Origin of the sequence: Gorillibacterium massiliense, assembly GCF_000455485.1 — a bacterium.
GTDB classification, from domain to species: domain Bacteria; phylum Bacillota; class Bacilli; order Paenibacillales; family NBRC-103111; genus Gorillibacterium; species Gorillibacterium massiliense.
Genome location: NZ_CBQR020000102.1, coordinates 1 through 57,671 on the forward strand (window position 1 = coordinate 1; position 57,671 = coordinate 57,671).

Annotated in this window: 52 protein-coding genes and 4 riboswitches (1 of these 56 running past the window's edge); of the genes, 11 read left to right on the plus strand and 41 right to left on the minus strand. The window is 53.9% G+C overall.

Annotated features, from left to right (window positions below; all coding sequences use genetic code 11):
* The 13 genes from TJ79_RS13140 to TJ79_RS13200 form a co-directional block, all read right to left on the minus strand.
* Window positions 1-1,275: glycoside hydrolase family 5 protein (locus TJ79_RS13140; RefSeq protein WP_040950784.1), on the minus strand; the 1,275-nt coding region annotated here is incomplete at its 3' end.
* Between the two features lie 36 nt (window positions 1,276-1,311).
* Window positions 1,312-2,262, minus strand: coding sequence for a phosphotransferase family protein (locus TJ79_RS13145; protein WP_052339571.1), 951 nt, complete (start codon window positions 2,260-2,262; stop codon window positions 1,312-1,314).
* A gap of 22 nt (window positions 2,263-2,284) precedes the next feature.
* Complete coding sequence (locus TJ79_RS13150) at window positions 2,285-3,064, minus strand: class I SAM-dependent methyltransferase (RefSeq protein WP_040950785.1); 780 nt, start codon at window positions 3,062-3,064, stop codon at window positions 2,285-2,287.
* Window positions 3,065-3,191: 127 nt separating this feature from the next.
* A complete protein-coding gene (locus TJ79_RS13155) occupies window positions 3,192-4,928 on the minus strand; it encodes a proline--tRNA ligase (protein ID WP_040951036.1) in 1,737 nt (578 codons plus the stop codon).
* Between the two features lie 411 nt (window positions 4,929-5,339).
* Window positions 5,340-6,230 carry a transglutaminase family protein gene (locus TJ79_RS13160; RefSeq protein WP_052339572.1) on the minus strand — a complete coding sequence of 297 codons (891 nt, stop codon included), beginning with the start codon at window positions 6,228-6,230 and terminating at the stop codon, window positions 5,340-5,342.
* A 19-nt stretch (window positions 6,231-6,249) separates the two neighbouring features.
* Complete coding sequence (locus TJ79_RS13165) at window positions 6,250-7,257, minus strand: alpha-E domain-containing protein (protein WP_052339573.1); 1,008 nt, start codon at window positions 7,255-7,257, stop codon at window positions 6,250-6,252.
* On the minus strand, window positions 7,250-8,713 hold the full coding sequence (locus TJ79_RS13170; protein ID WP_040950786.1) for a circularly permuted type 2 ATP-grasp protein: 1,464 nt from the start codon (window positions 8,711-8,713) through the stop codon (window positions 7,250-7,252). The genes TJ79_RS13165 and TJ79_RS13170 overlap by 8 nt, the downstream gene beginning before the upstream one ends.
* Window positions 8,714-9,061: 348 nt before the next feature.
* A complete protein-coding gene (locus TJ79_RS13175; protein ID WP_040950787.1) occupies window positions 9,062-10,015 on the minus strand; it encodes an ABC transporter permease in 954 nt (317 codons plus the stop codon).
* A 1-nt stretch (window position 10,016) separates the two neighbouring features.
* Window positions 10,017-11,102: an ABC transporter permease gene (locus TJ79_RS13180; RefSeq protein WP_040950788.1), complete on the minus strand. Its 1,086-nt coding sequence runs from the start codon at window positions 11,100-11,102 to the stop codon at window positions 10,017-10,019.
* Window positions 11,099-12,625 (minus strand): ABC transporter ATP-binding protein, encoded by a 1,527-nt coding sequence (locus TJ79_RS13185; RefSeq protein ID WP_040950789.1) that lies wholly within the window; start codon window positions 12,623-12,625, stop codon window positions 11,099-11,101. The genes TJ79_RS13180 and TJ79_RS13185 overlap by 4 nt, the downstream gene beginning before the upstream one ends.
* A 203-nt stretch (window positions 12,626-12,828) precedes the next feature.
* Entirely contained in the window at window positions 12,829-13,917 is a 1,089-nt protein-coding gene (locus tag TJ79_RS13190; RefSeq protein ID WP_040950790.1) for a BMP family lipoprotein, read from the minus strand.
* A 598-nt stretch (window positions 13,918-14,515) separates the two neighbouring features.
* A complete protein-coding gene (locus TJ79_RS13195; protein ID WP_040950791.1) occupies window positions 14,516-15,229 on the minus strand; it encodes an SDR family oxidoreductase in 714 nt (237 codons plus the stop codon).
* Complete coding sequence (locus TJ79_RS13200) at window positions 15,219-15,785, minus strand: NAD(P)H-dependent oxidoreductase (protein ID WP_040950792.1); 567 nt, start codon at window positions 15,783-15,785, stop codon at window positions 15,219-15,221. The genes TJ79_RS13195 and TJ79_RS13200 overlap by 11 nt, the downstream gene beginning before the upstream one ends.
* Window positions 15,786-15,937: 152 nt before the next feature.
* Between TJ79_RS13200 and TJ79_RS13205 the strand changes: the two genes are divergently transcribed.
* The gene (locus TJ79_RS13205; protein WP_040950793.1) at window positions 15,938-16,279 is read left to right on the plus strand and encodes a winged helix-turn-helix transcriptional regulator; all 342 of its coding nucleotides are present in this window, start codon (window positions 15,938-15,940) and stop codon (window positions 16,277-16,279) included.
* 88 nt (window positions 16,280-16,367) lie between these two features.
* Here the strand turns inward: TJ79_RS13205 and gcvPB are convergent, their stop codons facing one another.
* Genes gcvPB through gcvT form a run of 3 tightly spaced genes read right to left on the minus strand, consistent with a single transcriptional unit; the run spans window position 16,368 to window position 20,346 of the window.
* The gene (gcvPB, locus tag TJ79_RS13210; RefSeq protein ID WP_040950794.1) at window positions 16,368-17,840 is read right to left on the minus strand and encodes an aminomethyl-transferring glycine dehydrogenase subunit GcvPB; all 1,473 of its coding nucleotides are present in this window, start codon (window positions 17,838-17,840) and stop codon (window positions 16,368-16,370) included.
* Window positions 17,837-19,192 (minus strand): aminomethyl-transferring glycine dehydrogenase subunit GcvPA, encoded by a 1,356-nt coding sequence (gene gcvPA, locus TJ79_RS13215; RefSeq protein ID WP_040950795.1) that lies wholly within the window; start codon window positions 19,190-19,192, stop codon window positions 17,837-17,839. Before gcvPA ends, gcvPB begins: the two co-directional genes overlap by 4 nt.
* Window positions 19,189-20,346 (minus strand): glycine cleavage system aminomethyltransferase GcvT, encoded by a 1,158-nt coding sequence (gene gcvT / locus TJ79_RS13220; protein WP_040950796.1) that lies wholly within the window; start codon window positions 20,344-20,346, stop codon window positions 19,189-19,191. Before gcvT ends, gcvPA begins: the two co-directional genes overlap by 4 nt.
* A gap of 107 nt (window positions 20,347-20,453) precedes the next feature.
* Window positions 20,454-20,579, minus strand: a riboswitch (glycine riboswitch).
* Window positions 20,580-20,677: riboswitch (glycine riboswitch) on the minus strand.
* A gap of 147 nt (window positions 20,678-20,824) precedes the next feature.
* Window positions 20,825-20,972: riboswitch (glycine riboswitch) on the plus strand.
* A 3-nt stretch (window positions 20,973-20,975) separates the two neighbouring features.
* Window positions 20,976-21,062: riboswitch (glycine riboswitch) on the plus strand.
* Window positions 21,063-21,133: 71 nt separating this feature from the next.
* On the opposite strand from gcvT, the gene gcvH reads away from it, so the two are divergent.
* From gcvH to TJ79_RS13235, 3 genes are all read left to right on the plus strand, one after another.
* Window positions 21,134-21,532: a glycine cleavage system protein GcvH gene (gene gcvH / locus TJ79_RS13225; protein ID WP_040950797.1), complete on the plus strand. Its 399-nt coding sequence runs from the start codon at window positions 21,134-21,136 to the stop codon at window positions 21,530-21,532.
* A gap of 165 nt (window positions 21,533-21,697) precedes the next feature.
* Window positions 21,698-22,567: a VOC family protein gene (locus TJ79_RS13230; protein ID WP_040950798.1), complete on the plus strand. Its 870-nt coding sequence runs from the start codon at window positions 21,698-21,700 to the stop codon at window positions 22,565-22,567.
* A 101-nt stretch (window positions 22,568-22,668) separates the two neighbouring features.
* Window positions 22,669-23,310, plus strand: a complete 642-nt coding sequence (locus TJ79_RS13235) for an NAD(P)-dependent oxidoreductase (protein ID WP_040950799.1) — start codon at window positions 22,669-22,671, stop codon at window positions 23,308-23,310.
* Between the two features lie 182 nt (window positions 23,311-23,492).
* Here the strand turns inward: TJ79_RS13235 and TJ79_RS13240 are convergent, their stop codons facing one another.
* The gene (locus tag TJ79_RS13240) at window positions 23,493-24,374 is read right to left on the minus strand and encodes a hypothetical protein (RefSeq protein ID WP_040950800.1); all 882 of its coding nucleotides are present in this window, start codon (window positions 24,372-24,374) and stop codon (window positions 23,493-23,495) included.
* 319 nt (window positions 24,375-24,693) lie between these two features.
* On the opposite strand from TJ79_RS13240, the gene TJ79_RS13245 reads away from it, so the two are divergent.
* The 3 genes from TJ79_RS13245 (at window position 24,694) to TJ79_RS26710 (ending at window position 28,272) form a co-directional block, all read left to right on the plus strand.
* Complete coding sequence (locus TJ79_RS13245; protein WP_040950801.1) at window positions 24,694-25,755, plus strand: Glu/Leu/Phe/Val dehydrogenase family protein; 1,062 nt, start codon at window positions 24,694-24,696, stop codon at window positions 25,753-25,755.
* Window positions 25,756-25,839: 84 nt separating this feature from the next.
* Window positions 25,840-26,499 carry a polysaccharide deacetylase family protein gene (locus TJ79_RS13250; protein ID WP_202903325.1) on the plus strand — a complete coding sequence of 220 codons (660 nt, stop codon included), beginning with the start codon at window positions 25,840-25,842 and terminating at the stop codon, window positions 26,497-26,499.
* 78 nt (window positions 26,500-26,577) lie between these two features.
* Window positions 26,578-28,272: an alpha/beta fold hydrolase gene (locus TJ79_RS26710; RefSeq protein WP_081756898.1), complete on the plus strand. Its 1,695-nt coding sequence runs from the start codon at window positions 26,578-26,580 to the stop codon at window positions 28,270-28,272.
* Between the two features lie 98 nt (window positions 28,273-28,370).
* On the opposite strand, the gene TJ79_RS28155 is transcribed toward TJ79_RS26710, so the two are convergent.
* The 6 genes from TJ79_RS28155 to TJ79_RS13285 form a co-directional block, all read right to left on the minus strand.
* Window positions 28,371-28,793, minus strand: a complete 423-nt coding sequence (locus tag TJ79_RS28155; protein ID WP_155987875.1) for a hypothetical protein — start codon at window positions 28,791-28,793, stop codon at window positions 28,371-28,373.
* Window positions 28,794-28,891: 98 nt separating this feature from the next.
* The gene (locus TJ79_RS13265; protein ID WP_238322999.1) at window positions 28,892-29,728 is read right to left on the minus strand and encodes a DUF2785 domain-containing protein; all 837 of its coding nucleotides are present in this window, start codon (window positions 29,726-29,728) and stop codon (window positions 28,892-28,894) included.
* Window positions 29,729-30,180: 452 nt separating this feature from the next.
* Window positions 30,181-30,981 carry an ABC transporter permease subunit gene (locus tag TJ79_RS13270; RefSeq protein ID WP_040950803.1) on the minus strand — a complete coding sequence of 267 codons (801 nt, stop codon included), beginning with the start codon at window positions 30,979-30,981 and terminating at the stop codon, window positions 30,181-30,183.
* A gap of 51 nt (window positions 30,982-31,032) precedes the next feature.
* Window positions 31,033-31,830: an ABC transporter permease subunit gene (locus TJ79_RS13275; RefSeq protein ID WP_040950804.1), complete on the minus strand. Its 798-nt coding sequence runs from the start codon at window positions 31,828-31,830 to the stop codon at window positions 31,033-31,035.
* Window positions 31,827-32,735: an ABC transporter ATP-binding protein gene (locus TJ79_RS13280; RefSeq protein WP_040950805.1), complete on the minus strand. Its 909-nt coding sequence runs from the start codon at window positions 32,733-32,735 to the stop codon at window positions 31,827-31,829. The genes TJ79_RS13275 and TJ79_RS13280 overlap by 4 nt, the downstream gene beginning before the upstream one ends.
* A gap of 17 nt (window positions 32,736-32,752) precedes the next feature.
* Window positions 32,753-33,373 carry a TetR/AcrR family transcriptional regulator gene (locus TJ79_RS13285; protein WP_040950806.1) on the minus strand — a complete coding sequence of 207 codons (621 nt, stop codon included), beginning with the start codon at window positions 33,371-33,373 and terminating at the stop codon, window positions 32,753-32,755.
* Window positions 33,374-33,703: 330 nt separating this feature from the next.
* Here TJ79_RS13285 and TJ79_RS13290 point away from each other — a divergent pair, with 330 nt between their 5' ends.
* A complete protein-coding gene (locus TJ79_RS13290; protein ID WP_040950807.1) occupies window positions 33,704-34,954 on the plus strand; it encodes a WD40/YVTN/BNR-like repeat-containing protein in 1,251 nt (416 codons plus the stop codon).
* Window positions 34,955-35,251: 297 nt separating this feature from the next.
* Here the strand turns inward: TJ79_RS13290 and TJ79_RS13295 are convergent, their stop codons facing one another.
* The 6 genes from TJ79_RS13295 to TJ79_RS13320 all read right to left on the minus strand — a co-directional run bounded on the left by TJ79_RS13295 (window position 35,252) and on the right by TJ79_RS13320 (window position 44,095).
* Window positions 35,252-36,850 carry a glycoside hydrolase family 43 protein gene (locus TJ79_RS13295; RefSeq protein WP_238323000.1) on the minus strand — a complete coding sequence of 533 codons (1,599 nt, stop codon included), beginning with the start codon at window positions 36,848-36,850 and terminating at the stop codon, window positions 35,252-35,254.
* Window positions 36,851-36,970: 120 nt separating this feature from the next.
* Complete coding sequence (locus TJ79_RS13300) at window positions 36,971-37,405, minus strand: threonine/serine exporter family protein (RefSeq protein ID WP_040950808.1); 435 nt, start codon at window positions 37,403-37,405, stop codon at window positions 36,971-36,973.
* A 13-nt stretch (window positions 37,406-37,418) separates the two neighbouring features.
* Window positions 37,419-38,174: a threonine/serine exporter family protein gene (locus TJ79_RS13305; protein WP_040950809.1), complete on the minus strand. Its 756-nt coding sequence runs from the start codon at window positions 38,172-38,174 to the stop codon at window positions 37,419-37,421.
* A gap of 136 nt (window positions 38,175-38,310) precedes the next feature.
* Window positions 38,311-39,678 carry an MFS transporter gene (locus tag TJ79_RS13310; RefSeq protein ID WP_162162956.1) on the minus strand — a complete coding sequence of 456 codons (1,368 nt, stop codon included), beginning with the start codon at window positions 39,676-39,678 and terminating at the stop codon, window positions 38,311-38,313.
* Window positions 39,679-39,738: 60 nt separating this feature from the next.
* On the minus strand, window positions 39,739-40,905 hold the full coding sequence (locus TJ79_RS13315; protein WP_040950810.1) for a winged helix-turn-helix domain-containing protein: 1,167 nt from the start codon (window positions 40,903-40,905) through the stop codon (window positions 39,739-39,741).
* Between the two features lie 250 nt (window positions 40,906-41,155).
* Window positions 41,156-44,095 carry an ABC transporter substrate binding protein gene (locus tag TJ79_RS13320; RefSeq protein WP_040950811.1) on the minus strand — a complete coding sequence of 980 codons (2,940 nt, stop codon included), beginning with the start codon at window positions 44,093-44,095 and terminating at the stop codon, window positions 41,156-41,158.
* Window positions 44,096-44,416: 321 nt separating this feature from the next.
* Between TJ79_RS13320 and pepT the strand changes: the two genes are divergently transcribed.
* Entirely contained in the window at window positions 44,417-45,655 is a 1,239-nt protein-coding gene (pepT, locus tag TJ79_RS13325; protein WP_040950812.1) for a peptidase T, read from the plus strand.
* Window positions 45,656-45,746: 91 nt separating this feature from the next.
* Here the strand turns inward: pepT and TJ79_RS13330 are convergent, their stop codons facing one another.
* Both TJ79_RS13330 and TJ79_RS13335 read right to left on the minus strand, forming a co-directional pair.
* On the minus strand, window positions 45,747-46,031 hold the full coding sequence (locus TJ79_RS13330) for a hypothetical protein (RefSeq protein WP_040950813.1): 285 nt from the start codon (window positions 46,029-46,031) through the stop codon (window positions 45,747-45,749).
* Window positions 46,032-46,167: 136 nt separating this feature from the next.
* Window positions 46,168-46,899 carry an S-layer homology domain-containing protein gene (locus TJ79_RS13335; protein WP_052339575.1) on the minus strand — a complete coding sequence of 244 codons (732 nt, stop codon included), beginning with the start codon at window positions 46,897-46,899 and terminating at the stop codon, window positions 46,168-46,170.
* A gap of 212 nt (window positions 46,900-47,111) precedes the next feature.
* On the opposite strand from TJ79_RS13335, the gene TJ79_RS13340 reads away from it, so the two are divergent.
* Window positions 47,112-48,449 (plus strand): 5'-deoxyadenosine deaminase, encoded by a 1,338-nt coding sequence (locus TJ79_RS13340; protein WP_040950814.1) that lies wholly within the window; start codon window positions 47,112-47,114, stop codon window positions 48,447-48,449.
* A gap of 90 nt (window positions 48,450-48,539) precedes the next feature.
* Here TJ79_RS13340 and TJ79_RS13345 read toward each other — a convergent pair whose 3' ends face one another.
* From TJ79_RS13345 to TJ79_RS13360, 4 genes are all read right to left on the minus strand, one after another.
* The gene (locus TJ79_RS13345) at window positions 48,540-48,785 is read right to left on the minus strand and encodes a hypothetical protein (protein WP_155987877.1); all 246 of its coding nucleotides are present in this window, start codon (window positions 48,783-48,785) and stop codon (window positions 48,540-48,542) included.
* Window positions 48,782-49,981: a hypothetical protein gene (locus tag TJ79_RS13350; protein ID WP_040950816.1), complete on the minus strand. Its 1,200-nt coding sequence runs from the start codon at window positions 49,979-49,981 to the stop codon at window positions 48,782-48,784. Before TJ79_RS13350 ends, TJ79_RS13345 begins: the two co-directional genes overlap by 4 nt.
* A 5-nt stretch (window positions 49,982-49,986) precedes the next feature.
* Window positions 49,987-50,472 (minus strand): RNA polymerase sigma factor, encoded by a 486-nt coding sequence (locus TJ79_RS13355; RefSeq protein WP_337588946.1) that lies wholly within the window; start codon window positions 50,470-50,472, stop codon window positions 49,987-49,989.
* A 219-nt stretch (window positions 50,473-50,691) separates the two neighbouring features.
* Window positions 50,692-51,615, minus strand: coding sequence for an MBL fold metallo-hydrolase (locus TJ79_RS13360; protein WP_238323001.1), 924 nt, complete (start codon window positions 51,613-51,615; stop codon window positions 50,692-50,694).
* 158 nt (window positions 51,616-51,773) lie between these two features.
* Between TJ79_RS13360 and TJ79_RS13365 the strand changes: the two genes are divergently transcribed.
* Window positions 51,774-52,406: an acetate uptake transporter gene (locus TJ79_RS13365; protein WP_040950818.1), complete on the plus strand. Its 633-nt coding sequence runs from the start codon at window positions 51,774-51,776 to the stop codon at window positions 52,404-52,406.
* A 326-nt stretch (window positions 52,407-52,732) separates the two neighbouring features.
* On the opposite strand, the gene TJ79_RS13370 is transcribed toward TJ79_RS13365, so the two are convergent.
* The 6 genes from TJ79_RS13370 to TJ79_RS13390 form a co-directional block, all read right to left on the minus strand.
* Complete coding sequence (locus TJ79_RS13370) at window positions 52,733-53,401, minus strand: PDDEXK family nuclease (RefSeq protein ID WP_040950819.1); 669 nt, start codon at window positions 53,399-53,401, stop codon at window positions 52,733-52,735.
* A 123-nt stretch (window positions 53,402-53,524) separates the two neighbouring features.
* Entirely contained in the window at window positions 53,525-54,277 is a 753-nt protein-coding gene (locus TJ79_RS13375) for an ABC transporter permease (protein WP_040950820.1), read from the minus strand.
* Window positions 54,271-55,056, minus strand: a complete 786-nt coding sequence (locus tag TJ79_RS13380; RefSeq protein WP_052339576.1) for an ABC transporter ATP-binding protein — start codon at window positions 55,054-55,056, stop codon at window positions 54,271-54,273. Before TJ79_RS13380 ends, TJ79_RS13375 begins: the two co-directional genes overlap by 7 nt.
* Window positions 55,040-55,981, minus strand: coding sequence for an ABC transporter substrate-binding protein (locus TJ79_RS13385; RefSeq protein ID WP_040950821.1), 942 nt, complete (start codon window positions 55,979-55,981; stop codon window positions 55,040-55,042). The genes TJ79_RS13380 and TJ79_RS13385 overlap by 17 nt, the downstream gene beginning before the upstream one ends.
* A gap of 370 nt (window positions 55,982-56,351) precedes the next feature.
* Entirely contained in the window at window positions 56,352-56,561 is a 210-nt protein-coding gene (locus TJ79_RS27230) for a hypothetical protein (RefSeq protein ID WP_155987878.1), read from the minus strand.
* Between the two features lie 293 nt (window positions 56,562-56,854).
* Window positions 56,855-57,671: the 3' portion of an APC family permease gene (locus TJ79_RS13390; RefSeq protein WP_040951047.1), read on the minus strand. The gene runs 491 nt beyond the window's last position; only the last 817 of its 1,308 coding nucleotides appear in the window; its start codon lies off the right edge, out of view — the gene reads right to left on this strand; the stop codon is at window positions 56,855-56,857.

The following is a 57,671-nucleotide window of genomic DNA, read 5'->3' on the forward strand; positions in this document are numbered from 1 at the left end:
TTGTGCTTGATAGCCGTAAAGATTACCCTCCGTACGGAACCCGCTGAAGGAAGCTCCTTTCCCCGGAAAAGCGTCGAAATCCGTGCCCCGCAATCGGCAGCCGGGCTTGCGGAAAGCAGCATCCGTAGCCAGCGGATTCGGATCGCAATTCGCCACCTTTATATTTTCCAGAAACCCATCCAAGATCTGTTGAACGCGCTTGTATCCCGGATGCGCCCCGCCAGTGGTATAGGCGAGGAACTCATCCCATCCCTCCGGCTTATTGATGGAGTAAGGGGAGTTGTCGCATTGCATCTTTTTCCAAGGCCACAGGTTATAGCCAATATCCAGAGAAACGGCCAGTGGGTACATCGCCGCGAACCATTCCAAAGAATTTTCGCCCGTTTCACCCAACCACAGTGGCTGGTTCAGGCGTTCCGATACTTCCAGATAGGGTTGGTATGCTTCGATCCCCGGCATGCAGGCGTACCGGTGAAAATGAATGACCATGTTCTCGTCGAACCGCTTATAAAAGATTGCCGTATTCGTCGCCCAGTGATGCCCCTCGATGGACAGCAAATGCCGGGAGTCGATGGCACGAATGGCGGAAATCGCCTCTTCGTAAAAATCCACTAAGCGCTGCACAAAGTAATGGGGATGCTTATCCTCCAGCAAGCCGGGGCGCACTGGCTCGTTCAACAGGTCATACCCACCGACGATCCACCGGTCCTTATAGCGGCGGGCCAGTTCCTTCCACAGCTCAATGGCTTTGAGCCAACTGTCCGAGTCCGTATACAGCCTGGGAAAATCATCTACGCAGTCGTCGATATTGGAGCCGGTTTGCCCACCAGGCGCGCCATGCAGGTCGAGGAAGGCATAAACGCCGAACTCCTCGCACCAATCCAGACAGCGGTCGAGAAGAGCGAAGCCGTCCTCCTTCCATACGATGCCCGGCTCCTCCTCCATCAGCACTCGCCAACCGAAGGGGATGCGCACCGAATTGTAGCCCAGCTCTGCCATGAGCCGGATATCCTCCCTAGTGACGTAATGCTCCCGGAACTTCGTCCAAAACTGTTCTGCATACTCGCTGCCGGCAAGTTCCCGAATGACCCGCTCCATTTTGCGAGGACGATCGAATTCGCTGCCCCGTGAGAGCCACATATACCCTTCGGGAAGAAGCCAGTTGCCCAATCCCCACCCGGTTAAAACGATTTCCTCTCCCGCCTCGTTAACCACTTTTCGTCCTTCCGCCCGAAGGAAGCCTTTTACCCGCGAACGGCTCGTCTTTTCAAACATGCTGATGATCTCCCCTCTTGTTGTCGAATCGGTTTGCTATTCTCGCGGCTCATACCATTTGGGAACAAGCCGCCGGAACCCGTCATAATCCTCCAGCGCCAGCCGGCACCGTTCTTGCATCCCTGCGATTTCTTCCGCCCCGAAGGGAATGGCCCACACGATGGAAAAAAGCGAAGCATACGCCACGTAGAGCGCCTGCCGCCGCCAAAACGCTTCCGGTGGAGGACCGCCGAAATACCCGTCCAGCTTTCCTCTTGCGAAAGGCACGCTTACTTCCCGATCGAAGGACTGCACCTTGTAAAACTCTTCGGCATAATCTCCACAGTCCCAACGGTTGAAATCGATTACACCAATATGCCGGTCAGGAGTCCAGATCAGGTTGCCCAAATGGTAGTCGCCATGATGATAAACCAATTCCGCCTCGCCCAGCAAACCGATTTGCTCTTCCACATAAGCAGCGGCGATTTCATCCCCCTCAACCCGATAACTGCACTCTTCATACTGCCGCATTCTTCGCCGCATTTTTTCGCTCATGCGCCGCGTCCATTCCTCCCGGCTTATCTCACCGGGCTCCAGAGGCAGCCGGTGGATCTGCCGCAGGATTCCACCCGCTTCGTATCCGGCGGCATACTGCTCCTTCGACGAAAAAGACGGCAGAACGTCCTCCAGCGGCTCGCCTTCCACCCAGTCCAGCAGCATATACACTGTTCCACTGTCCGGGCTACGCCCGAAATCCACCGCCCGAGACATGGAAAAAGGAAGCCGGTTCGCCCGCCGGATCATCGCAAACTCACCGAGCTTCCCTTCATAATGACTCCCGTCGGACAGCCGCAGCAGCCGTTTTTCTCCGGCGCCATCGACAACTTCAAACTTCCGATCGCTGGACCAGCCTTTCAGCAGCGGCTCGATCCATTGCCAGTCTGCGGAACCCGGAACCTTCCGAATCGCCGCCAAATCCTCTGCTGTGATGATCTCGCTGTTCTTCATAAGCACCTCTAAACCGGACGGTTTACTTTCGACCTATGTACAAATAATGCATGCTCGTTCCGATGACATTCCGATCCCGGCTTAGCTGATATCCGATTTCTAGCCATTTGCGGTACTCCGTTTCGGTGAGTCCGTTAATCTCGGGTTCTCTTAAGCCCAAAACATTTTCCACCCCGGCAAAAGCAAGCTCGGTCAACCCGGAGGCAGCCATTAGCTCCCGCGCTTCATGATAACTCGTAAAATAGGCGGTGGTAAAGCCCTTCTCGGGACGGTTTTCCCCGTCCGCCAAATACACCAGCAGCTCTTCTGGCGACTCGATAGCGGCGGGCTCCATCAGCATGTCCATTAGCGGAGCGTAGGATGAAATAAACGAAGCAACCAGCAGCCCGCCGGGCTTAAGAACCCTTACCGCTTCTGCTGCCGCCTTTCGCCGGTCCTCTTCCTTGGTTAGATGATAGAGCGGCCCCATTAGGAGTACCGCATCATATTGAGCGTCAGTACCGTCAAGCGCAAGCGCATTTCCGTGAATATAGTCCGCCAGTTCAACCCCGGCTTCCTGTGCTTTTTCTTTGGCGAGGTCGAGATGTCCTTTGGCTAGGTCTAACAGAGTAACCTGATGGCCTTTTCCCGCAAGATAGATGGAATACCGCCCCGGCCCGCCGCCGATATCGAAAATATCGAGCCGCTCCCCTTGGATGAACTCATTGAGATAGCGCTTCGTGATGTCGAATTCGATCTTGTGCCGGGCAAGCCGGTTCCATTCGTCATACCTCTCTTCATAATACCGCTCGATGTCGTTCATAGGGGCGCCTCCAATCCAGGATGGGATGTTTTCCGCATTATAGCGCAGCGTTGCATCCGCACCTAGGACATTTTCCACAAGGAGGAAATTTCAAGCCCATTGCTTCCGCTAGAGAGAGTCGCTGAGGTTAATTCCGCATTCCCTCAATCCGTTCAACCGCTTCTTCCGCCGTCAAAAGCTCCTTAACCCCGGTCACCCGTTCCGTATATTCCACCTTGCCTTCTTCCGCATGCTTGCCTACGACGATGCGCACCGAGATGCCGATAAGATCGGCATCATGGAACTTCACGCCGGCGCGTTCGTCCCGGTCATCCAGGAGAACTTCCGCGCCGAGCCTGCTCAAGCGTTGCGCCAGCTCTTCCGCCAACTGCATTTGCGCGGCGTTTTGCCGCTGGACCGGGATGACATGCACCTGATAAGGTGCAATAGCCCGGGGCCAAGCGATGCCATGCTCATCGGCGGTTTGCTCGGCAATGGCTGCAAGGAGCCGGGATATGCCGATCCCGTAGCAACCCATGATGTAGTTCCGCTCACGTCCGCCTTCATCGGCAAAACGCGCTCCCAGCACATCGCTATACCGGGTGCCGAGCTTGAACACATGGCCCACTTCGATGCCTTTGTGGAACTGCAGCTTACCTTCGCCACAGCGCGGACAGGCTTCTCCTTCGCATGCGTTGCGGAAATCACCGCATTCGCTTGCGGCAAAATCCCGCCCCGGTACGACGCCGAGGAGATGATAATCCACCTCGTTCGCTCCGGCAATGCCCGTTTCCATTTGCGCCACAGCGGCATCCGCCAGCACCCGTACGTTTCCGGTAAGCCCCACCGGACCCGCAAAACCCGTCGGCACACCGATTGCGGCGGCGATCGCCTGCGGTTCGGCAAGCGTTAGATCCTCAGAGGCGCCTAAATAATTTTTCACCTTAATTTCGTTGACTTCATGATCCCCGCGCACCAGCACCGCCACTAAACCGCCGTCCGCCTCGTAAATCAGCGTCTTGATGATGGCTGAAGCATCCACGCCTAAAAACGCCGTTAACTGCTCAATTGTACGGACCCCCGGTGTATGGATTTTTTCAAGTTGGCGGGGTTTCTCGCTCATCTGTTCTCCCTGTACGACACGCTGTTCCTCCTGCCGTACCGACCCGGCTTCCGCCCGCTCCAGATTCGCCGCATAGTTGCAGCACGTACAAGCGGCAATAGTATCCTCGCCTATGGCCGAGAGCGCCATGAATTCATGGGTGCCGCCCTCGCCGCCGATGGCTCCCCCATCCGCTTCTACCGCCCGAAAGTTCAGTCCGCAGCGCTCGAAAATCCGAACATAAGCCTCATACATCGCCCGGTACGAGACGTCCAGCCCCTCCCAGGAAGCGTCGAAGGAATAGGCGTCCTTCATCAACAACTCCCGCCCTCGCAGCAGCCCAAACCGAGGACGGCGCTCATCGCGAAACTTAGTCTGGATTTGATAGAGCGTGACCGGCAATCTGCGGTAGGAGCTGATTTCGTTTTTTACGAGGGTTGTGACCACCTCTTCGTGTGTCGGGCCAAGGGCAAACTCCCGGTCATGCCTGTCCTTCAGACGGAACAAATCTGGCCCGTAAATCCGGTAGCGGCCCGATTGCTGCAGCAGTTCAGCAGGTTCCAGTGCCGGCATCAGCGTCTCTTGAGCTCCGGCCCGGTCCATCTCTTCCCGTACGATCTCCTCCAGCTTCCTCAGTACGCGCCGTCCCAAAGGCATATACGTATAAACCCCCGCCGCCAACTGGCGGATAAATCCTCCCCTAAGCAAAAGCTGATGGCTTGCGGCATCGGCTTCCGCCGGAATGTCCCGCAGCGTGCTGGCAAACAGCGTTGATTGTCGCATCAGTCTCGTCATCGGTATCCCTTCTCCCTTTTGGTTGAAAACAAAAAACACACCCGTCCTAAGGGACGAATGTGTCGTGGTACCACCCTAATTTCACCGCCGCGCAGCCGCCAAAAAACAGGCGAACACGAAGCAACGGTTCTCTCAACGGATCTAACGGTCCGGCGCCGGCAGCGGATACTTGCGTTCCCCTCTGCAGCTCGCAAGGCGGGAAGGACGATCGTATGGCATGGGACCTTTCAGCCGGGAGCCCCTCTCTGCAATGCCGCTAACGTTCATCTTATATCCTCGGTCAAAGCTGTTTGTTGAATGATTTACGCATCATCGCGATATTGGAAAATACTATAGCGCAAAGGTTTTTTCGCGTCAACCCCGGAAATCCGGTGCAGGTTCGCCGGGGTCTGCTGACCATTATCCGCCGGAAGCTGCCCTTAAGCCTTGGGGCCGCTCCCGTTGGCTCAAAAGAGTGACTGCTACTTTGACCTCCAAGGACGAACGCCCGCCCCTGTAGATACCCTGCAGCGGACTAACGTCTGCATAGTCGCGGCCGGTGCCGACCCGGATGTGGTTCGCCAGCGCTTCCACATTGTTGGTCGGGTCGAGACCGACCCAGCCGATGCCTGGTACCATCATTTCCACCCACGCATGGGAGGCAGCGTCACCCTTCAAAGCCGAGTCCTCGCCGACGTACAGATACCCACTGACATATCGGGCCGGTATTCCGTTCGCACGAAGGATGCCGATCATCACATGGGCAAGATCCTGACATACGCCTTTTTTCAAGGCAAAAGACTCTTGGGCTTTCGTATCCACATGGGTGCTGGAACCGTCATAGCTGAAGGTTTTGTGCAAATACTCCATCACCTGCCGGGAGAACCGTACCGGATCCTCCATCGGTCCCAATTCGTGCTCTACTTCCCGCAGTTGGTACGGCTGCAAAAACGTATAAGAGGTTTCATTCAAGAAAGACAAATAGTGCTGGTGAAACAAATGAGAATGAAAGATTAGCTTCATCTCTGGGCTGTAATTCACATAGTGCAGGAAGGGACTCCGTTGGACGCTGACGATCGAGGTGGTCTTCACCTCCAAATGGCGATGGGGCTCCGGAATGAAAAAGTCTTCCACACTGTTGCCCCATAAGTCCACATGCTCCTTGGTCAAGGAGGCCGGCGTGATTTCCGTCCGATAGGACAGAAGCCGTTGGCACTCATCGGTCCGCGGCTTGAGCCGGATCGTATTCATGCTTTGATCAACTGCGGATTCGTATTCAAATGTGTTGGTATGAACAATTTGATATTTCATGGGCTCTCGACTCCCCTGCTTACTCTCCTGCATACCTCGCATATGCGAGTTGCCCGTTGTTTGGGTGGGTTTGCAGCAAATAATAGGTTCTACTAAAAGTTTTCCCAATTTCCTTGCATTGAAACTGAAATTGGTTCAAAAAAACGTTTAATTCTTTCCGATCCAGCTCATGAATGCGCACTTTGTCAAAATCTAGCAATAGCGTATCCAGCGATGCATATAATTGCCAGGAATAATGAGAAACCATGCCCCGCTCCAGCTCGGAGACGGCGCGGCGAATATGGTTGATGCAGTACCGGATCGATTTGGGAAAAGCCGCCTCGGTTACCAAAAAGGTCAGGACCGGGTTCGGCTCCATGCTCGGCGGATACTGCTTCAAAAAAGCTTCGTAGCCGCTGACAAACTGGAGTGCAGAACGCCAGTAGTACGACTCGCCCTGGAAGCCGTTGGTGCCGGCGCCATGGGTATAATCGCTGACCACGCTGAGAATGCGTGCGGTTTTCTCCGCCTGCTCCAACCATTTGGCGATTTTGATGATCCAATAGGCAGGCCCGCGAAACATAGAGGATTCGAGAATGCCCCGGGCAGTGAGAGCCGTCATCTTCATCCGTGTCAAATAGCGGTGCAGCTCTTTTTTCGACCAGCCGTTGCCCCGGATCGATCGTCCGTCCAGATAAAAATCATTCCATACCTCCCACAGATCGTCCGGCAGTTGGTTGCGGATGCTGCGGGCGTTTTCCCGGGCCAGGCCGACGCAGTTGGCAAGAGAATTCGGGTTTTCATGGGAAAAAGTGAGCCAGGTGATCAGCGCTTCCTCATCCTGCGGGCATGCCTTGCGAATGGCGACAAAATCGTCGCTGGAGGCGCATATATCGAAGATCACTTCCCAATCGTGATTGGCCATGGTCTCCTCTTCCGAAGCCTCCAGCATCTGCAGGAATTGTACATTCAGTATACGCGCATTGGTTTCCGCCCGTTCTAAGTTTCGGGACATCCAGTACAAGGAATCTGCTTCGCGGCTAAGCATCGTATCCCTCCCCCTTCATGCTTTTGAGCACCCACGTATCTTTGCCTCCGCCGCCTTGAGAGGAGTTGACCACAAGCGACCCTTCGCGCAGCGCCACTCGGGACAGGCCGCCCGGCAGCACATGGGTTTTGCGTCCGCGAATGACGTAAACTCGCAGATCCACATGGCACGGATAGAAGCGGCCATTTTGAAAGGATGGCGCACGGGACAGCTTGATGGTCGGTTGAGCGATGTATTGATGAGGCGCGGCTATGATTTTATTGCGAAATCGAATAAGTTGCTCCTCGCTGGCATGAGGACCGATGAGCATATCGTAGCCGCCCGAGGCGCCGACGTTTTTAACCACCAATTGATCGAGGCGCTCCAGCACCCACTCCCGCTCATCGGGGTCGCGCAGCTGGTACGTTTCCACGTTGCTGAGAATGGGTTCCTCGTTCAGGTAGTAGCGGATCATTTGGGGCACATAGGCGTACATGGCCTTATCGTCGGCGACGCCGTTGCCGATGCCGTTGAGCAGCGCCACATTGCCGCTGCGATATGCCTTCAGCAATCCGGGTACACCCAGAACCGAATCTTTGCGGAACGCATGAGGGTCAAGAAAATCGTCATCGATCCGACGATAGATGATGTCTACCCGCTGCAGGCCGCGAATGGTCTTCATAAACACCACATTGTCCCGTACGAGCAAGTCCCGGCCTTCCACCAAGGAAATCCCCATTTGCTGAGCAAGAAATACGTGATCGTAATAAGCGGAATTATACATGCCGGGAGTGAGGAGAACCGCTTGGGGGATGCCTTTTTTAAAGGCGGGTGGAGCATGGTCAAGCAAAGCTTCGTGCAGGGCGAACAGTTGGTTTTCCAAAGAGTGGATCGGCTGCTTGGTGAAAAATTCCGAGTACACCTGGCGCATCACATAGCGGTTCTGGTAGACGTAGGACATGCCGGAGGGGCAGCGCAGGTTGTCTTCGAGAATGAGATAGCGGCCTTTTTCGTCGCGGATCAAATCGATGCCGGCCAAAAAGATGTGGTTTTTGAGAGGGATCGGCAAGCCTTGGACTTGCTTGTGATAGTAATAGGGGTTTTGCGTAATCAGCTCTTGCGGAACGATTCCGTCTTTGACGATCTGGCGGTCGTGGTAGATATCTTCGATGAACTGGTTTAGCGCCTCGGTGCGCTGCACCATTCCTTTTTCGATGAGGGTCCATTCTTTCGGCGGTATGATGATGGGGATGAAATCAAAGGGCATCGTTCGCTCCGTGTTGCTTTTTTCGCTATAAACGGTGAACGTAATGCCTTGTCTTAAAAAGGAGAGTTGAGCGGTCTCATGCTTCTCCTTCAACTCGTCATCGCTAAATCGGTTCAGCCTGCCGAGGAAGTCTCTGTAGTGATGTCTCGGTGCTCCGTTTCCTTGAAAGACAGCGTCAAAAAACGGTTCCGTGCTATACGGCTTCAACACCCTCATCATCCCTTTCCCATATGTACCTTACGGGGAAGCAGTGATTCATTGAGACCATCCTGAATTAACCTTGCTTCCATGGAGGTTAAGCTTCAGGCGGCTTCGCCGACTTTTCATACATTCGCTGATGCTGCGCTAGCGGCATGTATGTCTGATATGCGATTGTCCAGAGCCTTGCGCTATTTTCTTTCCACTCACTTCCTTTTTATGGATGATGACACCTTAGTATCTTTCTACGTTAAGGAAACTAACACCTCTTTAGAATGATTATAATCGATAAAGAGAAAACAAGACAGTGCAAATGAACGAAGCTCGTTCGCATGCACTGTCTTGTTGAAGAAACAGCTGTTATCGTTTGCCTGAATCGAAAGGTTCCCCGGACGCTTTCGGTGCCTGGGACGATTTAGAGAACAGGATGAGCGCGATCAGAGTGACCACGTAAGGGAAAATCTTCAGGTACATCGGAGGAATCGTCGCCAGACTGGGAATGACTTGAGAGACGTTCGCCACCGTACTGGCAAATCCGAAGAAGAAGGTGGCAGCCAGGACGCCGAAGGGTTTCCACTGACCAAAGATCAAGGAAGCCAGCGCCAGGAAGCCAAGACCCGCAACGGTTCCGTTAAACTCGCCGGACTGGGTGACGATGATGACCGCTCCGCCCAAGGCGGAGAAGGCGCCGGAGATCAGTACTCCGATGTAGCGCATCCGCCGGACGCTGACCCCCGCCGCTTCCGCTGCGTGGGGATGCTCGCCGCACGCCCGGAGTCGCAGGCCGAAGGATGTTTTATAAAGCAGGAATACGCTGACAAAAAGGATGAGCAAAATCAACCAGGTGCTGTCGTAGGTTTTGGTGAAAAACCATTTGCCGAGAACAGGGATCTTCGAAAGCCCCGGCACATTATAGGGCTGCATACCATGGGTAATTCGGATGTTGCCGCTGCCCGTAATATTCCGGGCCAGGAATACCGTAATGGCCCCGGCCACCATGTTAATAGCGGTACCGCTGATGACCTGATTCGCGCTCAAGTTAATGCTGGCAAAGGCGTGCAGCAGCGATAGCAGTGCCCCTGCGGCAAAGGCGGCCAAGAGTCCGACCCAGATGACCCACCACGCATTGGGATGCCCAGGTTGCAGCTTGAAGATGGTGAAGGCGCCGACGAAGGAACCGGCCACCATGAGGCCCTCCAAGCCGATGTTGACGATACCGCTTCGTTCGCTGAATAGCGCGCCGAGAGCCGTAATCAGCAAGGGGATGGTATAGACGATCGCATACGGGAAAATATTTTGCAGCGTCTCCCACATGTCAGTTTCCCTCCCCTTTTTCTTTGATGACTGGATCAACGGTGGGCCGGTTCGCCCGCCGCTTCAGCAAATACCGGACCAGACGTTCGATGAGAATGCTGGTAGCGGCGAAGTAGATGATGATCGCGATAATCGAATCGGCGATCTCTGGCGGAATGTCCGTATTCGCGTTCATGAAGCCCCGTCCGGAGTAAAGCAAGCCGAAGAAGGCGGCGGAAGCGAATACGCCGATTGGCGTATTGGCGCCAAGCAGCGCCACGGCGATGCCGTCAAAGCCTTGAGTAGGCATGACGCCGATTTGGATATTGGAGGCATTGCCAGTGTATTGGGCAAGACCGCCCAGACCAGCCAAAGCGCCGGCGATCAGCATCGACATCACGATGCTGCGGTTGACGGCGATACCCGCATATTCCGCGGCATGGCGGTTAAAGCCAACGGCTTTCAGCTCATAGCCGAGAGTGGTCTTATTGATGATAAAGGCGATCACGATCGTGGCCACGATGGCCAGGATCAAACCGAGATTGACGTAGGAGCCATGGAACCAGTCGGTCAGGAAGGATGCCTTCAAGCTGGCCGCATTGGGAATGGCCTTCGATTCCGTTTCGGAACCGGTGCCTCTGAAGTATTTCGGAACGAGATAGTAGACGAGCCAGAAGGCGATCCAGTTCATCATGATGCTGGATACGACCTCATGGACGTTGAACTTGGCTTTCAACAGACCGGGGATAAACGCCCAAATCGCGCCGCCGATTATGGCGACCAGAATCAAGACCGGAATCATCAGTCCGCGCGGCAGATCCCAACTGAGGGCTGCTGCCGTAGCGAGAAAGCCGCCGAAAAGCATTTGCCCCGGAACGCCGATATTGAACAAGCCGGTACGGAATGCGAAAGCGACAGACAAGCCGGTGAAAATAAGCGGCGTCGCCGTAGCTAGTGTGTTGCCGATCCGCTCCAGGTTTTTGAGACCGCCTTGAAATAGATAGCTGTAGCCCTCATACGGGTCGTGCCCGGTTACGATCATCAAGACGGCGCCGGCAATGAGGCCCAAGAAGGCAGCGATCAGGGAGACGATACCTGTTTTACTCATGCTCTCTCTCCCTTCTTCACGCCAGCCATCATCAAGCCGATTTCATTTTCGGTGGTTTCTGCTGCATTCACGAGTCCGATTAGCTCGCCGCCGTTGACAATGGCGATACGGTCCGACAAATTCATGATTTCCTCCAACTCCAGCGAGACCAGAAGAACGGCCTTGCCTTTATCTCGCTGTTCGATAAGCCGTTTGTGAATATATTCAATGGAACCGACGTCAAGTCCGCGAGTCGGCTGCACGGCGATAAGCAAATCCGGATTCAGCTCGATTTCACGGCCGATAATGGCTTTTTGCTGGTTGCCACCGGACAGGGAACGGGCGATGGATTGGCCGCCTTGCCCGGAACGGACGTCGAAACTGGAAATGATACCGGCAGAGTAATCCCGGATCGCTCCTTTATTCAAAAGACCGCGGCGGGAGAACGGACGCTTGCGGTATACTTCCAGCACCATGTTTTCTTCCAGAGAATAATCGAGGACGAGGCCACGTTTGTGCCGGTCTTCCGGAATATGGCCAATCCCTTTTTCGATCCGCTCCCGGATGGACGATCCGGTGATACTTTCTTCACCGAAGACGATGCTCCCGGATTCCGCTTTCAAAAGTCCAGTGATCGCTTCCACCAGTTCCGTCTGTCCGTTGCCTTCGACCCCGGCCACCCCGACGATTTCGCCGGCATGAACGTCCAGGGAGAAGTTTTTTAAGCCCAGCACTTTTTTGCTGTTCTTGACCGAAAGATTGTCCACATGAAGCACCCGCTTGCCCGGTGCCGCCGGTTTTTTCTCCACCTTGAACACAACCTGGCGTCCGACCATCATCTCCGCCATCGTCGCTTCGCTGGTTTCAGCCACCTCTACCGTTCCGATGGATTTACCTCTGCGGATGACGGTGCAGCGGTCTGCCAGCGCCTTGATTTCCTTCAGCTTATGGGTGATCAAGATGATCGACTTGCCTTCTGCGATCAGGTTTTTCATGATTTTGCCCAGTTCAACAATTTCCTGTGGCGTCAGCACCGCCGTAGGCTCGTCGAAAATGAGCACTTCCGCATTGCGGTACAGCATTTTCAGGATTTCCACCCGCTGCTGCATGCCGACGGAAATATCCTCAATTTTGGCGTACGGATCCACGTTCAAGCCGTACTGCTTGGACAGCTGTTCAATCCGTTTGCTCGCGCTTTTCAAGTCCAGCACAAGGCCGAACTTGCGGGATTCGCTACCGAGCACGATATTTTGCGTGACCGTAAAATTCTCCACCAGTTTGAAGTGCTGATGGACCATGCCGATGCCCAGATCGTTGGCAACATTGGGATTGCTAATGCGAACATCCTTGTCGTTCAGCCGGATCGTTCCCCGGTCGGGTTGATACATGCCGAACAAAATGCTCATGAGCGTCGACTTCCCGGCGCCATTTTCGCCTAGCAGGGCGTGGATCTCTCCCTTTTCCAGGCGCAGCGTGATATCGTCGTTGGCGACGACGCCAGGGAATTCCTTGCGAATGTTAAGCATCTCAACTACATAGCTCATGGAATGCTTCTCCTTAAGAAAAGGTCGTATAAAAACAGGACGGGCCTATGCGAACATTATAACCGCAAAAGGCCCTATCGCACAAAATAATATTGCCGGTTTTTGCCGGGATTACTCCACGTTTTCCGATCCTTTAAAACCATGCCGGTCATAAAAAAAAGACGGAGGGTTGATTCCGTCTTTTTCCGTCAATCAGACTACGATTATTGCGGTTCGATCAGGCCGGTTGCTTCAGCTGCAACCTTGATGTCGCCGGATTTCAGCTTCGCAAATACGTCAGCCACTTGTTTAACCGTATCAGCGCTCAGGTTCGGATTTTCCGTAGGAATGCCGACTCCGTCGTTTTTCGCATCAAGGGTGAGGGTTTGGCCGCCAGGGAATTTGCCGTCTTGCTCTTGTTTGATGATGTCAAAGGTGGCAATGTCGATTTTCTTCATGGCAGACGTCAGGATGATGGATTTGTTGTTCGCTTCATCATAAACGCCGTCTTTGTATTGGTCGACGTCAACGCCGACGATCCATACGTTTTTGCGGGTTTTGGCTTCATTGATGGAGCCTACGCCTACGCCGCCAGCAGCGGTGAAGATGACGTTAACGCCGCGGTCGTACATTTGGGCAGCCAGTTGTTGGCCTGCTGCTACGTCGCTGAAAGATCCTTGGTAAATCACGTTTTCTTTCTTCAGGCTGATCTTGGTGCCGAAATTGTCGTTAGCGTATTTCAGGCCTTGTTGGAAGCCCCAGTTGTATTTTTGCACGGCAGGGATTTTCATGCCGCCGATGAAGCCGGCTTCGCCTTCTTTCAGTTGCAGGGCGGTTGCCACGCCAGCTATGAAGCCAGACTCGTGCTCGGCGAAGAATACGGCTACCGAGTTGTCGCCGACTTTGCCGTCGCCTTTCTCTGGATGAGGCGTACCGTCGAGAAGAACGAATTTCGCGTCTTTGTATTTGTCTTGAGCGGCGAAGATGGCCGTTTCAAATTTAAAGCCAGGGGTAACGATGAATTTGTAGCCTGCATCGTACAGGTTGCCAATTTCCTTCAGGTAGTCGGCTTCCGTGGTGCCTGCCGGTTTGATGTACTTTTCACTAATGCCGAGGTCAGTCTTAGCCTTCAGGATACCTTCCCAAGTGCCTTGGTTGAAAGATTTGTCATCGATGGTGCCGGAGTCGGTAACCATGCCGACTTTCATGCCTTTTCCGCTGCTTCCTTCTTTCTTGGTATCCTTGCTGCCACAGCCTGCGAAAATCGTCAGCATCATGGCCAGGATAGTTAAAACGAGAAACCCTTTCTTCACTTTGAACGCCCCCGGTTAATGTAATGGAATGCTCTTGTCCTACATCTTACAGAATAGTGGGAAAGTCCGGCATTTTCAATCCCGATTTTTGGAAAAAGCTGACGGAAACCGCCGAATTCCTCCGCCGATCGGCACTGCCATAGGACCCAAACGAGAGTCATCTTCCGCTTGTGCCCACTGACTCTATCATATTTCACGAACCATTCGGATGTCAACATAGATGACTTTGTAATTTACCACCTGTAAAATGTAATTATTCGCTTTTCAACGTCGTTTCATATCTAAATTACGAACTTTTTTAAAAGAAATCACGAAAAAGTTCGGATTTAGGACTTTGCCGCGGTGCTATATAAAACCATCTCTCCGGATAGCCCCCACTTTCCGCTCGAATATCGGGATTCGGATCGATCTTGTCGCCCACTGGAGAGTGTTTCCTAGCGGATATACTTAGTATGGCGGCAGAGGGACCTCTCTATCCACAAAAAAAGAGCCGCCTCTAGAGGCGGCTTTTACAAATACCAAAGTCTGCGGGCTTTGCGGAATCATAGTCCGACTGGACAGAGATGCTCAAAAAAAGATAAGTAAACCTCAGATGATATCAAATGAGACGGTGGCCCCCGTCCGTATGGAGAACCGTTCCTGTCACAAAAGAGTTTTGAATCAAATACATGACGCTCCGGGCAACCTCCCCGGCTTGACCCACGCGCTTAGCAGGCAGCTTTTCCCCGATGGAGGTATAAAAAGCATTCCGAGCCTCCGCCGACATCCGGCTGCGTGAGGGAGTATCGATGATCCCCGGCGATACGGCGTTAACCCGAATTGGCGCAAGCTCGAGAGCAAGAGCTGCGGCAAGCTGCGAGACGGCGGCGTTGGCGGCGCCCAACACGGCGGAGCCGGCTGTCGCTTTATAAGCCACGACACCGGAAAACAGCGTGATGGACCCGTTCGGCGAGAGATAAGGGGCAGCATACTTGGTCGAATAATATTGGCCCCAAAATTTGCTTTCAAAAACAAACCGGGCTTTCGCCGAATCCTCCTGCAAAAAGGCGCCTCCGCCCGTCTCCGCCGCACTGACGACCAGATGGTCGAACGGGCCGAGCTGCGCGAAAAACCCGGCCACTTCTTGCTCATCCATCGTATTGAGCGGCAGCGCCGTTGTTTGGCCACCCAGATGGGCTTTTGCCTGATTCAACTTTTCGGGAGAGCGGCTGGCAATGACGACTTCGGCTCCCAAGGCAAGCGCCTGTTTTCCCGTTTCCAGACCAATCCCCGAGCTGCCCCCAATGATGACAATCTTCTGATTAGCAAGCATCCGCTACCACTCCTTCCCCTAATAACTGCAGATGCTTTTCCAACCTTTGCAACGCTTCCTCCATCTGGGGGCGATGCACGACGTCAAAGCAGGCAAAACTGGGCAGGGGTTTCATGCCCAAGTAACGCTGGACACGGTGCAAATGGCTTAACACTTCGTCCAGCGACTCCCCCTCGAAAAACTGGTCAGGATCTCCAAAGGCTTCCGCAGGCGCGTTCCATGTCGTCGAAAACATATACCGTTTGGCAACCAGCAATCCTCCCGCGCCATATCGACTCGATGATTTGAAAAACGTACCGTGGGCGTACACCTCGTCCATGTAGGTTTTGAGCAAGCCGGGAATGCTGAACCAATAGATCGGAGTTTGATAGATGACGATGTCCGCCTTCAAAAACTTTCTCCGTTCCTCTTCCACATCGTACCCTTCCTGCAGGATGCTGACGGCTACTTTGTTAGCTGGACTCAGAACCTCGACCATACGCTCCGTCAACGTCCGATTCAATCTGCCCTCCGAATCGCGATGCGACTGATGCCCGTTGATAATAAGAATGTTCATTTGCTGCCACTCCTTTTTCGTTGATGGCACTAGTATGAATGCAATAATAACTTTTGGGAAGTAATGATATTTTATTCATATAGTTACCTTTTCGAAACTTTTGTGCTAATCTTAGAAAAAACCGCTCATTTTTTTTGGAGGAGGAACCGGAAATGGAGCCAGTCATGGAACCCATCGTATTGAACAAAGGTGTCCCGGGAGAGCCTTGTCCCATCGCCAAGACGCTGGATATGATCGGGACAAAGTGGACGTTTCTCATCATCCGGGATTTGTTGATCGGGGGAACGCAGCGTTTTTCGGATCTGCAGAAATCTGTGGAAGGCATCAGCCCCAAAACGCTATCGCTGCGGCTTAGGGAGCTGGAGGAACACGGAATCGTCAGCCGCACCGTTTATCCTGAAGTGCCACCGCGGGTGGAGTACACCCTCACGGAGAAAGGCGAAAAGCTGGAGAGAATCTTCATCGAGCTGAAAAGGTTTGGGCTGCAGCTGTAACGGTCGACTGATACGCAAAAAACAGAAACCGGCAGGGAAACATGTTCCCTGCCGGTTTTTTTTGGTTTCTAAGCGATATATTCCGCAGTCATCCGCAGGAACAGTTCAGCACCGGTTTGCGGGCGGCCTGGGTTTCGTCCAGCCGCTTGACCGAAGCACCGTGAGGCGCGCCCAGCAGCAACTCCGGATCGTGGGAAGCCTCCTCCACAATGCGAATCAGCGTGTCGATGAACCCGTCGAGGGTTTCTTTGCTCTCCGTCTCAGTCGGCTCGATCATCAGACACTCTTCTACATTGAGCGGAAAATAGATGGTCGGCGGATGATAGCCGAAATCCAGAAGCCGCTTCGCCACATCCAGCGTACGAACGCCGTATTGCAGCAAGCCCGATCCCGAGAGTACGAATTCATGCTTGCAAATGCGCGGGTACGGGGTGCGGAAATACGGTTCCAGTCGTTTTCTCATATAGTTGGCATTCAGCACCGCCTGCTCCGATACCGCCTTCAGCCCTTCCGGTCCGTAGGAGCGGATGTACGTATACGCCCGGACCAGGATGCCGAAGTTGCCATAATACGCCTTCACCCGCCCGATGGAGTCCTCGCTGCCTTTATCGAAGGCGTACGTGCCGTCGCTTAGTTTGGCAACGGTTGGCGCGGGCAAAAACGGTGCTAACTTCATCTTAACGCCGACGGGCCCCGCTCCCGGTCCACCGCCTCCGTGAGGCGTACTCATCGTTTTGTGCAAGTTGAGGTGAACGACATCAAAGCCCATATCTCCGGGTCGGGCGATGCCCATGATGGCATTAGAGTTCGCGCCGTCATAGTACAGCAGGCCGCCGGCGCCGTGAACGATTTCGGCGATCTCGGCGATTTGCTCCTCAAACAAGCCGAGGGTGTTGGGGTTGGTGAGCATCAGCGCCGCCGTGTCGCTGCCGACAGCCGCCTTAAGCGCCTCCAGGTCGACCAGTCCCCGGGCATCCGATTTGATGGTCACCGTCTCGAATCCTGCCGAGGATGCGCTGGCGGGGTTGGTGCCATGGGAGGAATCGGGGACGATGATCTTCCGGCGCCCTGTTTCGCCGTTCTTTTCGTGGAAGGCGCGGATCATCATCAGTCCCGTCCACTCCCCGTGGGCGCCAGCGGCAGGCTGCAAGGTGACCCGGTCCATACCTGTCAGCGCGGCCAAATCCTCTTGGAGTCGGTACATAAGTTCTAACGCCCCTTGAATGCTTGCCTCGAGCTGATAAGGATGGATTTTAGCGAACCCGTCTAAGCTCGCCGTATCTTCATTGAGTTTCGGATTGTATTTCATCGTGCAGGAGCCCAGCGGGTAAAATCCGTTGTCGACGCCGAAGTTCCGGCGGGAAAGCGCCGTGTAGTGCCGGATTACATCCACTTCGTAAACCTCCGGCAGCTCAGCGGGCTTGCTCCGCAAATACGTTGCCGGGATCAGATCGGTTAATTCGGTTTCGGGAACGTCACACTCCGGCAAGGAATAGGCGATCCGGCCCGGTTTGCTCAACTCGAATATCAAGGACTGCTCTTTCTTTTCGCTGCCGCTCATAGTGCCGCCTCCAATCTCTTGATGAATCGGTCGATTTCCGCTTTGGTCCGTCTTTCCGTCACCGCTACCAACAGATGTCCCTTCAGCTCCGGATAATCCGCGCCAAGATCATAGCCGCCGATGAAACCCATCTGCAGCAGTTCGCGGTTCACCCGGCCGACGTCCACCTTTTCGGGCAGTTTGAGTACAAACTCGTTGAAAAAAGGGGCGGAAAAAGCGGTCGCCAACTTTCCGCTTTGGTCAGCGAGTGCGGCGGCATAGTGCGCCTTCTGCACGTTGAGGCGTCCCATTTCGGGAAGCCCGGTTTTGCCCATCACCGACAGATAGATCGAGGCGCAAAGAGCGAGCAGCGCCTGGTTCGAGCAGATGTTGGAGGTGGCCTTCTCCCGGCGGATGTGCTGCTCCCGCGCCTGCAGGGTCAGCACGAAGCCGCGTTTGCCGTCGCGGTCGACGGTTTGGCCGACGATCCGGCCGGGCATCCGCCGCATCAAAGCCTCCGTGACGGCAAAGAACCCGCAGGTGGGGCCTCCCAAGGAGGCGCTCACGCCCAAGGGCTGGGCGTCGCCAACAACGATGTCGGCCCCCATCCTCCCCGGGCTCTCCAAAAGCCCGAGGGAAAGCGGGTTGACGCCGGCGACGAGCAGGCCCTTGTGGCGGTGGGCGATGGGCTCGATGGCCCGCAGGTCCTCGATGCAGCCGAAGAAATTCGGCGACTGCACGATAACCGCAGCCGTATCCCCATCCACCGCCTCCGCCAGCGCCACGAGATCCGTGACACCGCCGGCGTCGAAACCGACCTCGGCCACCTCGAGGCCGAGGCCGCGGGCGGTGGTGCGCAGCACCGCCCGCGCTTCCGGGTGCACCGCCCGGGACACGACGATGCGCTGCCGCTTCGTGTGGGCGGCGGCCATCGCACCGGCCTCGGCCAAAGCGGTGGCCCCGTCGTACATGCTGGCGTTGGCGACCTTCATCCCCGTCAGCTCGCAAATGTACGACTGGAATTCAAAAATCGCCTGCAACTCGCCTTGGCTGATCTCCGGCTGATAGGGCGTATACGCCGTGTAAAACTCGGAGCGGGACAACAAATGATGGATGACAACGGGAATCTGATGATCGTATATCCCAGCTCCGAGAAAGCTGGTGTGGGTCTCGAAATCGGCGTTTTTCTCGGCCAACTGCTTCATATGCTTCAGGAGGGCGGCCTCATCCAACGCCTCCGACATCGGCAGTGCGCCTTTGTAGCGAAGCTCTGCCGGAATATCGGCAAACAAGTCCTCCATCTTCTCCACGCCGACGGTTGCCAGCATTTCCTCGCGATCCTGATCGGTCATCGGCAAGTAGCGGTGCTTCATGACTGACGCTCTCCTTTCCCGGCTAGGGTTCGATTATTATGGGTTCTTTTATAAAATGGGGCTTTCACCACGCGGGCCAGCAGCAGCTTACCGCGGATTTCCACCCAAACCTCGGTGCCCAGCCCGGCATACTCCATATCTAGCAGCGCCAAGCCCAGATTTCGTTTGAGCGTAGGGGATTGAGTGCCGGTGGTGACTTCCCCGATTTTTCGCTCTCCAGTCGCATCCGCGTAGACGGCATAATGTGCCCTTGGGATGCCCCGGTCTACCAGCTCCAGACCGACCAGCTTACGCTTTACGCCTTCCGCTTTCTGCTTGGTTAGCGCCTCCCACCCGATGAACTCGCCCTTTTCCAGCTTGACGAAGGGCGCGAGGCCCGCCTCCAGGGGGCTGATCTTGGACGACAGCTCCTGGCCGTAAAGCGGCAGCCGCGCTTCAAAACGCAGCGTGTCTCGGGCTCCCAAACCGCAGGGCAGAAGCCCTTTTGGCTCCCCTGCCGCGATAAGCGCCCGCCACAGCCGCCCGGCATCCGCAGCCGCCACGTACAGCTCGAAGCCGTCCTCACCGGTGTAGCCGCTGCGTGAAAGGATCGCCGGCACCTCACCAACCGAGACATCCGGTAAAAAAGAGAATGCCTTCAACTCGCCGATCGGTGCATCCGTAAGCTGCGACAAAACGGCTTCCGCTTCAGGCCCCTGCAGAGCGAGGAGCACCATCTCTTCCGACACGTCCTTCAATTCGACGTCTCCGATCAAATGCTCCCGTAACCAATCCCAATCCTTTTCGAGATTAGCGGCGTTGACCACCAACATGTAGTAATCCTGCGTAAACCGGTAGACGAGCAAATCGTCAACGGTGCCGCCGTCCGGGTAGCACATCAGCGAATACTGGGCTTCCCCATCCGATAGCCGGGCAATGTTATTAGTGGTGACAGACTGCAAAAATGACTCCGCGTACTGCCCTGTGACGATGAACTCTCCCATGTGGGATACGTCGAACAGTCCCGCCCGCTCCCGGACCGCCTCATGCTCCTTGCCGATACCACTGAACTGCACCGGCAGCTCCCAGCCGCCGAAATCGATACAGCGTGCTTCGGGAAACGCGGTATACTCGGGGAAAAGTGGAGTTCGCTTCAGTTCGCTTTTTTCACCCATTTGTCTCACCTCATCAGTTGTGGTCGCTGCCGTAATAGCCTTGAACAACCTTGCTCGGCAACGCAAAAAAGGACAGGCGAAAGGCGAGATATGCTTCACGCATACCGCCTATCGTCTCTGTCCTTTTACCTGAGAGTTGTTCTGACGCGGGTTATTCCGCCCGCCGAGTTTCCCCTTGGGTGACCTTCCCGCCGTTTTTGAAGACGGAAACGGAACGGTTCTCTCCAGAGATGCGTCCGGCAGAAGTCCTTTTGCCTGAGAGATTCACTCCGGTGAGAGCTTACTCCTTCGGCGTTACCTGATGCGCGGTAATCTCTCCCGCTGCCGTCATCCGCTTTTATCAAGTTGTGGAAAATCTTCTCTCCTCTATTAAATCCCGAAAATCATCCGGTGTCAATAAAACTGACACATTTACAAACCCCGATATTGACAGCCCGCCGGGCAATGCGTACTCTAAAAGTAACGAACATATTGCGGATGAAGAAGGTCGGGAGAGACCGTCTAGGCACCTTTTCGTTTCCTTACGGAAAGACGATAGGATAGCCTAAGTCGGGCACCGAAGGAGCAAGCCGTCAGGACCGCCATCCTGTGGCCAATCTCTCAGGTAAACGTACCGCCTTACGACGCGGCTCTGGAGAGAGCGAAAGCCGCCAAAGGGGTAATTTTTCCGTTCGGGGTCGAACAGAAAAAGAAACTCTCAGGCACCGAGGACAGAGAAAAGGCGCATGCCTTTCCCTTTGTCTTTTTTTGTTGTACCCCATCCGATATCGAACGAGGAGAATCCAAAATGAGCGAGATCAAAGCAGCGTTCAAGTACAGCGAAGACCATGAATGGGCGGAGACGGTAAGCGATACCGTCGTTCGCGTCGGCATTTCCGATTTTGCGCAAAACCGGCTGGGCGACATCGTGTTCGTGGAGCTGCCGGAAGTCGGCGCTGCTATGTCCGCGGGAGACGGCATGGGGACCATCGAGTCGGTCAAAACCGTCTCCGACTTGTTCTGCCCGGTGAACGGAACCGTCATCGCCGTTAATACAGCCCTCATCGATCAGCCCGAGCTGGTTAACAGCGCTCCTTACGGGGAAGGCTGGCTGGTTGAAGTGGAGATCGGCAGTACAGCAGAAGAAGCGGTGGCGCATTTGATGAACGCCGAGCAATATGCCGCTCACATTGAAACAGAAGAGTAAAATAACGAAAAGAGCTGTTCCTCCGGCATAAACGCCTAGGAACAGCTCTTTTTCATGCCGGATGCATGGAGAGCGGCACATTTACCAAAAAAGATCAGGTGAGACGTATGAAAAGCTGCCGCTCGTCAAAGGATAGGATAGATCAGTTCGGAAAGGGAGATGGATATGAAAAGCCGCCTGCACCCCGATACGCGTATCGGGCATGTACAGATCAAGGTCAGCCGCTTGGAACGCTCCATTGTCTTTTACCGGGATATTGTCGGGCTTCAAGTGTTGCGGCAGACAACGGACACGGCGGAGATGAGCGCCGACGGCCGCAGACCGCTGGTTATTCTGCGGGAACTGGCGCAAAACCTTGACGCTTCCCATCAGGAGCGGACTCCCCATGCCGGGTTGTATCATTTCGCCCTGCTGGTGCCGACCCGTCCCTCGCTGGGCGTGGCGCTGCGCAATTTAATGGCAAGACACATCGAAGTGGGCCAAGGCGATCATCTGGTGAGCGAAGCTTTGTATATCAGCGATCCCGACCGAAACGGTATCGAAATTTATGCCGATCGTCCCCGGGACGACTGGATGAAGGACCCCCGGGGCGAATACGTCATGGCCGCCGATCCGGTGGATATCGAAGGATTGTTGGAGGAGGCGCAAAACGTGAGTTGGACCGGCCTCCCGCCAGGCACGACGGTGGGGCATGTCCACTTTCATGTGGCGGACTTGCAAAGGGCGGAGCATTTTTACTGCGATGGATTAGGGTTCGATATCGTGCTCCATTACGGTCCCTCCGCCTTGTTCGTTTCTGCCGGGGGTTATCATCACCATGTCGGGCTGAATACATGGGCGGGCAAAGGCGCCCCCCCGGCGCCGAAGAATGCTCCCGGCCTTGATTTTTATTCGCTGCAACTGACGTCTGAGGAAGAGCGGCAGGAGGTGCTTCAGCGCCTCGCGGATCGCGGTTATAAGACATGGCAGGATGATGAAGGCGTGTGGACATCCATGGATGACAACCAGATCGTCGTCAAGCTGTTGGCTCTTTAGCGTAACTTGTCCGGGTGCCCGGGGGGTTATGATTTTGTATAGAAGATCAACCCGCATGCTACTGGTTAAGCGGGAATCCCATCATACTGGAGGATGTATATATGAAAATCGGAGTCATCGGAGCAACCGGCAAAGCCGGCAACCAGTTGGTCAAGGAAGCGATGAAACGCGGCCATGACGTAACGGCTATCGTCCGAAACGCCCTGAAACTGGATGATTTTCATGGAAAAATATTAGAGAAAGACCTGTTCGATCTGACCAACGAGGATATCTCCTCCTTCGACGCGATCATCAATGCCTTCGCTGCAGCTCCAGGGGAAGAAGATTTGCATGTGAAAGCCGGACGGACGCTTATCGAGGCTGTAAAGGGCAGCCCGAAAACCCGGTTGATCGTGGTCGGCGGCGCTGGGAGTCTTTTTACCGATGAGGGCCACACGACCCGGTTGATGGACACGGCGGATTTCCCGCCGCAGTTTTTTCAGACGGCTTATCATCAAGGCGAAAACCTGAAAGATCTGCAAGGGACGGCCGATATCGATTGGACCTTTGTCAGCCCTTCGGCCTTTTTTGACCCGACGGGCAAACGCACCGGTGCTTACCAGCAAGGCAAGGACGAATTGCTGGTAAACTCCAAAGGCAGCAGCTACATCAGTTACCCCGATTACGCAATCGCCATTGTGGACGAAATCGAGAACCCCCAGCACCGCAAAGAGCGCTTCACCGTCGTCGGCGAGGCCGAGTAAACGGTAGAGCGACGCCGGACGGTTTTCGTATAGGCAGCTTCGCATGAATGAAATAGGCTGCGGCAGAGTGAATCTTACCCTGCCGCAGCCTTTATGCTGGATGATCCCTTGAGTTCCGTAGTTATACCTTTGACGATCCACCGTAGTCCGATGATGATGACGATAAGCAGCGGGATAAAGCGCTATTTCTGCGCGTTCAACTTGCCAAGCACTTTCTCCCAATTGGCTTGATCCTCCTCCGCAATGACACTTCCATGACGGGCGGCGAGCTGCAGACTTGGGACAGCATCGGGGTCCCCCAGCAATTTCAGAAATAACAGATACTTCTTTCCAGGTTCCACGGTATTCGCAAGGATAATACTCTGGGCGTTGAGCAACCGTTGATCGTCCTTGAACTTCTCGAGGATTTTAAAGGTAAACAGGCGAATGACGCCATTATCCATGGAATAATCTAACGGTTTGATCATGATAACCGCGTCGGAAATCCCGATCATCTCCTGAACGCTGTCCACATGGTCAATAACCTTTGTCCGTTCGTTTTTGAACTTTGCTTCCGGCAGCGATTGAATATCTTTCGCCAGCCTGTTAACCCGAATATCCTTGAAGGGACCGGATAGGAAGACTCCATCCTTCACAGGGTTCACCCACGAAAGATTAGTTACTCTATAGTTAACATAATCGATAAAAGGCGATTCAGAGCTTTCCAAAAATAAGAAATAGGTCTCTCCCTTATGAAGGGGATCATTGGAGGTAACATGGATTAACGGTTCATCGAGCTGACCTTTGACCTCTTTCTTAACGGAAACTAGATATAACGGACTCGAATTGTCGTATGTCCCTGTTTCCTTCACCGTGCCAATAACAATATGATCCGCTCTCTTCGTGAATTCTTTTATCGTTGGCTCAAAGGACATACACACATCTATTGGAACCGGCAGCCAAACTCCATCCCACACATAGCCGGAATCTTCCTTACTCGCCATAGCTCCACGGATGATGACAATGGCCAACGCCAAAAACCCGATGATTGCACTCCCCAACCCGATTTTCAAATGTTTCGCCACGATCAACCCCCTCCTTACGGGCAAACTTGCTTCAAATGGTTTAATCAGCGCTAAGGTGAAGGAACCATTGGCACTCTTCTGTAAATCTTTTCCAAACCCCATAAAACCCTCCGTTCACCTTGAAAATGGCACGGGTCTTTGAAAGTGGATATGTATTTCAATATATCGCTTGATTTGGCATTTATCTGCCAATATTGTGGCTCACATAGAATAATAATGACATTATCCAACGTTTTATTATTGGACATTCACCCGCCCGCTTGCACCAGTCGTCCCCTCATCTCCATATGATGAACTACCGGGAAAGGAGTGAACCGTAATGGACATTTGGGGAGAAATGGAGCACGGGCATTTCGAGCAGCTTGTTTTCGTCCACGATCCGGACAGCGGGCTCAAAGCCGTCATCGCCATTCACAATACGACCCTCGGACCCGCTCTCGGGGGTTGCAGGATGTGGGCCTATCCTAGCGAGGAAGCGGCTGTGCAGGACGCCCTTCGCCTAGCCCGCAGCATGACGTATAAATCGGCGGCGGCTGGACTTGCCTATGGTGGAGGCAAAGCGGTCATCCTCGCTCCCCCCGCAAGCGGCAAGCGGGAAGCGGCTTTTCGCGCTTTCGGGCGAGCGGTGCAGGGAATGGGCGGCCGGTATATCACAGGCCTGGATTTGGGTACAACCGTAACGGATATGGATCGAATCAGCGACGAAACGGACTACGTGACGGATATCTCCGGGTCGCTGGGTGCTGTTGGGGATTTTACGGCAAAAATGACCGCTTATGGAGTCTTTTTAGGCATCAAAACTGCTCTTGAGGAGATTTACGGCTCCGATGACCTAAACGGGCGCACCATTGCGGTCCAAGGCATGGGCAAAGTCGGCTACTGGCTCTGCCGATATTTAAGCCGCGCGGGAGTCAGCCTGATCATAACGGATACAAACGAAGCCGCTTTACGGCGGGCGTCTGAGGATTTTGCCGGTGCTAATCCCGTTTCACCGGACGTTATCCACCGGACCACCTGCGACATTTTCGCACCGTGCGCCATCGGCGGCATCTTGAACGACGTGACGCTCCCACAGCTCAATTGCAAAATCGTCGCCGGAGCGGCCAACAACCAATTGGTGGAGGAGCGGATCGGCGCTGCATTGGCGATGCGGGGCATCCTCTACGCGCCGGATTACATCATCAACGCAGGCGGAATTATCGTCACCGCTGCCGAGCTGGCTAGCTGCGACGCCGATTTCGCGGAACGTCAGGTAGAGCGGATTCGGACGACTCTGCGCCGTGTATTCGCTTCCGCCAAAGCCGCCGGAATCACCCCCGGCGAAGCTGCCGATCGCCTAGCCTTGCAAGCCCTCGCGCAACGCCAAACACGTCAGTCTTAACTTATATGGAAGGAACCGCCGGCTCCGCGGCGAATACGTTCATGCAGTCCGTAAAACACTATCCGCCAAAGGAGCATGATCGCAATGAGCGAAACCCTGCCGGTCATCATCGACCGAGTCCAAACCCATCAAAAAGCGGTGGCTATCACCTTCGACGACGGCCCGAATCCGATATATACACCGCAAATTCTGGAGATTTTCCGGGAGGCGGGAGGAAAAGCCACCTTTTTCATCCAAGGCTCTAATCTAGAGAAATACCCTGACGTGGCGGCGGCCATTCATGAGCAAGGTCACGAGTTAGGCAATCATACGTATAGCCACCCCGCAATGACCGAAGTCAGCGAGGAGCAGCGCATCGAGGAGCTGCAAAAAACCGAGGAGCTGATCTTTCAAACAACCGGCGGCAAACCAGCCGTCTTCCGTCCGCCTTACTTCAATTGCAACGATGACGTCGCCCGACTCTGCGGGCGCTACGGCTACGCCATGATCGGCGCGGTCAACGGGGATGCCCGAGACTGGGAGATGCCGGGAACGGACTTCATCCTGGAAAAAACATTACCGCGGCTTGCCGAAGGCAGTGTCCTGATTTTCCACGACGGCTACGACGACCGCTCCCAGACCGTAGAAGCGATCCGCCAGCTTGTCCCCCGCTTGACTGCGGAAGGTTACCGGCTCGTTACGGTCAGCGAGCTGCTGAAACTGGCTGAAAATGGACAAGCCTGCCCTCCCGACGATTCACTCTAAGGCCGCTATTCACAACCAGCAATCTTGTTCAAACCTCTCGATTGTAGTACTCTACTTCCGAGAGGAGGAATTTTCTAAATGAAGAAAATACTAGGATTATCTATGGTGCTTCTGCTGCTTTTATCAGCCATGCCGGTCATGGCTTCGGCGGCAAGCCCGCAAAGTCCAAAAGTGCTGGTGAATCAAGCTCCCGTCATCTTCGCGGACGCGCAGCCCTATGAAAATAACGGCACTTTGCTGCTGCCGATTCGGCCTGCCGCGGAAGAACTGGGGCTGAAGGTTTCTTACTCAAGCGCCTCCCAAGAAGTCTATCTGAGCGGATACGGCATAGACGCCGTCGTCAAAGTGGGAAGCTCCAAAGCCGTCCTTAATGGGGCGGAAAAGCCTTTTGTCTCAGCCGCTTTTATGAAGAAGGATCGGGTGTATGTGCCGCTGTCCTTCTATCAGGATGTGCTCGGCGCCGAAGCCAAGTATGACACCGCCAAAAAAGAAGCCGCAATCACATCCGTCTCCGCACTTCAAGATAAAGCCGTCTCAAGCATCATCAGCCTGTTTACACAGGGAGACTATCAAAAACTATCGGATAAGTACTTCAGCGACGATATGAAAAAGTCCGTGCCCGTCTCCCAACTCAGCGCTGCCGGGATGCAACTGGCGAAAACTGCAGGAGCGTTCGTGAAAGTAAACTCCGCCGAGTCTCAATCTTCCAGCGGCTCGAAGGTCTATATCCTCATCCTTGCCTTTGAGAAGGCGAACCTCAAGCTGACCCTCAGCATAGACGCCAACTTGAAGGTAAATGGCCTCTTGTTCCAGGATGCTCCTTCCCAGGCGATAGCGCCCGCTAGCGTGAAGGAAGAAGAAGTAATCGTCGGAAAAGATACCGCCTATCCTTTAAAAGGAACCCTGACTATACCGGCGAAAGTCACCGGCCCGCTGCCCGCCGTGGTGCTTGTTCAAGGCTCCGGCCCTAGCGACCGCAACGAAACCGCAGACGCTTACGCACCCTTCCGCGATCTCGCCTGGGGACTCGCGGAGCAAGGGATCGCGGTACTCCGGTATGACAAGCGGACCTATACATACGGAGCTTCGTATACTCCTGAAATGGTGGCCGCCATCACAGTGAAAGATGAAACCGTCGACGATGCCATTGCCGCGGCGAAGCTGCTGAAGGCCGACCCCCGGATTGATCCGAAACGTGTCTACGTGATCGGACACAGCCTGGGCGGCATGCTTGCCCCGCGTATCGACGCCGAGGGCGGCGATTTTGCCGGGCTTATCTTGCTGGCAGGTTCGCCGAGACCGCTCTGGGAGATTATCCATGACCAGAACACGGCCCTTCTTGCCACTATGGCGGACAGCGATCCCAACAAAAAGACAGGCAACGATCTTGTTGAAGCGGAATACGCCAAAGCGAAAACCATCGCCACCATGTCCGATGATGAAGCCAAGAAGACGACTGTATTCGGCCTCCCCGCTACTTACTTTAAGGAGATGGACAGCCATAGCGCGGCCGATTACGCGAAGAAGCTGACGAAGCCAGTGCTTGTCCTTCAGGGACAGGACGACTTCCAGGTCTATCCCGATAAAGATTTTCCAATGTGGAAGGATCTCCTGAAAGGTGATCCGCAAGCTTCCTTCAAGCTCTATCCCGGCCTCAACCATTTCTTCGTCGATTACAGCGGCCCCGGCGCGGGCACCACAGCGGAATACAGCGTCCCTGGGACAGTTTCCAAGGAAGTCATCACCGATATTGGCGCATGGATTTTGAAGTAGACGGCGCAATAAGGCTTCCCATGTAGGTTAGATTTGGCTTTAAAAGTGAAAAGTCGAATGCGGGTATCCTCCCGGATTCGACTTTTTTAATAGATGGATTATTTAGTAGTATTCACATACTTCTCTAAAACCTCTTCGTTGACAACACTTTGTAGTTGATACACGGTATGTGTGTTTTTGGAAAAGTTAAAGATTTCGAGATATTTACCTTTATCATCCAAGGTAATATAAAACGTGATCTCTTGTTCAATTGATATTGCTATCGAATAATCCGGTGTGATTTTACTCGAATCTGGAAGATTATGTATTCGCTTCAGTTTCAACTCCGACATGGGCTCTAAAATGGAGTTTATCTCTTTTGGGTCATGAAGACTTACTCCTTTCTTTTCAGATGGAGAGACTACCGTTACACTGGGGACTTCTCTATTTCCAATTTTCTTTATTACTTCTTTTTCGAACGTCGTATTTGGACTTGTGAACGTCTCAACGATCTCATTAGGGTGTTCTTTCGCGAAAACCATTACACTGAATGCTAAAACGATCAACGAAATAAGAGTCCGTTTATTGAATATTCTGTTCAATGGATATCCCTCACATTCCAACTTAGCAAATGGAGCCCTCAGTACTCGGATAACGTTTGAATTGCTCTTTTTAACAGATACAACGAGTCCACATGATAGCTTCTTGCATCCAGAACGAAATAGAGCGATTTTAAGAAATTCAATACATTCGTTCGCGTTCTATAAAAAGGGATGGGTGGCTCGTTTTTATGAAGAATGGCTAGCTCCCGCTCAAAAGAAAGCATCCACTCGTCCAGCTCCGTGCCCAGCTTCCCTGTTTCCAGCATGCCGGTCAGCACCGCGATAAGCCGATAATCTTCGTCGTTAATATAAACGACTTCTTTGAATACACACGTATGGATGGCGTCTAATGCCAGGATGCTTCTCTGCTTATCTACAAAAGGATGCCTGACTAAAGCCTCCAGCAAATCCGCTCCATGCGCGATACTGTGCGCCCACCCTTTATTTTCGACGTATCCTCTCGTATCTTGCTCCGCCTTCAAATAGCGAACGGCAATTTCAAAGGTTTCAATCAGCATTTGACTCGATAAGAACCGGCTTTTCCTATCCCTATCAATAATCGCGGCAATAATTAAAGCGGAAAAGGAACGCGTGAATACGGAATCGTCATCCTTATTGCCGATTGCGAGAAGCAGATGGTGATCATCGAGAAGCTTCGTCAGTATCTTTTCCATTCTTATAGGGTCATTGATGTTTTTATATACTACACGGCTGAAAATAGGATAGATTAACCCGTCCCGAAGCTCGCTGTCCGTGGAGCCGATATGAGCCAGCATCGAATCCATTAAGGAGTCCAATTCATGTTCGGATAAATATTCGATGCCACCATTTTTATAACCTTTAAGCTGCTCCTTCAAATCCAAAAGGACCACCACATTTCTCGCAAAATAGACGATCGTATGAGATTCTTCTTAAACCACCGGCTGTCCGGCGTTACCTATTTGAATACAGCTCTCTCATGCAAAAAGTACAATTGAACTTACAAATTTTAGTGTTTTCTTGAATTCCCGTTGTATAAAGTGCACCAGATGGTTACCATAAAAGCCGCTAGAGGCCGCAAATGGCTTCCTCTGTTGTACAATTTACAACCACCTTCCTCAATACGGCACTAAAGCGCTCAATTGATTGCATATTTTACAATAGCACTTTCCAATACAAACCCTTAACACCTTCAAACTCAAGGATAAACGGTTAACACCGCCCATACAGGACGAGCGACGTTTACCGTAACGGTTTAAGCTAAGTGTTCGAGAAACTTATACTTTCTTAAAGAGCCAAAAAGCCCGGCTATCATTCTGTCCGAGCTTTTTCACGCCATCCAATTGCCTTACACCTGCATATCCCGCTTCCGGTAGATCGCGTACATAAACCAGGTCATCGCCGCGGTGAACACCACGGACAGAATGAGATATACCGCGTTCCAAGCTCCGTCATTGACCACCTGATCGGCGGAAAAGTACTGGAAGGGCGACACATATTTCAGAAAATCCAGCTTGTCGTTCATCACCACGGCGAAAGATAGGATGTACGTGACCAAAATGACCGCCGTACCCAAGCTGCCTGCCCGTTTGCGGTTAGCAGCCGACGCCGAGAGTGCGCTCCCCAGCGCCAGGAAGAGGAGCTGCATCAGGAACAATCCCCCCATCATCAGGGCAAGCTTGCCGCCCATCCCCGCCTCGTCACCGAAGGCAGCCAAAGATAAGTAGGAGCTGAGCCAGGAAACGAGATTGAAGATTACCAGTTGGGCGAGGGCCGCGAGCAGCTTGTAGCTGATGATTTCCGTCCGAGAGATGGGCTTCGCCAGCAAAAACTCCGCCGTTTTATCCCGTTCCTCCTTGCCGATCACATCCGAACCGAGCATCGTGCCGTGAAAAGCGGCCATGAGCAGCAGATAGACGAACATCAAGCCGTAGAAACCGGCTGCTGTGGACAGATCCAGGGAGCCGTTGCCCATGCCGAAGATCGCCTTCAACGCTTTGGGCATTTTGTCGATTAGCTCCGTGCCTTGTCCCCCGCTGTACAGGGCATCGTATTTCTGCATCCCTGCCAGCATCAAAACGAACACGCAAACGCTCCAGATGATCAGCGATTTACGGTGGGCTTTCATTTCCCGCCAAAATAAGTTCATAGCCAACCCTCTTTTACTGGAAATAGGAACTCCGGTCGAGCCACCCGCGCTTTATACCGCATGGATGTCTTTTTTCCGGTAGATGACATAGGCAGCCGCAGTAAATAAAATGATCAGCACCGCCGCCAGAATGACATAAGGCGTTTCGTACGCGTTGTGGCCGATGACATAGGTGGTGTCAAAATACTTGAACGGCGTGATATACCGGACCGCCTTGTCCCCGATGACCGAGCCGAGCATGCCGACGATATAAAAGCCCAACACGACGCCGAGGGATACGGAAGGAACGGAGCGGATTTTCCGCACCAGTACCGATACGAACAGGCCGAGGGACAGAAAAAGCAATTGCAGCATAAGGGCCGACAAGGAAATGAGCAGAAAAGTCGACCACTTAAAGGGCGCATCCTTCACCTGCCAGGCCAAAAATCCGCTGATGGCCATGTAGACGACATTGGTGACCACGAGAGCGGCCACAGCGGCCGACAGTTTGGCGGTAACGATCTGCCCGCGGCTCACCGGCTTGGTGAGCAGAAAATCCGCCGTCTTTTCCCGGGATTCCTTGGACAGGATGCCGAAGCCCAAATTCGCCGCCTGAATCGCCGCACAAAGCAAAATGAAGCTGAAGGCAAAAGAGTAGAACCCGAGCACCGTGCCCATCATTTCCACGTTAATTCCCAAGGCGTCCCGCAGCGGCTTGGGATAGTTGTTCAGGACGTCCAAATAATCGGACGACTCGGCGCTGATCGCCGGAAACAGCAGGAAGAACAGCGCTGCCACCGCGCTCATGGACAAGGTCCAGATGAGAGTCGACCGGCTGATCGACCGCCATTCGTGCCGGAAGATGTTCATATGCGATCACCCGTTTTTTCGTAAAAATGCATGAAAATCTCCTCCAGATCGGGCTCCTCGATCCAGATATTCGTCAGCTCCGTCTCCGCCAACTTGCGCATGATCAGGTTCAGGTTCCCGTGGAACAGGAACTTCACCGTTTCCTTGCCGTCTTCCTGAGCTGTTTCCACTTGGCTGACGCCTTCCACTTTGGCGATGCCGGCGGCCACGCCTAGGGTTTTCGTTTCCAGCTTAAATCGCTTGTCGGTGTTTTCATGGAGGGTGCTGATTTTTTCCAGCTTGATCAAGCGACCGTCCTTGATGATGCCCACCCGGTGGCACATCCGCTGCACTTCGCTCAAAATGTGGGACGAGAACAGGATGGTGACGCCCTTGGCGTTTTCCTCCTTCAGCAGCTCGAAAAACGTCTGTTGCATCAGCGGGTCGAGGCCGCTAGTCGGTTCGTCGAGGATGATCAGCTTGGGATCGTGGAGCAAGCCCTGCACGATGCCGACTTTCTTTTTATTGCCGAAGCTCAGATCGTCGATTTTGCGGGAGAGGTCCAAATCCATCCGTTCGGATAGCTCTTTGATCCGCTTGCTGCAATCCTTTTTGTAAAAGCTGGCGGAATAGTTCAGCAGGTCGATGACCCTCATGTTGTCGTAATAAAACACTTCCGAGGGCAGGTAACCGATCTCCTTCTTGATTTCTACGGCGTCCTTAATGATGTCCTTGCCGAAAATTTTAGCGCTCCCAGAGGTAGGATAAATCAACGACAGCAGCGTGCGGATGGTGGTGGATTTTCCCGCCCCGTTGGGGCCAATGAAGCCGAATACTTCCCCCTCCTCCACATTGAAGCTGACATCCACGATCCCCCGGGATTTTCCGTACGATTTGGTGAGCTGATTGATCTCAATGACATTCATGTTCATGGCCTCCGCCTTTATTTATAGAACGCATCCTTAAACAACTGAATATACGCGTCCACTTCCGGAAAAATTCGGCTCTTGTCCATCAACTCCGACATAGCCCGGGCGTTTTTCACCATCTCCATACCGTAGTGTTCGAAGCTCCACATGACGATGTTATAGACCTTATCCAGGTCGATGCCCTCTTTAAAGAAACTGTAGTCGACGCCGTCCAGAATCTTGGGCATGCTTTCTCCCATAATGACTTTGCGCTTTTCCTCCATCTCCCCGTGAACCTCGCTTGCCGTTTCCAGGTAGGAAGATTTCACGTATTCGAAAATGTCGGGGTACTTCTCCCAAATCTCGAATTTGATTTCCATGCTCTGGCGCAGCCGGTCGAAGAAATCCGTTCTGGAGTAATCCATTTTCTTGTAAAAGTCCTCGATAATCACGTCTATGCAGTAATCGTACAGAAAAAGATAAAGCTGCTTCTTGTTGGCAAAATAGTGAAAAAGCAAGCCCTTAGCGATTTCCGCCTCCTTCACGATCTCATTGGTGGAGGCGCGCTCATAGCCTTTGGCGGCGAATTCTTTCATAGCTGCGTTTAAGATGCGGATTTTTTTATCCTCATCTAGGTTGAGAAATTTCGTGTACATGCGTCCTCCTTTCATTGACCGCGCTGGTCAAGATCAGCATATTCCTGTTGACCGGACCGGTCAACGCTGTCCACGCTTATGTTTTTCCCGCGAAAGCCGGTTGCTGGAAGTGGATCGCATCCTTTCTTCCGTTTTCGCCATCCTGCCTCCCGCTAGCTCGCTCGCGCTTTGTTTGGGGATTATCCGGAACCCGTCTTTTCCCCGGTATAACGAGTCCTGTTTATTCATTTTCTGCCCGTTTGGGTAACTTACTAAAACGGTAGGGATGAAAAGATTGGAACTTTTGCGGCGGCGCCATCGTCAGTTAGTCAAGAAGGGAGCTGATTCATCATGAAGGTATTTCGAAAAACAGGAGGTCTCCTTTTAGGGGCAGTCCTTGTGCTGGGGCTGGCCGGATGCGGCGGCGGAAACAACGCCGTCAACGGGTCTGCCGCTCCGACGAAGTCGGTAACTGGCACGACTGGCGTGGGCGAGTCCGCAGCACCGTCGCTGTCGCCGTCTCCAGCGGAGCCGACGAAGGCAGCCGGGCAGCCGTCCGTATCCACCAAGCCGACGGCGGCTCCGGCGAATGAAGCGTCGACAAAGCTCGGAGGCATCGTCACGGCGCTGCGGCTGGCGGACGCCAATAGCGGCTGGGCCGGCGGCGAAGGCTGGATCGCCCGCACCGACGACGGCGGCAAAACCTGGCTCAAGCAAATGAGCCCGGCTTCCACCGTGCAGCAAATTTTCGCTCTGAATGGCAAAACCGCTTGGGCCACCCTCGGTTCCGACAACACGAAAAGCCTACAGCTTTTTCACACGACGGACGGCGGCACCCATTGGACAGAAACCGGAACGGTGCCGAACCGGGCGTTTTTCCATTTCGTGACGCCTCAGGAAGCCTTCAGCGGGCAGGCGCATACAGTGAACGACGGCAAAACCTGGACCGAGCTGCCGGTACCCGCCGGGATGGTGGGCGATCCGTATTTTCACGATGCCAATAACGGCTGGGCGGTGACCCAGGAAAGCGGCAAGTTTCATATTTCGCGCACAGAAGACAGCGGGAAAACATGGCGTTCGGTGATGACCGGAAATTCCGCCGGCAGCGTGAACGGCGTCGTTATCCGTTCTACCGGCAAGAACGATGCTTGGGTCGAACTCATCGGCGATTCCGGCATGTCCCAAACCTCCTACTCCTTGTTCCATACCGCGGACGGAGGAAAAACGTGGATCCGGGTTTTGGCTAATGACCAAGCGGGTTCCGGGCCAGCTCCGGGCTTTGGGATGAATGAAGAGACGAAGGTCCCGCGCAATACCGGCAACAGCCCTGGAGCCCTCTATGTCGTAAATCCCCAGAATGCCTTCATGGGTGGACAATGTCTGGCTTGCGACAATACCAACACCATGGGCAAGACGACAGACGGCGGCAAAACGTGGGTGAACCAGCCCGGTGAGTTTCCCGGCTACGGCAAGCAGCAAATCGCCGCAGTCGATGCCGAACACGTCTGGCTGATCACGACGGATGCAAGCGCGCCATCGGTGCTCTACACTTCATCCAACGGCGGCAAAACGTGGAGCAAGGTACACACGTTCTCGCCTTAATGCGAAGGTTTCATGAAAAAGGCGGCGCCATGGCTGTAAGAAGCCAGGCGCCGCCTTTTGTTTGTCCGAACAGGGAATGAGGTATGGGCTAAAATCGCTATGCGAACTGCAATTTATACATCTTATTTTCCGCGTAGCCACCGTTTTGGCGATTATGATGTAAAACCTGCAGCTTATTCACCCCAAATTGGCTAAAGAGAGGGAATCGCTGAAATTAAGCTGCGGTTTTTGCAGTTCACGCCTTCTTCGTACGAGACCGACGGGGGCTATCCTCTATCCGTGCTCGGTGCGGAGCCGTCAAAGAATCTCGTAACGGAACCAGTCGAAATCGGCTGGAGTTTGGCAAGCCGTGCCATTGCCCGTGGCATAGAGACCCGCACATACGCCGAGAAAGCCTGCGTTTACATTCGTGGACAACAGGCGCGTCGGGGCTGATCCCAGCTCCCGCCACTCCTGTCCATCCGACGAGCAGGAGAAGGAGTACGCTTCCTCATCGCTGGTGACAGCAAGGAACACGGGAGCCGCTTCTGCGTCATCCATCAACTTCATGCGGCCGATTCCCTCCGTTACCCCTTTCATCGTACAAGAGACTACGACGAACCGTTCGCCGGCGATATTTTTTACGCCGATCTCATAGTGGGCTGAATCGTTATACCGGACGCACAGTCCCGCCTCTTCACCGTCCGCTCTGGGATGGAACTCCATGCAGGCGCTCATCCGCATCCGAAAATGCCGCTGGCGCTTCAACACGCAAGCCGGCGTTGCTACATCGCTAAGCGTCAACGCGTTGCCTTTTAACCTCAGCCATCCCGGCCGTTCCGTCAAGGAATACGAATTCTTCGGCTCGGTGCGAACAAACGCCCAAGAAAGGTCCAGCACGCTTCCGTCAAAATCATCTTGTTCAAGCTGCGCTGTTTCTTCCTGCGGAGCCAACAGCCCATCCGTTTCCATCAAAAAGCCGACGTTGCCCACATTATTGTCAATAACCGGCCAGCCGTCCTCCGTCCATATCACCGGGGCGAGGAAGGTTTCCCGCCCAAGAAGAGTAAAGCTGCCCTCGCTACTTGGCACCGGCCGGACTCCGAGGAAAACCGCCCACCAGTTGCCGTTCCTGTCATCCACCAGATCGGCGTGACCTATATATTGCAGCGGATGATCCTGCATCTGATTGTGGGTCAGCACCGGTTGCGGATATAGCTCGTAAGGGCCGAACACATGACTGCTGCGGGCAACCAGCTCACGGTGATCCTCACCCGTACCGCCACAAGCACAGAAGACATAGTACATGCCGTTTATTTTATAAAGATGCGGCCCCTCGGTCCAAACTCCGCCGTCCCCCCGGCACACGACCACCGGTTCGGTGAGCGCTTCCCCGGTGCGGATGTCAATCTCGTATTGGATGATATGGGATTCGGCGCCTTCACCGTTTTGCGCAGTCACATACGCTTTGCCATCGTCATCGAACATGAGCGAGGGATCGATATTGCCATATGGAATACGAATCGGATCGGAATAGGGCCCCTCCGGACGCTCTGCCCATACGTAAAAGTTGCCGATGCCCCTCACATCAGTGGTAATCATATAAAACCTGCCATCATGATATCGCAGTGTCGCCGCATAGATGCCCGACGAGCTTCTTCGTTCGTCCAGATTCACCTGGCTCTCCCGGTCGAGGATATGCCCGATCTGCTTCCAGTTGACCAAATCCTTGCTATGAAAAATCGGCACCGCCGGAAAATACTCGAAGGAGCTGGTAACCAGGTAGAAGTCATCCCCCACTCGAAGGACGCTAGGGTCCGGATAAAACCCGGAGATTACCGGATTCCGGTAGATCTTGCCCTGCCCTGTCCCGTCAGCACGCCTAACACTGTTTTCTTGCAAACCTTCTCCAACCACAACAACCTGCCTCCTCAACTCTGCTGTAAAAAACTTTATAAAAGACGCATCGGTAAGCGGACGACGCCGCTTCCCTTACCCAGGCTGCCTCGCTTTCGAAACCCTCAACCGGGAGTCCCTTCATTTCCCCGATCGCTTCGGCTTGCGCATGATCTGGTTGGCCACTTCGGAGAAAATGAGTCCGACGGCGATAGCCCCGGAGATCAGAAACGCCTTTGCCGCCAATTGCAGCGCCATTCCATAGTCGTTCCCCACAAACAAACGCATAGCGTCGTAGGACATGCCCCCCGGTACCAACGGAATGATCCCAGATACGCTAAACACGATAATCGGCGTTTTAAACCATTTGGCGAAAAACTGGCTGAGCACGGTGATGGAAAAGGACGCCGCCAGTGTCGCCGGAACCGCATCGATTCCGCTCTGAGTCAAGATATAGTAAACCAGCCAGCCCAGCATCCCCGTGAGCCCACACAAAAACAGACGGTTGCGGGGAACGTTAAACAATATGCCGAAGGCGCCGGTGGCGACAAAACTGGTCAATAGCTGCGCAAGCATAAGATTGCCCCCGTTAATGAAGTGAAAGCGAAACGGCGATACCTGCTCCAATGGCAAAGGCAGTCAGAAAAGCTTCGGCGCCTTTGGACAAACCTGAAACCAGATGTCCCGCCATCAAATCCCTTACCGCGCTGGTAATAAGCAGCCCCGGAACGAGGGGCATAACCGAGCCGATGATGATCTTGTCGACCTCCAGCCCGAATCCGATCTTCACCATCAGCCAAGCCACTGCCCCGATGAGAAAGGAAGCGGAAAACTCGGAAAAGAAACGGATCTGCACGAAGCGGTGAATGAACAGGAATCCAGCGAAGCCGATGCCACCCGCCAGAATGGCGGGGAGAAAATCAACCCAGCCGGCCATGAACATAATGGTGAAGCAGCCGCTGGAAAGAGCTGCCGCCAACAGCCTAAGCCACGCCGGATAAGCAGCGCCAAGAACGTCGATCTCCTGAAGCTTACGGTATCCCGCCTCCAGGCTGAGGTCGCCTGTGCTCATTTGGCGGGATACGCTGTTCACCAGGGTCACCTTTCTCAGGTCCGTCGACCGCTCCAACACCCGGACCATCTGGGCGGGACTCGTGCCGTCAACCGAAAAGATAATACCGGTGGGCGTCACGAAGCTGTGGGATGCGCCTTTGCCGAAAGCGGCGGCGATGCGCATCATCGTATCCTCCACCCGGTACGTTTCCGCTCCGTTTTCCAGCATGATTTTCCCCGCCAGCAAACACATGTCCATCAATCGGTTGGAAGGGGCCACCTTCTGCCGCATGCTTACGCCTCCATCATTGTCCGTCGGGGCCAAGCGGCCCACCAATATAATCGGCTGACGCCGTAGTTAAAAATGCCATATCCACTTCCCATAGTACACGATCCGTCCCCTAAAATCGACAGCGCTTTCTATGCGTTCACCCGGGCAGTTGACCGTTATCGCTGGCTATTCCGCTTAGGTGTGGTGACGCCGGCAACCGCAGGCGGACCAGCAGCGCCAAGACAGCGGTGGCGGCCCCTACGGCGAGAAACACGGCGCCGGCGCTCCACAGCCGCGCGGCGAAGGCGCCGAGGAAAGGCGCAACCAGCATCGAGCCGGTCTGCAAGGCGCTGGCGAAAGCAGAGACGGGCCCGATGGTCTCGTCCGCAGACTCCGTCTGCAGGACGTAGCCGAAGGGGACCGTCCCCTGGGCGCCGATGAAGCCGAGCAGCGCGAACAGCGGCAGCCACAGCGCCAGGTCCGGCGGCAGCGCGCCGAAGGAGCCGGCTCCCGCCAGCGCGATGAGGATGCCGGAGAGCACGCCGGCTCCGCTCATGCGAGAAAGGGGTCGGCGCCGCCAGCCGGTCCAGTACCCGGCCGCCAGCGCACCCAGCACGCTGCCGCCGCCGACGGCGCCGATGAGGAGCCCGAACTGCTCCTCGCCCATGCCGACATCGCGAATCAATAGTACGATGAGCCCATCGTACAGAAAAATCAAAAAGAACAAGGCCGCCGCATACAGAATTGCAGCCCGCAGTGCCGGCTTGTCCATAATGTAAGCCCAGGTCCGGCGCCACCCGCCAATGCCATCTTCCTGAGCGGCTTCAGAGGTTGACGATTCCGTCACCGCACCTGCAGTTGCCGCCACCTCCTGGTCCGCCGTTCCATCCGTTCCGCAGTCCGCTGCCGTCCGTACCTGATCCGGCGCGTCTTCCCTGATGTCCCGCCTCTCAGCAGGCAGCCCCGTCAGAATCCACGCAGATAGCAAATAAAGCGCCGAACCGATGAGGAACGCCGAGTCCTTGCCCAGCCAACTCATGCAAAAACCGCCAGCCATCGGCCCGATGATTTTGGTCGCGCTGACAGAAAGCTGGCTTAGCGAGGACACTTGGGCCAGATTTTCCCCTCCGGCCAAATGGCGGATTTCCCGCTGCCGCACTGGATCGAAGACGGAGCTTGCGCTCATTTTCAAGAACACCAAGGGCAGCAGCAGCCCCAAATTCGGTGCCCACATCATCAAAAACACGAAGACCGCCCGAAGAAGGTCGCAGAGGATCAGCACCCTTTTCCCGGAAAATCGCCCAACCCTTCCTGCCGCAATTGGTCCGATAATTACCCATGGCAACCCCATCGCGAGCGACAACAGCGCCACCGCAAACGAGCCGTGGCCCCAAACGTAAACGACAATTGTGCTAAGTACGATGAAATCAAGCCAATTGGCGAAATCCGACAGCACCTGCCCTGCAAACAAACGGCGGTAACCCGGCTGAGCCAAAGCCATTCCCATAGCCGTTCCCTTTTTCATCTTCCACTCTCCCATCCCTGCGTTTGCCTTCAAGAGTAACAGGGAATTGTCAGAGAAAGATCAGAGGAACCCGAGGCCCTTCCGGAGCTGTAGAATCAGTTCGCTTTCCATTTGAGCGAGTCCGATTTCCCGGGTTGTCCGAGTCCAGCGGCTCCGGTACTCGCTGGCGAGCTCCCGCCAGTCGCGGCGTTCTGCATATTCGGCAGCCATGCGAATCCCCAACAGCAGATGGGGTAAAAAATGCGACTCTTGGAGAACCGCCAGCCCCCGTTCAATCCAGTGTCGTCCTTCCTGCGGATCATCTCCATAGGCCGCCAATCCTTTACACACGTAAAACTGGCCCATTTCCCGTTGGTATGGATATGTATTCAACAGCGACTCCGCACGATTCAGCGCTTCCTGAATCCCCGCCGGTTCTCCCCGGTACAATTCAAACTTGAGGCGCATATTGCCGACGTAGGGAATCAGCCCCTGCCAGTTGTTCCGTTCCACCATTTCCGCCAACCGTTCCATACCCTCGGCGGCTTTTTCCGCTTCGCCCCAATCCAACCGCACCGAAGGGAGGATCATCGTCTCCAGCTCTCTTTGCCAAAGGGGAGGCAGCGCGTTGGCACGGATGGCGGCCTCCACATAAGGGCGGCTTCCCCGCGGATTCAGTTCATGATACAAGAGCAGCAGAAAAAATAACCGCTCCCGGAAGGGCGCCGCCGTCTCATCCAGCAAAAACCGCACATCTCCTTCATTCAAGCGGATCAATAGCTGGTATGCGGGCTCCATCTCATAGCCAAACAACTCTTTATTCCGCGCCAACGCCAAAAGGGCATCGCCGCGCCCATACCGGATATAGGCTTGAGTGATTCCCTGCATCTCTTTTTTAAAATCATCCGCCTGCAAAAGGGGGTTGTCACCTGCCACCGGTTCAGTTCCCGATCCTATGGCACTATCTTCCGCCACAAGCCGATAGCCCGCTCCCCGTACCGTCTCGATACGAAGAACGGAACGCCACCCCAACAGTTTTTTCCGCAGCCGGTAGATATGGTCGTCCACCGTCCGGTCTGTAGGCGCTTCTAACGGCCATACGCCGTCCAACAATTGCTCGCGGGTCAACGTTCTCCCAGCATGCCGGTATAGATACGCAAGGAGCGTGTATTCCTTTGGCAGCAAGACGACAGCTTGTCCCCCCCAGGCCACGGTCCAGTTGCCCGGTTCAAATCGGATGCGGTTCATCGCTTTTCTCGATCCCTTCTTGCGAATAGGCTTTTTTCCATTTTAACAAAAGTATGGCGGCGCATAAATAAACAGCAGGCAGCACCGGGGGGAAACCCGGGATGCCGCCCGCTTTCTATATCATCAACAGCCGATACGGGAACCGTTTCGACGTTGTCATTCGTGCCTGCTTTCCTACTCTTCTCTTCTTCAGAATATGCAAGAGAAGGTAGAGAGAACTAGGCAAAATGACAAAAAAACCCGCCTGCGGTCAAACCGCCGGCGGAGTAAAAGGGCCAGCTTCAATCCATGCCACTACTTCATTTTCCGGGATGGGCCGGCTGATATAGTAGCCTTGAACCTTGATGCATTTGGTCCGCTTCAGGTAGCGGAACTGTTTATACGACTCGACGCCTTCGGCGACGATATCCAGACCCAACCGGTCCCCAATGGTCAAGATGGCATCGGTAAGAGAGCGGTCGATGGACATGTCCGGAATGCTGTCGATAAACGATTTATCCACCTTCAACGTAGTGATGGGCAGTTGCTTCAGATAGCTCAGGGACGAGTACCCGGTGCCGAAGTCGTCCAGCGCAATTCGCACACCGACGGAACGCAGCCTGTTCAGCTTGGCGCGGCTCTCTTCAAAATACTGAATGATAACCGATTCGGTGATTTCGATTTCGAGGAACTCCGGAGCCAACTCGGTTTCGTCCAAAATACGCAGCACCATATCCACGAAATCTTCCTGCATCAGCTGAACGACCGATAGATTGACGGAAATCTGGTAGCCGGCATGGCCCCGATTGTGCATCGATTTAATAAAATGACAGGCGCTGCGCAGCACCCATTCGCCGATGGTAACGATTAGCCAGCTATCCTCGGCCACACGGATGAATGATAATGGAGATACTCTGCCAAGCTCCGGGTTGTCCCAACGGATCAGCGCTTCAAACCCGGAAACGAAGCCTGATCTCAAGTTATACTGGGGCTGGTAATGCAAGGAAAGTTCCCCATTGCTAAGGGCATTCCGCAGATGCTTTTCCATGATCATCCGCTCGTCGGTAGCCGCCTGCATGGAGGAGTCATACAGCGCATACTTCCCTTTCGGCGGTTCCTTTGCCCGATGCATCGCAATGTCGGCGAACTTCAGCAGACTCTCCGGATCGTTGCCGTCTTTCGGGTACTGGGAAATACCCACGCTGACGCTGATATGAAAAGTAGCATCCAGCACTTCCAAAGGATCGCGGAAGCCATTCACTAAGGATTCCGCAAACTGGAGCACATCATCGTCCGACTCCACGTCCTTCAGCAAAATGACGAACTCATCGCCGCTGAAGCGGAAAGCATAATCCTGCCCGTTCGACAACGAACGCAGCCTTTCCCCCACCTGACTCAGCAGCTTATCCCCGAAGAAATAGCCCATCGTATCGTTAAAATACTTGAAGTTGTCGACGTCCAGGTTGTACAGCGCCGCTCTTGTGCATGCACCATCAGCCAGCAGGGAACGCAGCTCCTCGAATAGAGACAACTTGTTGGGTAATTTGCTCAATTCATCAAAATAGGCCAGCTCATGCAGACGCTCCTCACTGCGCTGCAGCATATCAAACTGCTCCATGAGCTCCTCCTGCAGCGTCGTCAGCTCTTCGTTAGATGCTTCCAAGTCGTCGTAACTGGCCTGCAGCTTCACCTCATATCCCTTCTGCTCCGTCACATCCAGCATAGAGCCCGCCATCCGCACCGGCTCGCCATTCTCGTCGCGGATAACCTTTCCCCGGGCGCGAATCCATTTATAGTCGCCGGACTTGGTAATCATCCGGTACTCACATTCAAAAAACGGCGTCTTGCCCTGCACGTGCGCCTCCCGCACCCGTTCTTCCGTCGCCGCGTCTTCGGGGTGGATCAGCCACTTCCAGCCGCCGAATGCCTCGGCCAATTCCTCTTTCTCATAACCCAACAGCTCGTACCAGCGATCGGAAAAATAATACCGCATCGTCGTCATATCCAAATCCCAAACGACCGATCCCGCACCTTCCGTAGCCAGTAGGAAGCGTTCATGGCTGCGTGCCAGCTTCCGTCGCATATTCCGGATGAGCCGGATGTACCCGAGCAATATGAGAATGAGCACGATCAAACTGATGAACGAGCCCAGAACGACGTAAATCATCGCTTTATAGGTCTCATAAAAGGAAAAGGGCCTGTTAATCACCTCGCTGCCCTTTGGCAGCTTCGATAACGGGATATCCAAACGCTTCAAAACGTTATAATCAAACGCCAATCTCGTCGCCGGATTGGACACGATAGGGATTCCATCCGGGTTCGCTCCCCCGAGCACGCGGACGGCGAGAGCTGCCGCCTCTTTCCCCTGCAGCGTGCCGCTTAGCATGCTACCGCCAACGGCGCCGTGATTCAAACCAAAATCGTACAGATGGTAAACGGGCACTTGGCTGCTATCGCTTAAGGCTTGGGCGATTTTATCGAACTCCGCGGTTCGACCGGTGCTGTCATGATAATAGGTGGTCATCAGGATTATCGAATCCTCTTTGTTCAACTGCCGGGCTTGCTCGATCATTTGCTCATAGCTGAGCGAGTCCATGGGAATGATCGTCAGCCCCAAATTCATCGCATTGATCTTTTCGGTGACGAGGGCGCCTGTCGACTTCCCACTTTCGGATTGATCGAACGCCAAATAAACCTTGCTCAGCTTAGGATTGACGGTTAAAGCCGCGTTAATGGTAGCCGTGGGATCGATATTTTCCGTAACGCCGGTTACCTTCCAGTTGCTGCCGATCAAGTCCTTGATCCCGATAGGATTCACTCCGGAAAAAATAATTGGCGCCTCCGGAAACAGTTCCTGTCGATGGTCCAGAGCGAATTTCAACGCCGCATCATCCGTCGTCATGACCAGATCAATGGACGCACGCTCATATTTGTTGCGGATATTTTCAAGAAAAATTCGCTGATTTTCAAGGGTGGGATTTCTTTTCCAGTCCATGTATTCGGTGAATAAAGTAGCACTGATACCAGATGCTCCAAAGGCGTCCATGATGCCTTGGGTTTGATCGTCCGTCCAAACCATGCCTTTATGGTAGGAGTTGATGATCAGCACTTTTTTCCCATCCAGGTCATCTGCCTGGGCTATAACAGGTTTTGCTGCGATGAGGGTAATCAAAAGCAGGAGGGCCATGAAGGCTTTGCCGAACCTGTTCATTCCAACGGTCACCTCAACCGAATCGTAGTGGACAAGCGTTCGCCTCTGTCATGCTGACTGGTCGGAAGGGGATTGGGATGAACGCAAACTCTACTTACATTATCGTACAAATCTTGGAAAAGGTGAACGAAAAAAATACGTAAAATGAAAAATTTTATCGAATTATGGCGATAATGGGCGAAACGACCACCGGAGACAAAAAATCGGTTTATTCAGGTGAATTATTACATCTCCAAAAATTCTGATATAGTTAAAGGGTCGGGCTTATGACCCGCGACAAACTTATTAAAGCTGATGGAGTTGAAAAGGAGCTGAACCTGCGTGAAAAACGAAATCGTGGAGCGTTTTACCTCCTACGTAAAAGTGGATACGCAATCGAACGAAGATAATCCCGCCTGTCCCTCTTCCCCGGGACAATGGAACTTAGCCCGCCAGTTGGTGGAAGAGCTGAAAGCCATCGGACTTACGGATGTCACCCTGGACGAGCATTGTTATATCATGGCAACCTTGCCTGCGAATACGACAAAGCAAGTGCCTACCATCGGCTTCATCGCCCACATGGATACGGCCACGGATTTGACCGGCGCTGGGGTCAACCCGCAGCTGGTGGAAAACTATGACGGCGGGGACATCACGCTGAATGAAGCGCTGGGAGTGGTCCTCTCGCCTAAGGAGTATCCGGAGCTTACCGGCTACAAAGGACAAACGCTGATCACTACCGACGGCACTACCCTGCTTGGTGCCGACGACAAAGCCGGCATCGCGGAAATAATGACCGCCATGGCTTACTTGATTCAGCACCCGGAAATCAAGCACGGCACCATCCGCGTCGGCTTCACTCCTGATGAGGAGATCGGCAGAGGCGCCGACAAATTCAACGTCGAAGCCTTCAACGCGGTTTATGCTTACACTATGGACGGCGGCCCACTCGGTCAGTTGGAATATGAAAGCTTCAACGCCGCGGGTGCCAAAATTACCGTCAAAGGCAACAGCGTGCACCCCGGTTATTCCAAAGGCAAAATGGTCAACTCCATGAAAATCGCTATGGAATTGAACAGCTTGCTGCCTGCGCAAGAAGCTCCGGAGCACACGGAAGGCTACGAAGGCTTTTACCATCTGAATTCCATAAGCGGCGGCGTTGAGGAAACGAAGCTGAGCTACATCATTCGCGATCACAACCGGGACATTTTCAACAAACGGAAAGCGACCATGGAAGATGTCGTCAGCCGGTTGAACGCCAAGCACGGCGAAGGAACCGTCCAACTGAACCTGCATGATCAGTACTACAACATGAGGGAAAAAATCGAGCCGGTGCGGGAAGTGATGGACGTCGCCAGCCAGGCGATGAAGAATCTGGGCATCGAGCCGGACATCGTCGCCATCCGCGGCGGCACCGACGGCTCCCGCCTGTCGTTCATGGGGCTGCCGACGCCGAATATTTTTGCCGGCGGAGAAAATTTTCACGGCAAGTTTGAGTTCGTCTCCGTGGAAACCATGATCAAAGCGGCGGAAACGATTATCGAAATCGCCAAGCTGTTTGAGGCGAAGGCGACCGAATAAGCGAAACGATTCAGGCTAAAAAGGCATGCAGACTTCGGCAAGGATTGAAATCGCCGTCGTCCGCATGCCTTTTTTTCGTTTTGCGATACTGCTACAAGATAAAGGGAACTTTGTTGTATTCCAGCCAGAGTACGACCATCTCATCTCCTTTCATGCCCACCTTTGCTTTCCGCGTCCTTTTACCGGACAACACGTAGCAGACATCGTAATTTTCGGCAAGCGCTAGTGTCATTTTTTCCGGATGAAGCAGCAGGTCGTTCAAGTCCTCCTGGGTAAATCCGGCTTTGCGGACCGCCTCCGCTGCCCGTCCCGTCATTTGCAGCTCCTGCTTTGCGAGCGCCGCTTCAATCTGGCCGAGAAACTCGACTTTGTCCACGAGCTTTCCCTCCTTCGCCTAATGGAATATATAGTAAAACGTTACTAACTTTGGGTAAATGACGTTACCAGATGAATATATAAAAAGCTGTTACCGGATCTCTCCGATAACAGCTTTTTCTTTTTAAAATGTCGTATCAATGGGTTGGAGTTGCTGACGGCGCTGGTGTAGTTATAGGCGCAGATGACGATTCTGCGGTAGGCTCCGGCGATTCCGGGATAGACGTATGGCTCTCCACGAAGGTAACGGCGTTATACAGCATTGCGGCTGCTTCCTCACGGGTGATTTCCGCCTTCGGATGGAAGTTGCCCGCTTCATCCAACGACGTAATCTTCATGAGCAACGAACGCTGAATCGCTCCTTGGTAAGAGGTAGTCATGTCGCTCTCGTCGCCGATGTTGATGTACATTTTGACTAGCGGATAATTGCCCACCTTCTCTACGCCTTGCTGCAGGAAGAAGGCAAACTGCTCACGGGTAAGCGGTTTGTTCGGGTCAATATCAGCCGGGAATTCGATGCCATAAAAATGAGCGATGACGAAGGACTGGGCGAACCAGGCGTTATCGTCCACCGACGTGAAATAATCGCTAGCCAAGGGCGCTCTGACAAAACGGATTGTATCGAAATTCAGATCCATTCCTTTAATGATCAACGTGGCTGCTTGCGCAGCGGTGAGCTTCTCCGCAGGAGCGAAGACTCCCTCGCTTACACCGCTAACGATTCCTTTCTCCTGCAGCTTCACAATGGCATCGGCATTTTTGACGCCTTCCAGATCCTGAAAGCCTTTCGCCGCCAGGGCTTGGCCCGCGATCGATGAAGCAAGCAACACGGAAAGGGCAACTACAGCGAGTTCTTTTCTCTTTTTCATTATGATCCACCTCGTATGCTTGATTTTAACGCGCGCACCCCTACTGACGGAAATCCTGGAAAAAGGTTGCACCCCTTTTCATCTTTTTGTATTTCACTCGTTTGTTTTGAATATTATATGGAAGATTATCTACCCTCGATTGACATTATTATTAACACGTTCTACCATGGGTAAAACCGCATTACTTAGATAACCAACGAGGAGGGAAGACCATGGCCCATCTGCTGATCAAAAACGCGGAAATCATCACGATGAATGACCGGGAAGAGATTTTACACGGCGATATTTGGATCGAAGATGACCGGATTCATGCCATTGGACAGGATCTCACGCCTCCTTGGACACCGGACAAAGTGATCGATGCCGCCGGCCGCACCGTCATTCCCGGCTTCGTGCAAACCCACATCCATTTATGCCAAACGCTATTTCGCGGAAAAGGCGACGATATGGAACTGCTGGACTGGCTGAAAAAACGGATCTGGCCATTGGAAGCGGCTCACGATGAGGAATCTATCTATTATTCGGCGCTGCTTGGGATAGGCGAGCTACTCTCTAGCGGGACGACGACTTTGGTGGATATGGAGACCGTGCATTACACCCAGCATGCGTTTCAAGCCATTGCCGAAAGCGGAATCCGCGCCGTTTCCGGCAAGGTGATGATGGACAAAGGCGCGGACGTGCCTGACCGGCTGCGGGAGAACACCGCCAAATCGATACAAGAAAGCGTGGACTTGCTGGAGGCGTGGAACGGTTACGACGGCGGACGGATCCAGTATGCTTTTACTCCGCGTTTCGTCATCTCTTGTACGGAGCCGCTTCTGAGGGAGGTGGCAAAGCTGTCCGCCGATTACGGAGTAAAAGTGCATACCCACGCCTCGGAAAACCAGGGAGAAATTGCTCTCGTGCAGGCCGAAACCGGCATGCGCAACGTGGTTTACCTCGACCATCTAGGCTTGGCCAACGACCGGCTTATTCTCGCCCATTGCATCTGGCTGGATGATGAAGAGAAGCGGATTATCCGCGAGCGCGGCGTGCACGTCAGCCACTGCCCCGGCTCCAACCTGAAGCTTGCCTCCGGCATTGCCGATATTCCCGACATGCTCGGGATGGATATTTCCCTCAGCCTGGGAGCGGATGGGGCGCCCTGCAATAATAACCTCGACATGTTCAACGAGATGCGACTTTCCGCGCTCATTCAAAAGCCGCTGCACGGCCCTACGGCCATGAACGCCCGGCATGTGTTCCGCATGGCCACTATCGGCGGCGCCCGGGCTGTCGGACTGGAACATGAGATCGGCAGCCTGGAGCCGGGGAAAAAAGCGGATCTGGCGATCTTGAACCTAAACCAGTTCCACACGTTCCCCTCCTTCGACGTCGATCCCATCTCCCGCATCGTCTATTCCGCTACCCGGGCAGACGTGGAGACTACTATAGTGAACGGTCGCATAGTCATGGAACAAGGGCGGATGACCACCATCGACAAGAATACCGTTCTGAAGGAAGCCGACGCTTCGATCAAAAGGCTGCTGAAACGAACAGCTCTCCTATAAGAAAACACTTTAGCAAACTTAAGCATTCTGTAACGTTAAAAAAGAACGCCCGGCGGGCGTTCTTTTTTTTCGGAGTAAACTCCGCTAGGGTTAACCTATGCTTGCAAAGCGGAGGAATTTACGGAACCAAGCACCCAATCCGCGGCTTCTCCACATTCTCCGGGCTACACGCGGTTTACGGGAATTTTGGCGCGCCGCTTTCGCCAGCCGGATCAACCGCGCCTGTTCCGCCTCCCGCAATCTGTCTTGGATATGCTGCTTGGCCAGTTCCTCCATTCCTGGGATCACCATCGTTTCCGCCTCGCTTTCGTCTGGTGTGAGAGGTTCTAAGGTCAAAGGTTCAGAACCCCGATATTGTGCAAAAAGGGTTGATCCTCCCGCTCGCTTTCGACTGCCAAATTTCCTCCCAGCTTCCGCAAATAAGGCTGCAACGCCACCTGCGTTTCCACACCCTGAACGACGATGTCGCCAATGAGGCTTACACTCGCCACATTTCCCTGCAGCGTTTCTCCGATAACATCGGCGGCCAGCACCAGCTTCCCCGTCACAATCATATCCGTCGGCTGTGTCAATGCTTGAAACTGCTGTGCTGTCCAAGTCTCTTCGTCCTGAACCCAAACATAGCCGTGTTCGTAACCGAGCACCTCCGCCTCAAAGGAAGGGCAGCATTCATACAGCAGATCTTCGATGGCTTCGCCGCCCACCAGCAGCGAGTTGGATTGAATCCGTTCGAATGCGCCGGCAAAAGCCTCTCGGGTCACATCCGGATCGAAAAAAATCGGCTCTGTTGTATACAGGCGGCTGCCTTTAAACCGGCGGAGCGATTTGGCGTTTAGCCGCAGCGGCTTTTCCAGCGCTATATAACCATCGGGGATGAGTTTCACCTTGCATGTCCCCACCGACGGGGTGACCCGGTAAAAGAACGTCTTCTGACTCTCCCGCAAAACCGCCACGCCGTTGACGGACAGCTTGCGGATTTTTTCCGCTGCTTGTTCCAGTCGCAAATCTTCGTCCAACTCCAGCTTCCCGTTGATCTCCAGCTCGACAGGCTCATCAAGGGAGTCCAGAAAGCCGTTAGACAACCGGAACACGCCATTTTCCCATCTGGGGAGCGCAGACTCGTAAACCGCCGCTTTCCCGCCGGAAACGACCCGAGAATACATCCCGGCCAAATGCGCCGGAACGTACACCTTGCCTCCACACTCGATGCACAGCCGGCTCGTCTCAAGCTGCTCAGCCGTTACGTCCTTGCCGATCACTACCTTGCCGACACAGAACACCTTCTGTTCCCCGTCCCCCAACGACGCCAAATATCCAGCGTCCACATGGAGACTGCCCATCTCAATCCGGTATCCCTCCGGTATCTCCAGACTTTTTCCGATGTTACCCAGGTTTAATTTTGTCAACAAATGAGCCGTCTCTTTGCGGTACAGCGCGATCCCGACGTTATCCACATGTTCAATTCCCGTAATGCTTTCTTCCGTCGCATGAATCAAATTCAATACGCCAATGTTCCCGATTCGTTGTCCCATACCGATTACGCCTCCATTATTTTTCTCAATTGCTTCATTGCCTGCTGCAGCTTATACCGCACGGTTGCATCAGGAATACCCAACTGCTTTCCGATCTCCCGGCTGTTCAGTCCGAGCCAATATCGCTTGAAGACGATGTTGCTCAGCTCTCCAGGCAAATGGGACAATAGCTCCGCCGCGTCCACCGGATCATCGCCGACCAGTGGTTCTGCCGCATTCACCGTATCCTCTTCCCAAACCGTCAGCCGTTTTTCCTTCCGGCGTTCGTCGATCATCCGGTTTTTCATGACCCGGTAGAACCACGCCCGCTGCTTGTAAACCGGCCACCCGCTAAAGTCCTCTTCCTTTAGCGCTTTGACCCATGCGTCCTGCACCAGATCGTCCGCCTCCTGCTCATGACGGGAAATCGAGCGGGCAAACCGGTACAGATCGCTTTTCAACTCTTCATACCAGAACGGCGCATCCATTTCCTCACTCGCTTTTTGATTTATTTGAGAGTCGGTTCAATTTCGCCTTACCAGCCGCTTTACGCTTATATAACGATTGAACAAGAGAAAGTGTTGGGACGAATGCAATTTTTTTAAAGGGGCGGGTACCGATGGGTGATTTCTTGTGGTGTGGAAAAGCAGGGGCTGGAAAACGACCAGGGTTGGAATCGCCGCTCAGGAAGAGCGCTGCTTTGGGCAGTGGAGCAAGTAGTCAGTAGCCGATCACGTAGAGGTTGAATCACCAGCGTCGGCGAACCCAGCTATGAAAAAGTCGATGGAGCGCTCCAGATCAGCCGGGAGTTCTTCCGCCCCTAGACAATTTTTCAGCTCTGCAGCCAGTTTATCCCGGTCATTGCCGATTTGCCCGGCCAATTGCGCCAATTGCTTGTAAGGGGCCAACTCCGCCAGGAAATCTGCGCGGGAAAGCGGCTTACCATGGGATTCCACGAACACTTCGGCGTCATAATCCTCTGCAATGGTCATCAAACGAAGAAATGAAGCGCTGGTGTAAGCCATTGGCCCACCATAAACGGAAGGACCAAGGGCATCGCCGAGAAACAGCGTCCGATCCTCGGGTACATAAAGATAACAGCAATCCACCGAGTGGTCCCCGCCAACATGGAGGATTTCGCAAGTCACACCTCCGAGGTCGAGGGTGAGCCGGTCCTGAAACGAGATATCCGGTTCGACTACGGCGATAGCCGAAAGGGACTCCTCCTTATATTCCAAGCGTATGTCCGCAACCGTTCTGTCACTGATGATCCTTTCGTTTTCCAGCTCCCGCAAGGTTTCCGCGGACCAATGGAGCCGCGCCAAACGTGCCAGCATTTGCGCCGTCGCGTGATGGGCCACCGCCGGTACTCCCCAAGCCGACATGGCGAAGGTATGGTCCCAATGCCAATGTGTCAACGCGAGAAGATCAGGCTCAGGACAGTTTTGCTCCCGAAGGTAAGCTCGGAACAGCGCGGCGTGCTTGGGTGAGTTGCCGGCGTCGATGAGCAGCGTTCGCCGCCTTCCTTGAACGGCCGCCAGGATCGGGCGATCCGTCTCATGCTCAGCATGCATAATATCGATATGGGGACTGATCCGTTCGAAATAGGACACGCTCTCATCTTCTTTCTTTGGCTTTTTTCTCCACTCTACCATATCCCCGCGCTTCCAATAGGAAAAGGTTGGAGTACAGATTTTTCACATTTTTATCCTGAAACTATCTTTCTTAACGAGGGCGCTTCGAGTACAATAGGGCAAGTGTGCGTTATTTATGAACGGACGCGTTACTTTTATCAGTTGGAGGCCTTATTTTCATGCAAAAAGAATCCCCTACAACCGTCAAGATCACTAATGCCGACCCCAGTGCAATGGGACTGTTCGGTTTGGCGATCGTGACCCTCGTCGCATCATCGCAAAAGCTCGAAATCACCCATGGCTTAAGCCTGATCATTCCGTGGGCCGTTTTCCTCGGAGCTTTTGCCCAATTGTTCGCCTGCATTCAGGACTCCAAACGGAACAACACTTTCGGCTCCACGGCTTTCGGCGCCTACGCCTTCTTCTGGTTCGGCATGGCCGCTAGCTGGATGATCAAAATGGGCGTATTCGGCACCGTTCTGGCTGCGGCGGCAAACGTGGACGGCAAACAGCTCGGCTTCGCTTTCGCCGGCTACCTCGTGTTCACGCTTTTCATGACCATCGGCGCCGTTGAAGCCAACAAAGTGCTGCTGATCATCTTCTGCCTCATCGATCTCTTGTTCCTCGGCCTCACCATGGACGCTTTCGGCTTCGCCGCCGAGCAGTTCCATACCCTTGCCGCTTATGCGGAAATGGCCATCGGCATCGTTTCCCTTTACGGCACCGGCGCTTCCGTGCTGAACGCACACTTCGGCTACAGCTTCCTGCCAATCGGCAAGCCCTGCGGTATTTTCACCCCGAAAACCAAATAATCAAACATAAAGCAAAAGGGAGGGTGCACATCGCATCCTCCCTGTTTTTTTTGCCTTGCCGCTTATCAGAGATAGCCATCGGTATCGTCTCCTGCGGCAAATCCTTCGGACTTGCTTGTCACTCAAATCCTGTATTTTATCCAAGATTATTCCTTCGCAGTGGTCGTTTTGGGCTAAAAAGTTGGATTAAATGCACGATTATATATACCAAACGCCTTCACCGAGCATAAATCCTGCATTTTTTCCAACAAATTCGCTTATTAGATCCGCTGCTCCGACAAATCACTCATAAAATCCAACATTTTCGAGCGAGCAATACCGCCGCCTTACAGAAGCCATTTATGTGAAAAATGCTCCGCCAATACAAAGGAACACGTATATTTGTTCCGAACGATAGGCTTGAGCATATCGCGATCGACTAGTCCCAGCAGCCTCTTGCGCGCAGTGCGGTAATCGATTTGAAAATGTTCAGAGACATCTTTCGGCCGGATAGGTCTGCTCAAACTTAATGCCAGTCGAAGAATTTCTTTCTCGTTTGGTGAGAGCAGCGTGTTGTCTCGCGGGTGGGTGAAAAATGGAGCTAGTAGCATTTGAAGCAGCATGCGGCATATGTCCGGTCTGTCTTTTACATCATCGTAGGAAAAATGCACCACCGTCCATCCCGTCGCCGTCAAATAAGTATCCCGGTTGAGCGAATAGCTGAATTGGTCCCGATCCATATCCTTGACGTGGCTTTGGTAACCGTCGCACTCGATGTCGAAACGTCCGAAGCTTGGGAGATACGCCCAATCCAAAAACTGCGACTTGCGGTTCCAGTCCTTGACTTCGTACTCCGGATGCAAATGCTCCAAGCTGCCCAACACAGGCCAGATGACGTTTTGAAGGAGCAGTTTCTCGGCATGCCGATGACCGCGTTGAAGCCGACCGAGCCTCTCCCCCGAACGAAGAGATAGATGATGCTGAAGAAATGCTACATAGGCTGTTTCGAAATCCATTACGACCGCTCCTTTCAAAAAAAAGAACGCCCTCCCGCCAATGGCAATAAGAGGACGTTCTTCGTCTCAGATAAGTATAGCACATGATCAGTTTTAATCGTGAGCATAAAATTCCCCGCCCGCCTACTTCCGCCACTTCATGAACCGGCGGTCGAGAGCGTCCACCAGCATGAACAACAGGAAGCCGATAAGACTCAGCATCAAGATTCCCGCATACATCTCCGAATAGCTCATCCTGAGCCACGCGTCCATAATGAAGTAGCCCATGCCGTAGCGAGTGCCGTAAATCTCCGTAAAAAACAGCACCGATATCGCCGTGCCCAACGAAACCCGAATCGTGCTCAGGATCACCGACATGGCGCCCGGAAAAGTAATATGCCAAAACTTTTGCACACTGCCTGCGCCGATGCAGCTCAGCACGTCGTAGGCGTTTTCCGGGATGGCCTTCACCCCATCGCGCACCGAGATAATGATCTGAAAAACGAGAATAAGAGCGATCATCAAAATCTTCGATGTCTCCCCCAGCCCGAAAAATAGCATAACCACCGGCAGCAGCGCGATTTTCGGAATCGGATACGTCAAATAGACCACCGGGTCCAGCAGCTTGTTCCAGAAGAGGGAACGGCCCATCACCATGCCCAGGAGCAGCCCGACGATCAGAGCGGCCAGAATACCGGTAAAAATCCGCAGCAAGCTGTAGCCTGCATGCATCCAGATGCTTTCCCCGGCCAGCGTGCCAAGGGCGTTGTAAACCGAGCCGGGCGCCGGAAGGATCGGCTTGTCCACCAGCAGGCTTAACCCATACCAAACGAGATTAATTCCGACGAAAACCAGCAACAACGTCAGCGCATTGCGAAGCGACCCTTTTTTCACCATTTTTCCTGTATGACCTTTCTCATCCTTCTCACTTGCCGGTAAAAGTCATCGCTGTCCCGCTTGCCCGCCGCATCCAGCGCGAACACGGGATTGTCGAGAATATCCGCAGACTCCCCTTGCTTAGAGGGCATGACGACGATCCGCTCGCCAAGCAGAACCGCTTCCTCCACGTCATGAGTCACAAATAGCGTCGTCGTAGGATGATTCCGCCAATTTTCCAGAAACACCGCCTGCACGTTTTCCCGGGTCAAGGCGTCCAGCGCCGAAAACGGCTCGTCCAAAAGCAGAATGGTCGGCTGCAGGGCAAACGCCCGGGCAATAGCCACGCGCTGCTGCTGCCCGCCGCTTAACGACAGCGGATAACGGTCGGCCAGATCCGCGATCCCCATAGCCGTTAACCAATGCGTCGCCTGCTCCTCATGCTGTTTCTGGAGCGCCCGGCCGGGACGGCCGATCTTGAGCGCCGTTTCGATGTTGGAACGAACGGTTTTCCACGGCAGCAAGCCGTAATTTTGCGGAACAAAGCCGATCAGCGCGCCGCTTCCCCGCAGCGACTCGCCACCAAAGCGGATCTGCCCTCCGTAGGAGGACAGAAGACCGGCAATCGCTCGAAGCAGAGTAGACTTCCCGCATCCCGACGGCCCGACGATGGTGTACAGGCTGTGCTCCGGGACGTGCAGGTGAAAATCCCGTAAGGGAGCGTGGCCCGCCGCGTACTCCACATGGAGGTTCGCTATGCGGAGCCCTTTTTCATCTTCGTTATCATTTGAAAACGACATCTGAAATCACGTCTTCCGGCGAGAGATCTTTTTTCAGCAGTCCTTTTTCCTTCGCCCAGGCAAAGGCCGACTCGATATCGGACGCTTTCACCTGGTTGGCAGGCAAGTAATCCGGCACGGTAATTTGGTCCTTCAAAGAGTCCGGATAGCCGACTTCCTTGATGATTGTGCCCATAAATTCCGATTTATCATGGGACTTCATGTAGGCGACGGCTTCGTCATATGCAGCGTACATGGCTTTGATTTCTTTTTCCTTCGCCTTGATGGTGTCCTCCGGGAATCCCAGAATAAACGGATTGATCCCGAGCTTCGTCGTCGAGCTCAACACCCGGAGTCCGTCGGCTTGTCCCATGGTAACGAAGGGTTCCGGTAAAATCGCAGCGTCTGCCTGTTTGTTTTTGAGCAGCTCCAGGCGGGTGGGGATTTGCGGCACTTCCGTGACGGCGATGTCCTTCTCCGTCAAGCCCGCTTCCTTCAACATCATGGCGACAGTGTATTCTGTCGAGGTGTTCGTGGAGAGAATGACTTTTTTGCCCTTCAAGTCCTTAACATCCTGAATCTCATCGTTGCCGGTGAGCAATTGGAATTCCCCGAAGGTCGTGCTGGTGATCTTCATTTTGACCCCAGCTTGGTTATAAATCGCCACGGCGACCAAGTCTCCGCTGATGCCGTCTAGTTGTCCGCCTTGGAAGGCGGCGTCGCGGTCTTTAGCGCTTTTGAAAGTTTGAATATCCAATGTTACGCCGTGCTTTTTATCAAAACCTTGCTGATTCGCGATAATAAACGGGATAGCGTCAATGGATGGCAGCAAACCGAGCTTGAGTGCCGGCGCTTCCTTGGATGACGAATCTTTGCTTGAACCACAGCCTACCGCCAGCATGCTAACAAGTGCCAACGCCACGAAAAGTCCTATCCATTTTTTCATAATCTACGGTTCCTCTCTGTGTCTAGTATGATGGTCTGTCCCCCTGCAAAAAAATGGTTCTCACATGAGACGAAATCTATTATAGCATTAGATGGAATCCTGTAGATTTGAAAATGCAATTTTTCTGAGACTTTCATCACCCTTCGACTTTCGAACATCAAAAAGCCCGGTCTTGTTCCGGGCTCTGAACGATAAATATCGCCTTCAATTCAATAACATCTTCATCGCCGACGTCTCCGTTTTAGCTGACGGGAAGTCCTTACGGGAGGGCGGGGGCGACGTTTCGGACAGTGAGGGACCACCTTTTCCCGGTGCACAACGCCTCTGCCTGCCAGCCCTCCCAGTCCTGCCAACCTTCCTAACTGCCAGGTTAGACGCTGCCGCTCCAGGTATGCCGCTTCAGCCCCCAAGCAGCGTCTCGTTGCCGGGCTGAAACTTCGTCCGAGGAGCTGCCCTCCGATTCCGGCAGCAAACCCTGCACCGTAACCCGAACGCCGGTTAACAGACAACGCTTTTTGCCGATAGAAGTCAGGGCCATAGCCGCACCTTCCGCTTGTACCGTAAAGGGACTGTACGGCACTCGCTGCCAACAAAGAGGGCACGATCCGGGAGCCAAAACCCAACATTCGGTTCATTGAAGTCCCTCTTCCCGCGCGCCATACGCATTTTTTTCTCAGAGGTTTCGATTCGCCGCAAAGTAAATCCCTCATGTCCTTCTCCATCTGCATTGGCCCGGTACCAATCGGCCGTCCAGCGCCAATCCCGAGTCATTGCAATATATGCGGGGGTTGTGCCGGAGTGCGTGATGATCGAATTGAAACGGAGAGGCTTGTGCTTGGTTTGCCGATTCCGGCGTTTATGAATAAGTGCCGTCTAGCCGATCTTCTTGTCTTCATGCTCGTAGGAGGTAGAACCCGATGCACGAAACCGCCGGCTCTTGACCAAGACCACAACCCCAAAAACGATCACGATCGCAAGGGGGTATAGCATCGCCCAACCGACGAAAGGGAAGACGGCTGCTGTAACCAGAAAGGATAACCCGCTGATGCGAGCCCCCCACGGGTTATCTTTGAGCAGCCTCACACCTGCCGCGCAGCCCCCTAAATAAGTCAGAATAAAGGTAGCATTGGGAAGCTGGATTAAGAAGGTCAAGGAAGCCGCTCCGCTAGCATACAAGGCCATTATTCCGAAAAAGCAAACGGCAAGGAAGATCAAACCTCCGCTGGGCGTGCCGTATCGTTTAGAAACCGTACCGAACCAACGCGGTGCGTCTCCCTTCCCTGCCAAGGCGTATGCCAACCGGGATGCCGCGCCTATATAAGCGATTAGGGTGGCGGTGCAAATGAAGACAGCCGTCAAGCCGGTGACGATGCCGCCGAATGAGCCGAGGGCTTTGCCAATCACAAGGACAAGGGAAGCATCTGCAGCGCCTTCCCGATAGCTGTGTGTCCCGACCGTCGCCAGCGCCGTGAAAAAATAAAGCAACCCGACGATGACCGCAGCAACGCTCACCCCTTTGACGGCGGCCCGCTCGGGATCGACAAACTCCTCGGACAGATGGGACACCGCCTCCCAGCCGATAAAGCACCAGAACAAAAGAGCGGTCGCCTTCCCTACGCTCGCCCATCCCGCGGGCATAAAGGGGGTAAAATGAACGGCCTCCATCCGGGGAAGCGAACTCCCAATGGCT

Bases quoted from the DNA above. Each gene is read 5' to 3' on its own strand.
- TJ79_RS13145 (WP_052339571.1), bottom strand. From the start codon at position 2,262: ATGAAGAACAGCGAGATCATCACAGCAGAGGATTTGGCGGCGATTCGG.
- TJ79_RS13150 (WP_040950785.1), bottom strand. From the start codon at position 3,064: ATGAACGACATCGAGCGGTATTATGAAGAGAGGTATGACGAATGGAAC.
- TJ79_RS13155 (WP_040951036.1), bottom strand. From the start codon at position 4,928: ATGCGACAATCAACGCTGTTTGCCAGCACGCTGCGGGACATTCCGGCG.
- TJ79_RS13160 (WP_052339572.1), bottom strand. From the start codon at position 6,230: ATGAAATATCAAATTGTTCATACCAACACATTTGAATACGAATCCGCA.
- TJ79_RS13165 (WP_052339573.1), bottom strand. From the start codon at position 7,257: ATGCTTAGCCGCGAAGCAGATTCCTTGTACTGGATGTCCCGAAACTTA.
- TJ79_RS13175 (WP_040950787.1), bottom strand. From the start codon at position 10,015: ATGTGGGAGACGCTGCAAAATATTTTCCCGTATGCGATCGTCTATACC.
- TJ79_RS13180 (WP_040950788.1), bottom strand. From the start codon at position 11,102: ATGAGTAAAACAGGTATCGTCTCCCTGATCGCTGCCTTCTTGGGCCTC.
- TJ79_RS13185 (WP_040950789.1), bottom strand. From the start codon at position 12,625: ATGAGCTATGTAGTTGAGATGCTTAACATTCGCAAGGAATTCCCTGGC.
- TJ79_RS13195 (WP_040950791.1), bottom strand. From the start codon at position 15,229: ATGCTTGCTAATCAGAAGATTGTCATCATTGGGGGCAGCTCGGGGATT.
- TJ79_RS13200 (WP_040950792.1), bottom strand. From the start codon at position 15,785: ATGAACATTCTTATTATCAACGGGCATCAGTCGCATCGCGATTCGGAG.
- TJ79_RS13205 (WP_040950793.1), top strand. From the start codon at position 15,938: ATGGAGCCAGTCATGGAACCCATCGTATTGAACAAAGGTGTCCCGGGA.
- gcvPB (WP_040950794.1), bottom strand. From the start codon at position 17,840: ATGAGCGGCAGCGAAAAGAAAGAGCAGTCCTTGATATTCGAGTTGAGC.
- gcvPA (WP_040950795.1), bottom strand. From the start codon at position 19,192: ATGAAGCACCGCTACTTGCCGATGACCGATCAGGATCGCGAGGAAATG.
- gcvT (WP_040950796.1), bottom strand. From the start codon at position 20,346: ATGGGTGAAAAAAGCGAACTGAAGCGAACTCCACTTTTCCCCGAGTAT.
- gcvH (WP_040950797.1), top strand. From the start codon at position 21,134: ATGAGCGAGATCAAAGCAGCGTTCAAGTACAGCGAAGACCATGAATGG.
- TJ79_RS13230 (WP_040950798.1), top strand. From the start codon at position 21,698: ATGAAAAGCCGCCTGCACCCCGATACGCGTATCGGGCATGTACAGATC.
- TJ79_RS13235 (WP_040950799.1), top strand. From the start codon at position 22,669: ATGAAAATCGGAGTCATCGGAGCAACCGGCAAAGCCGGCAACCAGTTG.
- TJ79_RS13245 (WP_040950801.1), top strand. From the start codon at position 24,694: ATGGACATTTGGGGAGAAATGGAGCACGGGCATTTCGAGCAGCTTGTT.
- TJ79_RS13250 (WP_202903325.1), top strand. From the start codon at position 25,840: ATGAGCGAAACCCTGCCGGTCATCATCGACCGAGTCCAAACCCATCAA.
- TJ79_RS26710 (WP_081756898.1), top strand. From the start codon at position 26,578: ATGAAGAAAATACTAGGATTATCTATGGTGCTTCTGCTGCTTTTATCA.
- TJ79_RS28155 (WP_155987875.1), bottom strand. From the start codon at position 28,793: ATGGTTTTCGCGAAAGAACACCCTAATGAGATCGTTGAGACGTTCACA.
- TJ79_RS13270 (WP_040950803.1), bottom strand. From the start codon at position 30,981: ATGAACTTATTTTGGCGGGAAATGAAAGCCCACCGTAAATCGCTGATC.
- TJ79_RS13275 (WP_040950804.1), bottom strand. From the start codon at position 31,830: ATGAACATCTTCCGGCACGAATGGCGGTCGATCAGCCGGTCGACTCTC.
- TJ79_RS13280 (WP_040950805.1), bottom strand. From the start codon at position 32,735: ATGAATGTCATTGAGATCAATCAGCTCACCAAATCGTACGGAAAATCC.
- TJ79_RS13285 (WP_040950806.1), bottom strand. From the start codon at position 33,373: ATGTACACGAAATTTCTCAACCTAGATGAGGATAAAAAAATCCGCATC.
- TJ79_RS13290 (WP_040950807.1), top strand. From the start codon at position 33,704: ATGAAGGTATTTCGAAAAACAGGAGGTCTCCTTTTAGGGGCAGTCCTT.
- TJ79_RS13300 (WP_040950808.1), bottom strand. From the start codon at position 37,405: ATGCTTGCGCAGCTATTGACCAGTTTTGTCGCCACCGGCGCCTTCGGC.
- TJ79_RS13305 (WP_040950809.1), bottom strand. From the start codon at position 38,174: ATGCGGCAGAAGGTGGCCCCTTCCAACCGATTGATGGACATGTGTTTG.
- TJ79_RS13310 (WP_162162956.1), bottom strand. From the start codon at position 39,678: ATGAAAAAGGGAACGGCTATGGGAATGGCTTTGGCTCAGCCGGGTTAC.
- TJ79_RS13315 (WP_040950810.1), bottom strand. From the start codon at position 40,905: ATGAACCGCATCCGATTTGAACCGGGCAACTGGACCGTGGCCTGGGGG.
- TJ79_RS13320 (WP_040950811.1), bottom strand. From the start codon at position 44,095: ATGAACAGGTTCGGCAAAGCCTTCATGGCCCTCCTGCTTTTGATTACC.
- TJ79_RS13335 (WP_052339575.1), bottom strand. From the start codon at position 46,899: ATGAAAAAGAGAAAAGAACTCGCTGTAGTTGCCCTTTCCGTGTTGCTT.
- TJ79_RS13340 (WP_040950814.1), top strand. From the start codon at position 47,112: ATGGCCCATCTGCTGATCAAAAACGCGGAAATCATCACGATGAATGAC.
- TJ79_RS13350 (WP_040950816.1), bottom strand. From the start codon at position 49,981: ATGGGACAACGAATCGGGAACATTGGCGTATTGAATTTGATTCATGCG.
- TJ79_RS13360 (WP_238323001.1), bottom strand. From the start codon at position 51,615: ATGGTAGAGTGGAGAAAAAAGCCAAAGAAAGAAGATGAGAGCGTGTCC.
- TJ79_RS13365 (WP_040950818.1), top strand. From the start codon at position 51,774: ATGCAAAAAGAATCCCCTACAACCGTCAAGATCACTAATGCCGACCCC.
- TJ79_RS13370 (WP_040950819.1), bottom strand. From the start codon at position 53,401: ATGGATTTCGAAACAGCCTATGTAGCATTTCTTCAGCATCATCTATCT.
- TJ79_RS13375 (WP_040950820.1), bottom strand. From the start codon at position 54,277: ATGGTGAAAAAAGGGTCGCTTCGCAATGCGCTGACGTTGTTGCTGGTT.
- TJ79_RS13380 (WP_052339576.1), bottom strand. From the start codon at position 55,056: ATGTCGTTTTCAAATGATAACGAAGATGAAAAAGGGCTCCGCATAGCG.
- TJ79_RS13385 (WP_040950821.1), bottom strand. From the start codon at position 55,981: ATGAAAAAATGGATAGGACTTTTCGTGGCGTTGGCACTTGTTAGCATG.